We start from the raw sequence: 55,949 nt of genomic DNA, 5'->3' as shown, positions 1-55,949 counted from the left end.
GGCGCGGGTCATCGGGCTGTTTTCAGGGCGCGGTTACAACATCGAAAGCCTGACCGTGGCCGAGGTCGATCACACCGGTCACCTAAGCCGCATCACCATCGTCACCACCGGTACGCCGCAGGTGATCGTGCAGATCAAGGCCCAGCTGGGGCGGATCGTATCGGTTCACGAAGTGCATGACCTCACGGTCGAGGGGGCCTCGGTCGAGCGCGAGCTGGCGATGCTCAAGGTTGTTGGGGGCGGAGAAAAGCGCGTCGAGGCGCTGCGCCTGGCCGATATCTTCCGCGCAAATGTGGTTGACAGCACGCTGAACAGCTTTGTGTTCGAGATCACCGGCGCACCGGACAAGATCGACGCCTTTGCCGACCTGATGCGGCCGCTGGGTCTGTCGGAAATCGCGCGGACCGGGATTGCCGCCCTGATGCGCGGCGACTGAACTACAGCATCTCGCGTATCACCTGAAGCACCGCAAATCGTCTGACGCGTTGAAATCTTCGATTTTCAGGCAGCGTTGGATGATCCGGGTTTGGCGCGATATGCAATGTTTACGGTCTGGGCGGGGGACCGCCCGTCCTGCCTCTGGCAAGGACCCCCAGAGCGATTACAAGGAAATCAGGCGTGGCCCGCGGTGACGGCGCGGCGCTGATCCCGCCCCGCTGCGCGAGATGGCGAAAACGGGATGATTTCAGCCGAACCGCGCTGCTTGTGCATCGGTGTAGCCGGTGAAACCCGAACCGTTCCGGCGGTTTCAAGCGACTCGGGCAATTCCGGGAACACGCCCTCGGCAATCAATCTGGGATTGTGTGCGAATCGCATGTTGCGATCCATGGTCAGTTCGAATTCAACCCAATCCCCGGCGTCCATCGCCACCATCTGGGCATCCTTGGTTGAGCGATAAAATGCAAGATCTCCATGATCTTCACACCAAATAACCGCCTTGTGATCTTCCTCGTCACTCCAGAGCACTACGCCAAACATGATCCATCCCACTAAATCTCTCTATACTAAGTTTGTGCCAATTCTTTACAATCAGACATGGAAAACCTTGCGTCGCGCTATTGCAATTTGTGTCTGAAACGATAGCTTGTCGATCCATATTGGCGTCAACGCTGATGCTAATTCGCGTCAAACCAAGAAATCGGATCCCAAACCGGGTGTTTTCATCCATAATCCCAGGGGTCAGGCCAGGTGCAGTTGCACAACCCTAGAGGAGGCTCCATGTCCAAATCGACACGATCCCCCGCTGAATTGCGCAACATGTTCGGCGCAAACCTGCGCACCCTGTCCAGGAGTTATCCGTCGATTTCGGAACTGGCGCGGCGGCTTGGCATCAACCGCACCCAGTTCAACCGCTACTTGTCCGGCGAGAGCTTTCCCCGTCCGGATGTGCTTGACCGGATCTGCGCGTTCTTCGACGTGGATGCGAGAATTCTGCTCGACCCGGTCGACGCGCTGGATACCAGTGGATCGATCCTGAACGGACCGGTCCTGTCGCAGTTCACCGGACCCGGTGTCAGGGATGTGAGCGAAGAAGTGTTTCCCAGCGGGTTTTTTCGGTTTTCCCGGCGCAGCTTCATCAACGAGGCGCAGTTCATTGTCGGCCTGGTCCATGTGTTCCGCCATGCCGGCCACGTCTATGTGCGCGGCTATGAAGCGCGCGAGGCGATGCGCCAGCAGGGACTTCCGATCGACGCAAGGGCACGGGAATTCCGCGGCTATGCGATCCGCCAGGAAGACGGCGTGGCGCTAATGATCTCGCGCCGCAAGGCGATGACCAGTTCGTTCAACTACCTGGCGCGGGTTGCCTCGTTCGAGAACAATTACTGGGTCGGCTACGTGACCCGGACGGTACGCGAAAGCACCACCGGCACCCGCGTCACACGCATGGTCTATGAACATCTGGGCGGGTCCTGGAGTGATGTGCTCGACGCTGCCCGCCAAACCGGGTTCAAGACCGAAGACGAGCTGCTGCCCTTCCATCGCCGGTTGCTACAGCCGGGCGATCCGTTTCGCTGACCCCCGGCGGGGCCGCATTGCCGCACATGTCGCGGTGAGAAAACTTTCGTCGCAGAGAGAGCGGAGCGCCTCCGGCTTTCCCGGATACAACATCCGGGAAAGCCAAGGAGAGCCTCATGCCACATCCCGCCTCGGACCTGTCCGCCGTTCGCCGCCCGATCGCCCATGCCCAGGGGCTGCCAAATGCCCATTACACCGATGCGGGTGTGTTTGAAGAGGAAAAGCAGGCGCTGTTGTTTTCGCAATGGGCCGGGCTGGCGGCGCAGGCGGATGTGCCGGAACCGGGCGATGCGGTACCCATGAGCTTTCTGGGGGTGCCGCTGCTGTTGATCCGCGACAAACAGGGCCAGGTGCGGGTCTTTCAGAACACCTGCCGCCACCGCGGCATGATCCTGGTTGAAGAGCCGCGCAAGATCGAGGGCGCGATCCGCTGCCCCTATCACAGCTGGTGTTATGCCACGGATGGTCGGCTTGTCAGCACGCCCCATGTGGGCGGCCCCGGACAGAACACCCATGACGGGATCGACCGGGCCACGCTCGGCCTGATCGAGGTGCGCAGCCACCTGTGGTTCGGCGTGGTCTGGATCAACCTGTCCGGCGACGCGCCGGCGTTTGAGATTGCCATGTCCGGCCTGCTCGCCCGCTGGGCCGAATTCGATCACCCGTTGTTTCACGGCGGCGCCGAAAGCCGGTTTCAGCTCGAAGTCGACTGCAACTGGAAACTCGCGGTCGAGAACTATTGCGAGAGCTATCACCTGCCCTGGGTGCATCCCGGATTGAACAGCTATTCCCGGTTGGAAGATCACTATCACATCGAACAGCCCGGCGAATATTCTGGCCAGGGAACCATGGTCTATCGCCAGATCCGCAATGAGAACGGCGATGTCTTTCCCGATTTCACCGGTCTGAGCGACAAGTGGGATACAGCTGCGGAATATGTCGCGGCCTACCCCAACGTGCTGCTTGGAGTGCATCGCGACCATGCCTTTGCGATCATTCTTGTCCCCGACAGCGTCGGTCATACCACCGAACATGTGCATCTCTTCTATACCCGGCCCGCCACCGACGAGGGGCTGCGGGCGCGCAACGCGCAGCAGTGGAAAACCGTGTTCGAAGAGGATATTTTCGTCGTCCAGGGCATGCAACGTGGCCGACTGGCCCCCGGCTTTGATGGCGGGCGTTTTTCACCGGCAATGGACGGACCGACGCATCTGTTTCACGATTGGGTCGCCGGCAAGATCGAGACCCACCGCGCCCGTCCGCGTGCCGCGGAATGACGGATCTGCAGGAGCGGTTGTTGGCGGCCCATGCCGCCCATGACCACCGGGCGCTGGTCGATCTCTATCGCGAGGCGGCCGACACCGCAAACTGCCCGGATGCGGCCGGTTTCTATCTGACCCATGCCTATGTGTTTGCGCTGGAACAGGATCACCCGGCTGCGGCTGAACTGCGCGCGCGGCTGGTCAGAGAGGGCCGCGAACCGTCCTAGCCCCTGAGTTGATCGTAAAGGTGCCAGGTGGCATGGCCAAGCAGGGGCAACACCAGAAACAGACCAAGGAACCATGGCAACAGCGCGGCAAAGCACGTGGCCGCAATAAAGGCCGCCCAGAGCAACATCGGAAGCGGATTGGCCATGACATATCTGAAGCTGGTGATCATCGCGGTGACAAAATCAACCTCGCGATCCAGCAACAAGGGCAGCGACAGCACCGTGATCATGTAAAGCAACAGGGCAAACAGCGCCCCGACCACGGTGCCGACCGTCAACATGATCAGCCCGTTCATGGTCAGGAACACGTCGAACGAGGTCGAGATATTGGTCATCGTCGACAGCCCCAGGAACAGTGCAAAGATCATGTGGCCGATAAAGAACCACCACAGGAACACCACGATGATGATGGCACAGATCGACGGCAGCTGGCGGCGGCTCTGATGTATGACCACCCCCGAAATGCCGCGCCAGTCCAACGGGATACCGTTCCTGAGCCGGCGTGATACCTCGTAGAGCCCGACCGCCGCAAAGGGACCGATCAGCGGAAATCCGATGGCCGCCAGCACCAGCCAGAATGTGGTGCCTGTGCGGGCGGTAATCACCGCCATCAGCCAGCCCGCCAGCACGTAGAACCCTGCAAAGGCCAGCCCATAGGCCGGGGCGCGGCGAAAATCCTGCCACCCGCGCGCCAGGGCGGTGCGCAAGATTCCCCCCGACACCGGCTGCAACGGCGGTACGCCATGTTCAAGTGTCTGCTGCATTCTGCCCCCTCCCCGATTATGCGACCCTAGAGCGGCGGGCGCTGTGCCGGCCAATCCGTCGCGGCATGATAGGCCGCGCCAAGCGCCAGCAACCTGGCATCACTGCCGCGCGGCCCGAATATCTGAACGCCCATCGGCAACCCCTGCGCCCCGAACCCGGCGGGAACCGCCAGCGCCGGCAGGCCAAGCAGGCTGATCGGGATGACGACCTGCATCCATTGATGGTAGGTTTCCATCGCCTTGCCCGCAACGCTCGTGGGATACGGGATGTCGGCGTCAAAGGGCCAGACCTGGGCCGTCGGCAGGATCAGCGCGTCATAGGTTTCAAACAGCGCCGCCGCCGCCCGGAACCATTGCGAGCGCACCACGCTGGCCTTGTGAACGTCATGCGCCGTAAGCGCCAGGCCGCGTTCGGTTTCCCAGATCGCGCTGTCCTTCAACTCTGCCCCTTCAGCAAGGAAAGCCGCCAGGCCGGTCGAAACCTGCCACGACCGCAGATCGATCCAGCTTTGCCAGATGGCTTCGGCGGAAAACGGCGGGGCGACCGGCTCGATTGCGCAGCCAAGGGTTTCCAACACCCCGAGCGCATCGCCGCACAGGTCCAGAATGCCCTCTTCCATCGGATAGGCACCGCCCCAATCCCCCAGCCAGCCGATCCGCAGGCCGTTGGGATCGGCAGCCCCGAGCGGCGCAACTGGCTCCACCGCCATGCCATGCGGTTGTCGCGGGTCGGGGCCGGATATCACGTCCAGCAGGATCGCGATATCCTCGGGTGTCCGCGCCATCGGCCCCAATGTCGCCAGCTGGTGCAGAAAGGTGTCCCCCTCGGGTTCGGACGGCACCCGGCCCCAGCTTGGCCTGAAGCCATAGACATTGTTCCACGCCGCCGGGTTGCGCAGGCTTCCCATCATGTCCGACCCATCCGCCAGCGCCGTCATCCCCGCCGCCAGCACCGCCGCCGATCCGCCGGACGAGCCTCCGGCGCTGCGCGACAGGTCATAGGGGTTGCGCGTCACCCCGTGCACCGGGTTGAACGTGTGACTGCCAAGCCCGAATTCGGGCGTATTGGTCTTGCCGATCAGGATCGCCCCCGCCGCCCGCATCCGCGCCGCGATCATGTCGTCCTGTTCGGGCACGTTGTCGGCAAAGATCGGCGAGCCGAAGGTTGTCAGCACCCCGGCGACATTGGCAAGATCCTTGACCGCGATCGGCAGGCCATGCAGCGGGCCGCGTTTGGGTCCGCTGTCCATGGCGGCCGCCTCTGCCATCAGCGTATCGGGATCGCGCAACCCGACGATGGCGTTGACCCGGCCATTGACCGCATCGATCCGCGCCAGTGTCTCCTGCATCAGCTCGCTGGCAGACAGCGCGCCGCTGTTCAGGTCGGCAAGCAGGCTGGTTGCGGTTCGCTCGGTCAGGGACATGGGCAAGGCTCCTCGGCATGTGACGATGCCAGCCTAGCCGGTGCCCCGGATCATGCAAACCCCTGATGGCGCGGGCACATTGCCGTCAGGCAACGACGAAATCAAAATCCGCCTGGGTGAGAACCAGGCCCGCCTGCCCCGCCAGCACGATGGTGCCGTTGTCATGCTCGATCTCGCGATTTCCCCCGGCGTTCGAAAAGGTCAGGTCGCCGAACCCGCCGGTATGCCCCACCAGCCGCAGAATGTCGCTGCCATCGGTGAAATCGGCAACCGTGTCGGTGCCGCTCTTGTTGCCAAAGACAAAGGTATCACCACCACCATTGCCGCGCAGCGTGTCATTGCCAAAGCCGCCATCGATGGTATCGCGGCCCGCGCCGCCAATCACCGTATCGCGGCCCAACTGTCCGAACAGCATGTCATTGCCCGCGTCGCCCTTGATCGTGTCATTGCCGCCGCCGCCCAATATCAGGTCCGCGCCGCTCTTGCCCGAGATCACATTCTTGATCGCGGTGCCGGTCAGCATATCGGCGTGCTGGCTGCCGATCAGGTTCTCGATGCCGATGATGCTGAAGAAACCCGCACCGGTTGCCACTTCCTGATAGGCACCGCTCAGGTCGAGGTTAACCGCCACCCCGAGAGAGAAGGCCTGAAAGCTCAGCGTATCGGTCCCGGCACCGCCGCGAAGGGCGACGCCGTCCTCTGCCTCGTTATAGAAAAGATCCTGTAGGTTGATCCGGTCATTGCCCCGGCTGGTCCCAACCGTGACGGCACCCCCCGAGCCCAGCGTAACCACGTCATTGCCGCCAGATGTGGAAATGTTCTCGACCCAGCCGGTTTCGCCATTCCCGGTGGTAACCCTGTCGGCGCCATTGCCCAGGCGCACCGATCCGGCAAAATAACTGAGATTGACCACGGCGCTCTGATCGTCGGTTGCATCATCCCTGCTGTCGGTCGTTTCGATCGAACCGATGTAACCATCCGCCGAACCGGTGATGTCATGGGACCGGGCGGCGTCTGAAACGAACTTGATGGTTGCGATGCCACCGCTACCGATGGTCACATCCGAGTCCACCTCCCAGCCATAGATCGACTGCACATACCCTTTCTTGGAAGAGAAGGTCAGGTCGCTCTCATACACCCGGATCGACTCGGCGCGTGCCGAGCCGAACAGCGCGATCGAGACATCACCCTCGCCACCGCGGAAACTGTCCAGCCGACTGTCCTTGAGCACCCTGACATCGCTCGCGCCGCCAAAATCCTCCAGCACCCCGATGCGCCCGCCATTTCGCACGATGACCGTATCATCCCCGCCCCGCATTCTCGCAGAGAAAACAAAGCCGTCATCCACCACCAGATTGTCATCGGTTGACCTGAAACCGATGTTCTGAACATCCCCCCGCACGGTTACATCGCCGCGCCCGCGATAAATGTCGATCCCGCCGACCCATCCAACGGCCGTATCCACAACGTTCACATCGGCACCAAGGTTGAGCCAATGCATCCAGTCGTTCTCGGAGCCGAGCGTGATGTCATGCCTGTCACCTTCCCAGCCGTTCATGTAGCGCACCCTGGTCGATGTCAGATCGACCTCGGAGTTGTAACCGAGATTCAAATATTCGATTTCCCTGCCGGAACCGGTGTCGCCATCAACAATCCGCGTGATGTGATCGTCCCCGGCCACCTGCAACATCCGGATACGCCAATCCGATCCGGTCAGGTTCAGTGTCGCGTCCAGATCATCCGGAGCGTCGACAAAAACCGAATACCGATCGATGGTTGGCCGCGAGCCACCGGTACTCCAGGAAACCGAACCATCGCCGGGCAGACGTGGAACATCATTGACGCCATCAAAGGTCACATTCAGGAATTGCGTTGGCATAGGTGCCCCCTTGGAAATAATTGTGCTGAATAATGCGAAATTCATAACACAAATTGCGCACGGGAAACAGGCACCAATCCGGAAATCAGGGAGTGGTCATAGCACCCGGCGAATTGGGCAAATCAGGCGCGCCGTTTCAAAACCTGCGTGGCCAAGCGATTGGAATGCGCGGCCTGTACCAGATCAAATGAATTCGAAATCGGACACGGTTAGGTCCAGGCCGGCCAGGCCGACCAGGATGATCGACCCGTTATCATGATCCACCCGCAGATTGCCGTTCCAATCAGCAATGCCCAGCGTATCAAATCCACCGTCTTGCCCCTGCAATCGCAGCAGGTCGCTGCCCTGCTCGAAATCGGCAACACGGTCCTGCCCGCTCTGTTCACCGAACACAAAGATGTCCGAGCCGCCGCCGCCGGTCAGGATATCGGTTCGCGGATCGTCAGTGTCCTCGGGCCCGATATCCCGGCCGCCATCAAGGATATCGTCGCCCGCGCCGCCGTGCAGGCGGTCCGATCCCGCCCCGCCATCCAGCCAGTCATCACCGCCACGCCCGCGCAGCCAGTCATCGCCGCGACCGCCCGCCAGCCGGTCGTCACCCTCATTGCCGATCAGCGTGTCATCCCCCATGCCGCCATCAACCGCGCCGGTGGTTAGGCCGGTTTCGGCCAGCTTGTAGTAATCGTCGCCCTCTCCGAAATTGATATCGCCCGCGATGGTTCCATGATTGACCAGACGGTAATTCGCGACGCTTTCGCCGCCATTGATGGTGCCGCTGATTACCCCGGCATTGACGATATCTCTGATGCCGTCCCAACCGTGATCGATCAGCGCATCAGTATCGCCCGCAATCACACCGGAATTGCGCAGGACCAGATCGCCATCGCTGTCGAGCCATATGCCCGCTTGCCCCGTAATCGTACCCGAATTCACCAGCCGTGTATCGACCTCAACCAAATGGACCCCATGCCCGATTGCGTTGATCGTGCCGGAATTGTTGATGCTGGCCAATTCAACGCCATCGACGATCTCGATGCCGTTTGTGCTGTTTGCAGATATCGTACCCTGGTTCCGGATCAAGAGATCCCGGTTCCCGGTCGCGAACACCCCCACGGCACCAAAGATCGTCGAGACATTGCGGATCGCGCCGCCAGCGCCGTAGATATCGACCGCCGCGCCGTCATCTGACGAGATCGAACCGCTGTTGTAGATCTCGGCATAGCCGGGGTGGTCCTGATCCCGGCTGCTCAATCTGATCCCGACACGCGTGCCTTGCACCGTGCCTGTCACGCGCAACTCGGCGTCGGGCGTCACCGTTTCGATGCCGCCATATGTGCCGCGCACATTCCCGGCAACGTGAATGTCGGCGCCGAATGAATGGTAAATGTGCAAGCCCAACTGCCCGGCAAGTGACCCGGTTTCGCCGATGTTGACATAGGAGCGCAGGCCCTGCCCAACCCCGGTTTCCGGATCGGACACCAGCGCAACGGCCACCCCCTGAGCCTGCACCCGTCCCATCAGATCAAGGCGGACACCGATATCCGCCTCGGTGCGGTTGATCATGCCGATAAAGGCATCGCTAAGCACACTGCCCGACGGCGTGAGGATCACTTCGTCAAGCCCGTCGAGATAATAGGTCCCGGTCAGGTCGTCCCTGATGATTTCGGTGGCCACTGGTCGCGCTCCTTTGCTCGGGCGCGCGACTGTTAGTGACAGAGCATGACCAAATTGCGGCGAATTCGACCGAACGTGGCGTCAACGGCCCCGTCAGGCTTCGCCCCGGGCCTCGGCGCGGCTCTTGCCGGTCACGTCAAGCGCCAGCGTTGCGCCCATGAACCCGTCCAGGTCCCCGTCCAGAACCCCCTTGGTGTCGGAGGTTTCAAAATTGGTGCGCAAATCCTTGACCATCTGGTAGGGCTGCAAGACGTATGAACGGATCTGGTTGCCCCAGCCCGCGTCGCCCTTGTTTTCATGCGCCTCGTTGATCGCCGCGTTGCGCTTGTCGAGTTCCAGCTGATAGAGCCGCGACTTCAGCGCCTTCATTGCGATGTCACGGTTCTGGTGCTGTGATTTTTCCGAACTTGTCACCACGATCCCCGTGGGATGGTGGGTGATCCGCACCGCCGAGTCCGTGGTGTTGACGTGCTGCCCGCCCGCGCCCGAAGATCGGTAGGTATCAATGCGGATATCGGCGGGGTTCACCTCGATCTCGATATTGTCATCCACCACCGGATAGACCCAAACCGACGAGAACGACGTGTGACGCTTGGCGGCGCTGTCAAAGGGGCTGATCCGCACAAGGCGATGCACGCCGCTTTCGGATTTCAGCCAGCCATAGGCATTCTGGCCACTGATCTTGTAAGTTGCCGATTTGATCCCCGCCTCTTCTCCCGCGCTCTCGGATTGCAGCTCGACCTTGTAGCCCTTTTTCTCGGCCCAGCGGACATACATCCGCGCCAGCATCGACGCCCAGTCACAGCTTTCCGTGCCGCCCGCGCCGGCGTTGATCTCGAGGAAGGTGTCATTGCCGTCCGCTTCGCCGTCAAGCAGGGCTTCCAGCTCTTTCTGCGCCGCCTTGACCGCCAGCGCCTTGAGCGCGTTCTCGGCGTCGGTGACGACCTCCTGATCTTCTTCCATCTCGCCCAGTTCGATCATCTCGACATTGTCGGACATATCGCGCTTGATCGACTCGTAGGTTTCCATCGCATCGACCAGAGTCTGCCGGTCGCGCATCAGCTTTTGCGCCGCTTCGGGATCGTCCCACAGGTTGGGGTCTTCGACACGGGCATTGAATTCCTCGAGCCGGTGCGGCGCGGTTTCCCAATCGAGCCGCTGCGCCAGCAGCTCCAGCGATTTCTCGATCTCGGCAACGGTGTTCTGGGTTTCGGCGCGCATGGCAATCCTAGCGGTTCAATCTGTGAGACCCGGTGATAAACCAGCCCCGCCAGCGCGGCAAGCGCCGCTTGCACCCCAAAGCGTCAATACAAACCGCCGGAACTCACCGTGCCGAAATTCGCCTTGGGTCCGACAACCGCGGTGCCGCCTGTCGAAGTCCGGACCTGCCGCCCGCCGCTCTGCACCTCTTCCACCAGCGGCAGGTTCGAGCCCATGGCAAAGCCACCGTCATAGGTGCGGCCAAAGTCGGGATCGGTGCCATCGCGGAAATACTCGGCCACCACGTTGGGACCACTGGCGCTGTCCGGCAGGCGTCCGCCGGTAAAGCGGTCGATCTTGATGAAATAGCCGCCCGGCGGCACCTCGAACGGGCCGCCGCCATATTTCTCGGTCGCCTCGGTCATGAAGGATTGAAACACCGGTCCACAAAGCGACGAGCCATAGGCGCTGCGGCCAAGGGGGCGCGGGCGGTCATAGCCGATGTAACACCCGGCGACGATGTTGCTGGTAAAGCCGATGAACCAGACATCGCGCGCCTCGTTGGTGGTGCCGGTCTTGCCCGCCGTGGGCACCGGCAGCTTGACGACACCGCTCGCGGTGCCGCGATCCACGACCCCCTTCATCATCGAAGTCAGCTGATAGGCGGTCACCGCATCCATCACCCGCTCGCGATCGCTGACGATCCGCGGGGTCGCGCCGGGTTGCAACGCCGCCGAATTGCAATCGACACAATCGCGTTTGTCATGGCGGTAGATGGTCTTGCCGTACCGGTCCTGGATCCGGTCGACCAGTGTCGGCTCAACCCGTTCACCGCCATTGGCAAACATCGCATAGGCCGCGACCATCTTGTATAGCGTTGTCTCTTCCGACCCCAGGGCATTGGCCAGGTATGGCCCCATGTCGTCATAGACACCGAATTTCTCGGCATAGTTGGCAACCGTGTACATGCCCACTTCCTGCGCGAGACGGATCGTCATCAGGTTCCGCGACTGTTCGATCCCGGTGCGCAGCGGTGTCGGGCCGTAGAATTTGTTGGACGAGTTGCGCGGCCGCCAGAGCCCCTGCGGCGTGTTCACCTCGATCGGGGCGTCAACCACGATGGTTGCCGGGCTGTAGCCGCTATCCAGCGCCGCCGCATAGACAAAGGGCTTGAAGCTCGACCCCGGCTGGCGCTGTGCCTGGGTGGCGCGGTTGAACACCGAATCCTGATAGCTGAACCCGCCCTGCATCGCCAGAACACGGCCGGTATTGACGTCCATCGCCATGAACCCGCCCTGCACGTCGCTGACCTGGCGCAGGGTCCAGCGGATGAACGACCCGTCGTCATCATTGGTCATTGCGCGCACCAGCACCACGTCGCCCACATCCAGCAGATCATCCGCCACCTTGGCCTTGCGCCCCAGCGTGCCGTCCTGGTTGCGCTTGCGTGCCCATTGCACGTCCTTGGCCACGATCCAGTGACCGTCGGCATCCTCGTCGATGCCCTCGATGCCGATCCGGGCATCCTGTGCGCCGATTTCAAGCACCACCGCCGGGTGCCACTCGCCGTTCAGTACAACGTCTCGGGGCACATCGGCGGCGCTCAGCGCCTCGCGCCATGTGGCCTCGTCGCTCAATTGTTCGGCCGGAATGGTATCCTCGGTGCCGTGCCAGATGCCCAGCCCGCGGTCATAGCGTTCCAATTGGCGGCGCAGCGACTCGGCCGCAACCGTCTGCATTTCCTCGTCGATGGTGGCGCGCACGCTGAAGCCGCCGGTAAAGAACTCGCCATCACCAAAATCGTCCTTGAGCTGGCGGCGAATCTCTTCGGTGAAATAATCGCGCGGCGGCAGCGCGGTGCGGAAGCTCTCGAAATCGCCATTCTGCACAGAACGCAGCGGTTGCTGTACTTCGGCTTCGTAGATCGCCCGGTCGATATAGCCGTTCTCGTACATTTCACGCAGCACATAGTTGCGCCGTTGTGTCACCCGCTCCTTGGCCAGGACCGGGTGGTATTTGCTCGGTGCCTGCGGCATCGCCGCCAGCATTGCCGCTTCATGCGGCGCAAGCTCGGCCAGGGTCTTGTTGAAATAGGTCTGGCTGGCCGCCGCCACGCCATAGGAATTCTGCCCGAGGAAGATTTCGTTCAGGTAGAGTTCGAGAATCTGTTCCTTGTCCAACGTCTCTTCAAGGCGCGCGGCAAGGATGATCTCCTTGATCTTGCGCTCGATCTTGCGGTCGGCGGACAACAGGAAGTTCTTCATCACCTGCTGCGTGATGGTCGAGGCCCCGCGCACGTTCTGGCCGCGCGATTTCACCGCTTCAAAGGCCGCCACCGCGATGCCGCGCGTGTCGTACCCTTTGTGCGTATAGAAGTTCTTGTCCTCGGCCGAGACAAACGCCTCTTTCACCAGGTCGGGAATCTCGTCCGCCGGGGCGAACAGCCGCCGTTCCTTGGCGAATTCGTCGATCATGTGCCCTTCACCGGAATAGATCCGGCTGATCGTCGGCGGCTTGTAATTGGCCAGCGACTCGTGGCTGGGCAGATCACGGCCGTAGATCCAGAACACCGCCCCGATGCTGAGGGCCAGCACGGCGATACCAAGGGTCACGAGCGTAAAAATCGCTCCAAAGAAGGATAGGACGAAACGGATCACTGGATAGCCTCTGCTGGCGCGCTGGCCTCTATATAGGGATGACCGGGCAGAGGGTCAAAACACAAGGCGTAATAATTGGCTCCCCTGCCACCACGTCAGCGGAAACACACGCATGACCGGGTGTTGCTGCCTAGCTCCGCTCGGCCATGAAACGCGCAAGACGCGCCAGCCCTTCCTCGATATCCCCGGTCGAGCGGGCATAGGAGAACCGCAACGTTCCGTGCCCCCGCACCGGATCGAAATCCAGCCCCGGCGTCACCGCCACCCCGGCCTTGTCGAGAATTTCGGCGGCAAAGGCACGGCTGTCATCGGTAAGGTCGGACACGTCGGCATAGACATAGAACGCCCCGTCCGGCGGCGCGATTTTGGTGAACCCCGCCCTTGGCAACCCCTCCAGCATCCGAGCGCGATTGGCCTTGTATACGTCCAGGTTCGCGGTCAGCTCGGCATCGCAATCCATCGCCGCAAGCGCCGCCACCTGGCTGGCATGGGGCGCGCAGATGAACATGTTCTGGGCAATCCGTTCAAGTACCCGCACGTGATCCTCGGGCACCACCATCCAGCCGATACGCCAGCCGGTCATGCTGAAATACTTGGAGAAGGAATTGATCACGTAACAATCGTCGGTCAGTTCCAGCGCGCTCACCGCCTTGGCCTCGTATTCGATGCCATGGTAGATCTCGTCGCTGATGAACGACGCGCCCTGCCCCGCCGCCGCATCAATCAGCGCGCCCATCGCCGCACGGTCCAGCATCGTGCCCGTCGGATTGGCCGGCGAGGCCACCATCAACCCCGCAAGGTCCAGCCCGGCAAAATCCGCCGGAACCGGTTGCAGGCGATTCTCGGGGGCGCTCGGCAGATCGACCGGAACGAGGTCCAGCGCCCGCAGGATCTGGCGATAGCTGGGATAGCCCGGCGCGCCGATCCCCACCCGGTCGCCAGTGTCAAACAGCGCGGTGAACGCCAGCAGGAAACCCGCAGATGAGCCCGACGTAACCACCACGCGCCCCGGATCGAGGTCAACGTTGTACCAGTCGCCATAAAGCCGTGCGATGCGCCGCCGCAATGCCGGCAGGCCAAGCGCGACGGTATAGCCAAGCGGCTGCGCCCCGAGCGCCGCGCCCAGGGCGCGCATCGCGTCCTTTGGGGCGCCGGTGCCCGGTTGCCCCACCTCCATGTGGATGATCCGCCGCCCGGCCTCTTCCGCCTGCCGCGCCGCGTCCATGACATCCATCACGATGAACGGATCGACCTGTGACCGGGCTGAATTTCGCATGAATGCCTCCGCTGCTGGCTTTCGCCGGTTTGAGCGCGGATCCGGGTCAAGGTCAATGCCGGTGGTGCAACAGGGGCGCGGCGGGGGCACGGTCCGGGCACCGCGTTGCGCAGACACGCAGGGGCACAAGGTCGTTACCGACTGGCCCCGCACCTTGGCAGCGGGCCAAAGATATGTTCATTGACCCCAAGCAGCTTTCAACAAGGATGTCCACACATGATCCGCTTTGCCGCCCCCGCCCTTACCGCGGCCGCCCTGTTCGCAGGATCGGCCGGTGCCGCCGACCTGACCGCCCTGACCGAGGCCGAGCGCGCGGCGTTCCGGAACGAAGTCCGCGCCTATCTGATGGATCATCCCGAAATCATCATCGAAGCCGTCGACCTGCTCAAGGAGCGCAACGCCCAACAACAGGCACAAGCCGACGTGGCGCTGGTTGAGAACAATGCCGAGGCCCTGTTCAATGACGGCTATTCCTGGGTCGGCGGCAACCCGGATGGCGATATCACGCTGGTCGAGTTCATGGACTATCGCTGCGGCTATTGCCGGCGCGCCAAGCCCGAAGTTGCCAAGCTGCTGGCCGAAGACGGCAATATCCGCCTGATCGTCAAGGAATTCCCGATCCTCGGTGACGCGTCGGTTGCTTCGTCGCGCTTTGCCATCGCCACGCGCAAGGTGGCGGGCGACGAGGCCTATGAACAGGTACATGACGCGCTGATGGAGCTGGACGGCGACGTCAACGACGTGATCCTTGGCCGTCTCGCCGAGGGGCTGGGCCTGGACAGCGCGCCGATCCTCGCCCGCATGAACGACGACGACATCACCGCCGAAATCGCCGAAACCCGCGCGCTGGCGCAACGCCTGCAAATCAGCGGCACGCCGACCTTCGTATTGCAGGATGAATTGCTGCGCGGCTACCTGCCCGCCGACCAGCTGGAAATCATCGTTTCGGAAAAACGTGACGGCTGAGGCAACCGCCCCTGCCGGTCTTTTGGCCCGTCGCCTGTCCTTCAGGCGGCGGGTTTCCTTTTGGCCCGGGGGCCGGGCGTCATACCCGCCCCTGCGCTCAGCGCGGTAGGCGCAGCGCCGCCAGCCAGATCACCATCAGAAACAGCGAAGCGACCATGTTCCAGCTGGCCATCGACAGGCCGAGCATGTCCCAGGCCACCTCGTCACAGCGCACCATCGGCGCGGCCATGATCTGGTCCAGCAATTGCTGCGGGGTCAGCCCCGCGGTCGGCCCCGAAGTGCAGGTGGTCGGCCCTTCCCACCAGCCGCGTTCGACCCCGGTATGATAGCCCCCGATCGCCGCCGTGGTCAGCGCCGCCAGCGCCCCCAGCATCAGCAACAGCCGGTTGGGTACAACCAGCGCGACAAGACCGATCAGGATCGCCGCGGCATGTGGCCAGCGCTGCCACAGGCACATGTCACACGGCGCCAGCCCGCCGACATACTGAAAGGCAAAGGCCCCGGCGAGCAGCGCGAAAGACCCGGCAGAGGCGGCAAGTATGCAGAGCCGCCGGGTCACAGGTACTTTACCGCCGCAAAGCCGCCGATCAGCAGCACCACAAAAGCGGTGAACACCAGCCCCAGCCGTTTCTCGATGAATTCGCGCACCGGCGCGCCGAACACCCGCAACAGACCCGCCACCGCGAAAAAGCGCAGCGCACGGGCCAGGATCGACGTCGCGACAAAAGTGCCAAGCGGCATCCCGGTCCAGCCGGACATGATGGTGATGACCTTGTAGGGAAAGGGCGTGACCCCCGCCGTCAGCACCGCCCAGAAACCGAAATCGTTGAATCGCGTGTTGAACTCGGCCATCGCGTCGGCCTTGCCCATCGCGGCCAGGATCGGCTGCCCGATGCCTTCATAGGCGAACGCACCGATCGCATAGCCCAGCAGCCCGCCCAACACCGATGCAACCAGCGCCACGCCGGCAATGAGCCACGCCCGCCGTGGCTGGGCAAGGATCATCGGGATCATCAACAGATCCGGCGGAATCGGAAAGACCGAGCTTTCAAGAAAGGCAACACCCGCGAGCCACCACAACGCATGCGGGTGGTCGGCAAGCTGGATCGTGCGATCATAGGTCTTTCTGAGCATCGCGTCTCGGCCTCCGGACAGATGGTCGGTTTCGAAAACCACGCGCCGCCGACAGCGTCAACTGGCCAGACCCATTTTTTGCGCCAAACCCGCACCGAACCGGCCAAACACCCAAGCTCTCAGGAAAAAATGTCAGACGCCGCACACAAGGGCATGTTGTGTCTGGACGCCCCGTATTCCCCGCGATATACGCAGCCCCGTGCCCGAGTGGTGGAATGGTAGACACGACGGATTCAAAATCCGTTGCCCTTGCGGGCGTGCCGGTTCAAGTCCGGCCTCGGGTACCAACCTTGTTCCTGTTTTCGCCCCTCTCATCCTTCCTGTCATCGCCTGCGATTTGCCCTTTGGCGCGTGGTGGTTGCGGCGATCACACCACATCCCGGTTGCCCGCCAGCGCCTGCACCGCAGGGGTCAGGTGCGCGCGGCTGCGCCATTGCCCCGGCTCTCCGGGTGCAAGGAGGTTCCCAGGATATGGTTGGATTTGTGAATGACGTGATGCGCCTGGCCGACGATCAGCGGATCGGGGGTTCCCACGATCTCATGATCCTTGTCCGGATAATCCAGCGACGCCAGGAAATGCCGCATGCAGTTCAAGCGTGCGCGCTTCTTGTCGTTTGACTTGATCACCGTCCAGGGTGCGTCGGCGGTATCGGTGTAAAAGAACATCGCTTCCTTGGCCTCGGTATAGTCCTCCCACCGGGACAGCGAGGCCTTGTCGATCGGGCTCAGCTTCCAGCGTTTCAACGGATCGGTCTCGCGGCTGATGAACCGCCGTTTCTGCTCGTTGCGGGTCACCGAGAACCAGTATTTGTAAAGCCGGATACCCGACCGCACCAGCATCCGCTCCAGTTCCGGGGTCTGGCGCATGAATTCCAGGTACTCCGCCGGATCGCAGAAATTCATCACCCGTTCGACACCGGCGCGGTTGTACCAGGAGCGGTCATAGAACACCATTTCACCAACCGTCGGCAGTTCCTGCACGTAGCGTTGAAAATACCACTGGCCCTTTTCTTCCCAGGTCGGTTTGTTCAGCGCCACCACGCGGGCGGATCGCGGGTTCAGATGCTCCATGAACCGCTTGATCGTCCCGCCTTTGCCGGCGGCGTCGCGCCCCTCGAACAGCAGTGCGAATTTCTGCCCGGTTTCCTGCCCCCAAAGCTGTACCTTGAGCAGTTCCGCCTGCAATCTCGCCTTGTCGGCCTCATAGGTTCGGCGGCCGAGTTTACGGGGATAGGGATATCGCCCGCTCTCGAACGCGCGGCGCACCTGCTCCTGGGTCGGCCCCGCCGGGTCCTGGCTCCGGCCAGTCCCTTGCCCCTCCGCCGCCGGGGTCGCCGTTGCAGAGTGCCGCGGGGTCTCGCTGGACGCATCGTGCGTTTCTATCATGGGCGAGTCGGCGGGGGTGGACAGGGGCATGGGCATCTCCGGCTTGGGTTCGGTTGCCCCTGTGCCTAGCGGGGTTCGCACCGGTGCACCTTGATCCCTGTCAAGAAACTGTCACAGTCGGGGGTTCAGGCCGCATCGCACCGCGTCATCGCGGCAAGCGGCGCGCATCAGGAAACACACGAGGCCAGACCATGACCAACCGGGTCCGCACCGAAACCGTCCTGCTCGGGGGCAACCCGTTCTTCCTGCGCCGTTGGGGGGACGAATCGTTGCCGCCGCTGCTGCTGCTGCACGGGTTTCCGGAATATGGCGGTGCCTGGGGCGATCTGGCCCCGCTATTGGCCGACCGGTTCCACTGTATCGCCCCGGACCAGCGCGGTTTTGGCCAGAGCTGGGCCCCCGATGGGGTCGAGAATTACACCGCTTCGGCGCTGGTTGGCGACATGGCGGAACTGATCACGCAGACCGGCGCTCCGATGACCGTGATGGGGCATGACTGGGGCGCGGCGATTGCCTATGGGCTGGCGATGTTCAAACCCGGTCTGGTCGACCGCCTGATCATCGCCAACGGCGTGCATCCGGTGCCGTTCCAGCGGGCGATGGCAGCGGGCGGCGCACAATCCGAGGCCAGCCAGTACATCAATTTCCTGCGCCGCGACGACAGCCACGACCTGCTTGCCGCAAACGGGTTTGCCCGGATGCGCGACCTGTTCCTGGCCAAGATGGATACCGGCTGGCTGACCGACGACACCCGCGCGGCCTATCTGGCGGAATGGTCGCGTCCGGGACGGCTCAAGACGATGACCCACTGGTATCGCGCCTCGCCCCTGCGCATCGCGGAGCCGGGTACGCCCCTGACCGACCTGCCCGACCTGCCGGTTGACCGGCTGATGGTGCGCTGTCCGCACCTGCTGATCTGGGGCGAGCGGGATACCGCCCTGCTGCCCGAGACGACAGCGGGGCTTGACGCCTTTGCCCCCGACCTGACCCGCGTGACCCTGCCCGACCTGGATCACTGGCTGATCCACCAGGATCCGCAGACGATTGCCGACGCGATCATCGCCTGGCTGGCCAAGATCGACGGCTGACGCGCCGCTAGAGCGGCGGATCGAACCGGCGCGGCACAAGCGCGGCCTGAAACCAGGTGATGAAATTCACGATGGAGAACACCGGCAGACCGGTCGCCCGCGCGATATCCGCCGCATAGGGTCCCATGTTGGTACATTCCAGCACGATGGCGCCAAGATCCGGATGCGCCCGTGTCATGGCCAGCGCAGCGGCGACATTGTCCTGCCGCGCGAGTTCCACATCCAGCGCCGGTTCATTGCCCAGTATCGCCCGCGTGAATTCGGCACCGCCCTCGGTGGACCCAACCGGCGTATCAAGCGGCACGCCCGCCGCCAGAAGGTGTGCGTCGGTCAGCGTCGATCCCGAAATGGTCAGCACCCCGGCCCGTCGCGACGGTGCCAGCATCCGGTTCACCATCGCCACCTGCATCAGTGACGAACTGGCAACCGGCACCCGAACCGCCTCGGCAAGCTCCTGCTGGAACAGCGACAGGAACCCGCAATTGGTGGTGATCCCGTCCACGCCGTCGGCAACAAGCCCGCGCGCCGCGTCGACAAAGGCATCCAGCAGCCCCTCTGCCCCCTGCCGCACCACCCGGTCGGGCGAGGCAGAACGAACCACGCGGTAATGCACCGGAAAGGGCCATGTCACCGCATTGCCCATATCGCCCGGAATGCGCGGGAATCGCGCGTCAAGCATCAGGATCCCCACCGATGCCCCATAGAGCGCCTTGCCGCCCGTTACCCGTTTCACCTTCGCTCGCCTCCTGTTGTGCCGGCCCCGACCCGGCGGATTTCAACGTGACCCGCCGCGCGGCCCGGATCAAGTCGCAAAACCCGATGCCGAAATTGCCAGCGCCGCCCTCCCTGTCGCGCCCTCGTTGTCGGCATGGCACGCGGATACCGCGAAAAACCGTTGGCAATTAATTCGTTAACACGTCAATCTGCGCCAAAGGCGACGGGGGTGTTCGTGACGGGGAACAACACAAGGGTATTGGTCATCGGTGCCGGCATCGTCGGCGTGTCCACGGCGGTCTGGCTGCAACGCGCCGGCTGCGATGTCACGCTGATCGACCGGTCCGGTCCGGCCAGCGGTACCTCGCATGGCAATGGCGGCATTCTCGCGGCCTGTGCCGTGGTGCCGGTGACGGTTCCGGGCTTGCTCTCCAAGGCCCCCGGAATGCTGTTTGACCGCGATCAGCCGCTGTTCCTGAAATGGCGCTACCTGCCGCGCCTGCTGCCCTTCCTGCGCCGCTATCTCGCCAATGCCACCGATGCCCAGGTCGAACGGACATCATTGGCGCTGACCGAATTGCTGGGTGATTGCGCGGATCAGCATGTCGCGCTGGCCCGGAACACACCCGCCGCCGCCTATGTGCGCCCCGGCAGCTATCTCTTTGGCTATCCGGACAAGCCCGCGTTTGACGCGGAACGTTATGTCTGGTCGATCCGCCGGAAACGCGGCTACCGGTTCCGGGAAATGACCGCTGATGACCTGGCCGCCCATGATCCGGCACTGGCCGGACGCTTTGGCTATGGGGTGGAATGTCCCGATCACGGGCTGATCACCGATCCCGGTGCCTATGTGATTGCGCTGGCCGATCACTTCGTTGCCCAGGGCGGCAGATTGCTCACCGGTGACGTGACCGGCTTTGACCGGCAGGACGGCACCGTCACCGCCGCCCGCACCAGCGCGGGCCAGATCGCCGCCGACAGCTTCGTACTCGCCACCGGCGTCTGGAGCGGCCCCCTCGCGCGCGGGTTGGGCATCACGGTGCCGCTGGAATCCGAGCGCGGCTATCACGTGGAGTTCGTAAACCCGTCGATCACCCTGACTTCGCCGATCATGGTGGCGGCAGGCAAATTCGTGGTCAGCTCGATGCAGGGCCGTTTGCGCTGTGCCGGGGTGGTCGAATTCGGCGGGCTGGACGCCGGCCCGTCGCGGGCCCCGTTCGAATTGCTGAAACGACAGGTTGCCACGCTGTTTCCCGACCTGACCTATGACGACACGGTGGAATGGATGGGTCACCGCCCGGCCACGGCGGATTCCATCCCGACCATCGGACAGGCACCGGCCGCGCGCAATGTCTTTGTCGGCTATGGCCACCACCATATCGGCCTCAGCGGCGGCCCCAAGACGGGGCGCTGGCTGGCGCAGATGATCACCGGGCGACCGGTCAACACCGACCTGTCGGCCTTTTCACCGGACCGGCGGGCATGACAGCCACCAAGCAAGGGGAGAATTCCATGCAACTGACAAAACTGCTGGGCGCGAGCGCCGCCGCGCTGGCCTTCGGGGCCGCCGCTGAGGCCGAAAGCTGGGATATGCCGATGGCCTATTCCGCGTCGAACTATCATTCCGAACTGGGCCAGGTCTTTGCCGACAAGGTCGGAGAATATACCGCTGGCGACCTGGTCATCACCGTGCATCCCGGCGGTGCGCTGTTCAAGGGGGGCGAGATCAAACGCGCCATCCAGACCGGGCAGGTTCCCATCGGCGAGCGCCTGATGTCGTCACATGCCAATGAAACCCCTTTGCTGGGCTGGGACAACGTGCCGTTTCTCGCCACATCCTTTGCCGATAACGAAGCGCTCTGGCAGGCCGCCAGGGAGCCTGTGAACGCGGCGCTTGCCGAACAGAACCTGGTGACGCTTTATTCCTGCCCATGGCCGGGGCAGGGTTTCTATTTCAAGAACGCGGTGAATTCTTCGGCCGACACCCAGAACGTCAAGTTCCGCAGCTACAACACCGCGACCGCCACCTTTGCCGAAGAGATGGGAATGATCCCGGTCCAGGTCGAGGCGGCGGAACTGAGCCAGGCGCTGGCGACCGGCGTGGCAGAGGCGTTCATCTCGTCCGGCTCGACCGGGTATGACCGCAAGGTCTGGGAACATCTGAGCCACTACTACAAGGTCAACGCCTGGCTGCCGCGCAACTATGTGATGGTGAACAAACAGGTCTGGGACGCGCTGGACGACGACACCCGCGCCGCGGTTCAGAAGGCCGCCGACGAAACCGGTGCCGCCTGTCTCGCCAAGGCCGAGGAGCTGTCGGACTGGTATTTCGAACAGCTCGAAGCCAATGGCATGACGGTGACGGATGCCGGGCCCGAATTCCTTGCCGAGCTTGAGGGAATCGGGGCCAAGATGCAGGCCGACTGGCTCGCCACCGCGGGGCCCGAGGGCCAGGCGATCATCGACGCCTACGCCGCCCGGTAACGGGCCAAACGGCGGCGCGCGCGATCGTGGCGCGCCGCCACGCTGAACGGAGAGAACGGTATGAATGACTGGTCCGCCTGGATGGGGCTGCCCCTGTGGGTCTGGCTCTTTGTATTGCCGACATTCCTGGTGGCCCTCTGCGCGCTGCATCCGCAGATGGCGCAACGCCTGCTTGCACCGATCTGGCGCGTTCTCGACCGGCTCTACCTGCTCAGCGGCGCGATTTCCGCCGTTTTCCTGGTGCTGATCCTGGTGATCATCGTGCTTCAGATGATGGCGCGCTGGAGCAGCATCGCCTTTCCCGGATCAACCGAGTTCGCGGGCTACGCGATGGCGGCAACCTCGTTTTTTGCGCTGGCCTATGCGCTCAATCGCGGCGCGCATATCCGGGTGTCGATCTTTCTCAACCTCAACCGCTTCACCCATCGCTGGCTGGATCTGTTTGCCACGCTGGTCGCGGCGATCACCGCCACCTATTTCGCCCGCTACGCGGTCAAGACCAACCTGTTCTCCAAGCTTTTGAACGACCGCACCCAGGGGCAGGACATGGTGCCCGAATGGCTGTTGTCATTCTTCGCGATGTTCGCCACCGCGCCGGCGGGTTGGGCAGAGCTCTGGTCGCAGACCGGTGACGAATGGGTCTTTACCCCGGTCTGGCTGCCGCAACTGCCCATGTCGATCGGCACCATCCTGCTTGCCGTCGCACTTTGGGACAACCTGACCCGCATGGCCGCCACGGGCCAGAGCCGGATCAAGACGGAGGCCGTGGAATGAGCGAAATCTACGCCACGATCATCTTTCTCTTTGTGCTTTTTGCGCTGCTGGGCAGTTCGGTGTGGATCGGGTTGGCGCTGATGGGAGTCGCCTGGGTCGGCATGGAGCTCTTTACCAGCCGCCCCGCCGGCGATGCCATGCTGACCACCATCTGGTCGGGTGCATCGAGCTGGACGCTGACCGCGCTGCCGCTGTTCATCTGGATGGGCGAAATCCTGTATCGCACACGCCTGTCCCAGGACATGTTTCGCGGGCTCGCGCCGTGGATGCGCGGCCTGCCCGGCGGGCTGTTGCATACCAATATCGCCGGATGCACGATCTTTGCCGCCGTATCCGGATCATCCGCCGCCACCCTGACCACGGTGGGCAAGATGTCGATCCCGGAACTGCGCGCGCGCGGCTATCCGGAATATATGATCATCGGCACATTGGCCGGCGCGGCGACGCTGGGCCTGATGATCCCGCCATCGCTGACCCTGATTGTCTATGGCGTCACCATCAACGAATCGATCACCAAGCTGTTCATGGCCGGCATCATCCCCGGGCTCGTGCTGGCGGGGCTGTTTACCACCTATATCGTCGGCTGGCATTTTCTGCGCAGATCCGAACATGCCCGCCCGGAACCCAAGCTGCGCCTTGTGGACATGCTGCGCGAGAGCCGGTTCCTGATCCCGGTGCTGCTTCTTGTGTCATTGGTCATCGGATCGATGTATTTCGGCTGGGCGACGGCGACCGAGGCGGCGGCGGTCGGGGTGCTCGGGGCGCTGTTGCTGGCGGGGGCGCAGGGTTCGCTCAGCTGGTCGACATTCCGCGAAAGCCTGATGGGTGCCACGGCGACTTCGGCGATGATTGCCCTGATCCTGATGGGCGCTTCGTTCCTGTCGCTGGCGATGGGCTTTACCGGCCTGCCCCGCGCGCTTGCCGGGTGGATCGACCAGATGAACCTGTCGCCCGTGGTGCTGATCGTGGCGCTGACCCTGTTTTATATCGTGCTCGGCATGTTCCTGGACGGCATTTCCTCGGTCGTGCTGACCATGGCGATTGTCGAACCGATGATCCGCCAGGCCGGAATCGACGTGATCTGGTTCGGCATTTTCATCGTGGTGGTGGTTGAGATGGCGCAGGTCACGCCTCCTATCGGGTTCAACCTCTTCGTGCTGCAGGGCATGACCAACCACGAAATCTCGTATATCGCCAAGACCGCGATTCCGATGGTGCTGTTGATGATGGTGATGGTGGTGATCCTGGTGGTCTGGCCGGAACTGGCCACCTGGCTGCCCGACAACCTGCGTCAGACGCCGGGATGATCCTGTCCGATCCGCTGCGTCTGGCGGCGCGTCATGCGCGCCCGGTCCTCGTCGCCGGACTCGCGGGCGGTATCGCCCTGCCCGGCCTTGCAGCGGTTCTGTCGCGCTGGCTCCCCGAAATGGTGGTCATCCTGCTGTTTCTCGGGGCCCTGCGCCTGTCGCCCTGCGACCTTCGCCTGCTGGGCAATGGCTTGCCCCGGGCCGCGGGATATGTCCTGATATCGCAGCTGGCCCTGCCCCTGGCAATCCTGGCGATCGCCTTTGCCCTTGGTGCCGCCACCTCGCCGGTGACGCTGGCGCTGGTGCTTCTGGCCTGCGCCCCCGCTATCGTGAGCAGCCCCAACATCGCCGCGATCATGCGGCTGGACGTGGCGACCGCCATGCAATTGATGATCGTGGGGAGCGTGTTGTTGCCGCTGACCGCGTTGCCAGTGTTCTGGCTGCTGCCCGGGCTTGGCCCGATGGATCAGGTGCTCGGTGCCGCCCTGCGGCTGGTGCTGACCATTCTGCTCGCCGGGGGTGGCGCCATCCTGCTGCGCCGCCTTGCCCTGCCGGTGGTCAGCGCCTCGGCCTTGCAGCGCATCGATGGCGCGTCCGTGGTTGCGCTGGCGGTCTTTGTCGTCGCGCTGATGGCTTCGGTCTCCGAGACCATCGGCACTGACAGGACAGCTTTCCTGTTCTGGCTGGGGGTCGCCTTTGCCGCGAATTTCGGCACCCAGCTTGTCATGCTGCGCCTTGGCCGCGATCCGGTTGCCGGTGCCCGCGCCCTTGTGGCGGGCAACCGGAATGTTTCGCTTTTCTTCGTGGCCCTGCCCCCGGACGTGACGGCGCCACTGCTGGTGTTTCTGGGCTGCTACCAGCTCCCGATGCTGCTGACCCCGGTCCTGCTGAGCCGCGCCTATCGCCGCTAGACCGCCGGTGCCGGGGTCACCAGGCTCAGACGCCCAGCGAAGCGCTGGCCGCGGCGCCGCAAATCCACAGGCGTTCGCCATCCAGCATTTTCATCGCGCGGCTCTGATAAGGCAGCAACGGATGCCCCTGCGCCGCGCTGAGCGCCGGCGTCGCATTGGAATTTGTCAGAACCCAATTGACGACGCGCCCGCTGGTGTTGCTGAGAATAACGTCGGTTTCACCATTGGCGGTATACCGGTTGGCGGCAGTCCAATCTGCCGACAAATCATAGGCTGTTGTGGCCATGTCATATCCTTCGGATCAATGCCCAAACGGGCGAGAAACTGGCAAAGTGCGCGTGGTCGCTTCCCGCGCGTCACAAGGCATTGATCTATCAGCGGCATGATTATCGACCGCCTAAACGGCGGCGCGTTGCATTAATCGCTCATTCATCCCCGACCGGCCCCGCCGGCAGCCTCGCAGATACCCGCTTGCCGCGCCGGGGTGCTTCTACTACGCAGAGAGCAACGACGCTCAATTCAACCGGGCGACGCCCAGAGGACCATGCCGTGACCCTGCAACATGCCCCGTTTCACCTTGATTGCCCGTTCCGGGAATCGCGCAGCTATGTCCACAGCACCAGCATCTGCAATGGCTTGACCGACCGGTTCGCGCCCTATGACGCCTTTACGCTGGTGCTCAGGAACTGGATGACAAACCGCGTCTGCTTTACCCCCGTCGACGCCCCGCGCCCCAAGAGCGGCACCGGTCATGTCACGATCACCCGGGGCGATACGGCGCGCACATGGGAAATTTCCGAAGACCCGGATACCCCCGTGAACAATCGGGACAGCTATGACGAAGCCGCCCTCGCCACCCCATCGGACGTGACCGGGAAAATCATCCATTCAATCCCGGTGGCCGGCGCAACGGTCTTTGACCGGCTGATCGCCGCCAACAAGGTTCTGATCACCAGCAAATTGAATCCGGGCGTCAAATTAATTGCCGCCAAGGTTTCGCTGAACAGGTTCCTGCCGAATGACGCGGCGTTCGATCTAGAGCTTGCCTCTCACATGGGAACCCGAATATTCAAATCGAAAATCCAGTCGGCTGGCACTGTTTGTGGAGAGTTGGTGTTTTATGGCGAATAACCCGTTTGCGATTTCCGGAATTGGCACATACCTGCCCGAAACCCGAATCGACAATATTCCGCGTGCCGAGAAATTCGAATACGATCTCGACTCGCTGGCCTCCAAGATCGGGTTCAGCGCGACCGCCCGCAAAGAACCGGAACAGGAAACCAGCGATCTCTGTGCTGCCGCCTTTGCCGACCTGGGCCGTAGATTGGGCGATGATCTTGACCCGGACTCGCTCGACCTGATCGTCGTCGTGACCCAGCATCCGGATGGTCACGGGCTGCCCCATTGTTCTGCGATCGTGCATGACAAGCTGGGCCTGCCCGCCTCGTGTTTTGCCTTTGACATCTCGCTGGGCTGCTCGGGTTTCGTGTCGGCGCTGGCAACCGTGTCCGGGCACCTGATGGCGTCGGGCGGACAACGGGCGGTGATCTTTACCGCCGACCCCTACTCCAAATCCCTCAGCGAGAATGACAAGAACACCTCGATGATCTTTGGCGACGCGGCAACCGCCACGCTGATCGAACCCGGTGCTTCCTGGCGCATCGGGGCGTTCGATTTCGGGACCAAGGGCGAAAAGGCCGCCGCCATCCAGCGAAACGCCGGGGGCGTTCTGGAAATGAACGGCCGCAGCGTGTTTGATTTCTGCGCCCTGAACGTTCCCAAGAGCCTCAAGCGCACGCTGGCCCTGAATGATCTTGCCGCCGGGGACATTGATGCCTATGCGCTGCATCCCGGTTCCAAATTCATTGTCGACACCGTATGCAAGCGCGCGCGCATTCCCGCACCCGACGTGCTGCCCTGCGCGGCCTATGGCAATACCGTGTCATCCTCGATCCCGCTCATCCTCGCCGATCTCGACCGCAGCGCCGCCGCGACTGTCATGGTGTCGGGGTTTGGCGTGGGCCTTGGCTGGGCGACCACGATTCTCACGACAAAGGACACCAAATGACAATCGAAACCAAGATCCGCGAGATCATCACCGAGAATGTCGACGGTATCGACGGCAGCATGATCAAGGCAGAGGCCAAGTTCTTTGATGCCGGGCTTGATTCCCTTGACCTGGCCACGGTGCTTCTGGAAGTGCAGGAAGAGTTCGACGTGGTGATCGCCGAAGGCGACGAAGACAAATATGACAGCCTGGCCAGCCTCGTCGCCTATGTGGCGGAGTCTCGCGGGTGAACCTGCTTCGCCTGGTCCGGGACAAGGCCGCAAGGCTGATTGCGCCACGGCCACGTGGCGAGATGGCTGATCCCGAATTACGACCCGTGCTGGAGCTACTGGCGGATGCCCGCAATGTCCTGTGGGATCCCGACCGGCGCGAAGAGACGCGGCACATTCTCGACAGGATCGCCCAGTTGCCGCCCAAGGTCGGTGGTGCGCAACGGCGCGCCAAGCTGAACGTGTACAAATCCCTTGCCCACTGGCGGCTGACCGGCGATCTCGTTCCGAACTATCGCAACATCAACGAAGCCCGAATCCAGTTGTGGGAAATCGAACGGGATTGCCCGGTTTTCGAATTCCAGAAAGCCTTTCTCGCCGGGATCACCCAGCGATTTCCACAGGCACCGGGGCCCAGAGAACTGTCGGCGCTGTATCAAGAGATCGGCAGCGTCATGCCCGCGCCCCGCATCGACCCCGAAGACGGGATCGTTGTCATCCGCCGTCCCGGCGCCACCCGCACCCTGTTGATGTTTCCCGGCATCCCCTACCTGATGTCCAACCTGACAACCTGCCTTCTGGACCGCGCGGTTGCACAGCCCCTGAACGCCAATGTCATCGCCTGTTTCGACAAGGCCCGAATGTTCTATCTCGGCGGCATCCTCCAGATTGGAAACAGACAGCAGACGCTTGCCTATCTGGGTGATCTGCTCGATGAGTTCCGCGACACCCAGATCACCGCGCTCGGAGGCTCCGCCGGGGTCTTTGGTGCCCTGCATGCAAGCTGTGACCTTGGCATCGAACATGTCGTCGCGACCTCCGGCCCCACCTCTTTTGACCTCGGGCTCGAAGCGGATATCCGGCCGGTCTACAAAAAAACCGAAGCCGCGGCCAATGCCGGAAAAATCCAGCTCATCGACCTGATCGACATGGTCAGCAAGTCGGGCATCAAGCGGGTCGACTTCTTTGTCGGCAAGGACCACGAATTCGACATGTCCCAGATGACCGCCCTCAAGGACAGCACCGATATCGTCGTTCCGCACCTCTATGACTCCGACAAGCATAACGTGATCGTGCCCGCCATCCTCGATGGCACATACATGTCGGCGATCCGGGCCCTGCCCGCCTGACATCGCCCCACACTCCCCCGCGCGCCCCGCCGCGCGGGCGGATGCGCCCCTGCGCCCCTGCCCATGATCGCCCCGAGCCATACCCCGCAACGCGCCAGCCAGGGCAGAACCACCGCGATACGACGCCGCCGCCCCTTGTGAGCAGAAGCAATGCAGGCAGATGCAATATAAGTAGAGGAATGGCGGACCCAGTAGGATTCGAACCTACGACCTTCGCCTTCGGAGGGCGACACTCTATCCAGCTGAGCTATGGGTCCGCGTTTGTGCCAGACCTTTCAGAAAACCGTCTGTTGCGGTTCACTTCGTGGCCTGCGCGGCGTCTTTCGTCTTGGCAATGCCCCAACGGGACCGACTGCACTTGTGGGTTCTATAACCGTGCCTTAGCCGCCCCGCAATGAGAAACTGCACCCGGTTTCACGCAAACAGGTCGTGAGCCAGTTCCAGCGCTTCGACCAGCGTGTCCACCTCGTGTTCGGTGTTATATAGCCCGAACGAGGCGCGACAGGTGGCCGTCAGGCCAAGATGATCCATCAGGGGGCCGGCACAATGGTGCCCCGCCCGCACGGCAACCCCGCGCTTGTCGAGGATCGTCGAGATGTCATGGGCATGCGCCGCCCCATCAAGCGTGAACGAGAAGATCGCCGCCTTGTCCGGTGTGCGCCCCTGCACCTGGAGCCAGTTCAGCCCGTCCAGCCGTGCCCGCGCATAATCGCGCAGCCGGTCCTCGTGCGCGGCGACGTTCTCCATGCCAAGCTGCATCAGGTATTCCAGCGCAACACCCAGGCCGATGGTCTGGACGATCCCCGGCGTTCCTGCTTCGAACTTCATCGGCGGATCATTGTAGATGATCGCCTCTTTGCTGACTTCCTTGATCATGTCGCCGCCGCCCATGAACGGACGCATTTCCGCGAGTCGTTCGGATTTGACATAGATCGCACCCGAGCCTGACGGGCCATAGAGCTTGTGACCGGTGATGGCGTAGAAATCGCAGCCGATGTCCTGAACATCCACCGGCATGTGGACCGCGCCCTGGCTGCCATCGACCAGCACCGGCACGCCCATGGTCTGAGCTTCGCGGGTGATGGTCTTGACATCGACCCGCGTGCCCAGAACATTCGAAAGCTGCGTGATCGCAACGAGCCTGGTGCGCGGGGTGATGGCATCGATCACCGCCTGCGGATCGAGCGCGCCGGTCGCGTCGACATCCACCCATTTCAAAACCACCCCCTGCCGCTCGCGCAGGAAATGCCAGGGCACGATATTCGCGTGGTGCTCCATCACCGACAGAATGATCTCGTCCCCTGCCTCAAGCCGCGGCATGGCCCAACCATAAGCGACCATGTTGATGCCTTCGGTGGTGCCCGAGTTCAGCACGATCTCGTCCTCGGAAGCCGCGTTCAGAAACCGGGCGATGGTGCCGCGCACGGCCTCGTATTTCTCGGTCGACAGGTTGGACAGGTAATGCAACCCCCGGTGAACATTGGAATATTCCTCGGCATAGCCACGCGTCACCGCGTCGATGACAACCTGCGGCTTCTGCGCCGACGCGCCATTGTCGAGATAGGTCAGCGGCTTGCCATTGACCTCGCGCGACAGGATGGGAAAGTCGGAACGGATCTTTTCGACGTCATACATTGGCGGACAGTCCAGAAATTGGCCCCCCGAACAGGGAGATGAGCAGGGTCAGACCCAGCAGGATCGCGGCGGTCGAGGCGACAAGCACGGCGGCGGATTTCGGCAGCGAATCCAGCCGGTGCGCGCGATTGACGAAATGCAGCAGGATATAGAGGCCATAGATCGACGCGCCGAACACCAGCAGCGCCGACAAAACCGGCACAGTCAGGATCAGGACGATGACCACAACCATCAGCGCAACCCGCAGCCCCTGAAGCCAGAGAATCGCCAGCATGATGTCATCCAGCGTCCCGGTGCCGCCCATGAAGCGCCCCGTCCAGAACAGCGCGTAAATGCTCAGGAGCAGCCCCCCCGCCACCAGCACCGTATACAGTGCCGGAACGAGGAACACATCGGGCAATGGCGATGGGCCGGGCACCAGAAGGTTCGACAGAGCAAAGAGCAGGCCGTTGAGCACGGCAACCAGCGCCAACCCCGTCCACAGCGCTTCGCGCGGGATTTGCAACCCAAGCAGGACTCGCGACGCCTCGGCCGGTGACTTGATGGTCAGCACGGCAAGGTCGCGCAGGAAGGACGGCGTCATGGTGCAGGTTCCTCCGCTTGCAGCAGGCTGGCGATCCAGAACCAGGCAAAGACAACAAGCCAGATCAATCCGACCGCCTGCAAGCCTGGCCCCGGACCGATAAACCCGGCCACCAGCCCATGCAAGAGCAACACGGGTGTGGAGGCCAGAAACGACCAGAACAACGCCAGCCGGGCCCCGAACCAGCTGCCCCGCCCGCCGATCAGGCGTGCGATGAGATGGCTCAGGCCCGCCAGCGCATAGAGCATCAGCGGCGCGATGAATATCCAGCCGAGCAAGGCGCCGCCCAGAAGCATGTTCAGCTCCTGCCCGGTCAGATGCGCCTCACGCGACAGGCGGGGCATCTGCGCGACGAACACGATCAGGCAGGCCCCCATGAGTATGGCGAGCGCACGATCCTCGCGCGGGCCCATGGACAGCAACCGCCGCATGACCCGGCGCGGACCGCGATAGGTGGCCGTGATGTCCGACGTCACCGGCATCAGCGGCGGCGCGCCAACCAGTTTTCCAGCCGCGTCACGATATCCTGGGCAAGCTCCTTGTCCTCGATCTCGTCCACCGCCTCGGCAAGAAAGGCAAGGGTCAGCAGGTCGGTCGCGGTGCTCTCCGGCACCCCGCGCGAACGCAGGTAGAACAGCGCCTCTTCATCGATGGCCCCGCTGGTCGAACCGTGCGAACAGGCGACGTCATCGGCATAGATTTCCAGCTCGGGCTTGGCGAGGAACTGGCTGTCCCCATCCAGCAGGAGCGACTGGCTGATCTGGTAGCCGTCGGTTTTCTGGGCCCCTTCCCTGACCAGGATCTTGCCCTGGAACACCCCGGTCGCGCCGTTGCGCAGCACTTTCTTGAACACCTGGCGGCTTTCGCAATTCACCGCGTCATGGGTGATGAACACCGTGTCGTCATGGTGAAACTCGCCATCCCCGACACAGGCCCCGGCCACATGGGCCACCGCATCATCCCCGGTCAGCTCGATCACGCATTCGTTGCGGGTCAGCACGCCGTTGACCGTCAGGGTAAAGGACTTAAAGACCGATTCCGCGCCCAGACGCGCGAACATGTGCGTCACCGCCTTGCGTTCATGATCGCGCCCCTGCGCCCGCACGTGGTGCAGCGTACCGCCATCGGCGATATCGACCTCGGTGCAGTGATTGAACCGCGCCGCCGCCGGGCCGGTTTCAAGCAGGGTCAGTTCCGCGCCGCTCTCGATCCGCAGGATATGGTGCATGATCGCATCGGAACTCTCTGATTCATGGCGATAAATCAGGCTGATGGGTTTACTTGGCTTGCCAGTCACATGGATCACCAGCCCATCGGTCGCAAAGGCCGTATTCAGCGCCGCAAAGGGCCGCTCGACAGGCTTTTGCGCCGCCGCTTCCAACTCGCCATAAAGCGACTTGGCCCAGTGGATGTCCGATCCGCCGACTTCGGCCAGCCGCTCGATCGTCACGTCGTCCAGCGCCAGCTCATCCGACGCATCGGCATCGAACACGCCATCGACAAAGACCACCTTCAGGCTGTCCACCTCGTCGAAAACCGGGTTCTCACCGGAGTCAAGCAAGGCCGCCTGCGGTGCCGCCGCATCCAGCAGCGTATCGGGACGGGTGTATTTCCAATACTCGTCGCGCCGCTGCGGCAGGCCCATCGCGGTCACACGCCCCAGGGCCTCGCGCCGGTTGCTCTCGATCCAACCGCCGGTCGGCAACACGAGACCCGCGAGGCGGGCGTCGGTTGCGCTCTGCTTCTGCTCGGGCAATGCCATTACGCCACCTCGGACAGGATGTCGGAATAGCCGTTATGCTCGACTTCGAGCGCCAGCTCGGGGCCGCCCGTTTTCACGATGCGCCCATCCGCCATGATATGCACGACATCGGGCTTGATGTGATCCAGAAGCCGTTGATAATGCGTGATAACCAGAAATCCACGCCCTTCGTCGCGCAGGGCGTTCACGCCTTCGGCCACCAGCTTCATCGCGTCAACGTCAAGGCCGCTGTCGGTTTCGTCAAGAATGCACATCTTTGGTTCGAGCATCGCCATTTGCAGGATCTCGTTGCGCTTTTTCTCGCCGCCCGAGAAGCCCACATTCACCGGCCGCTTGAGCATTTCGGCATCGATCTTGAGCGCCTTGGCCCGCTCGCGCACCAGTTTGAGGAAATCGGCGGCACTCATCTCATCCTCGCCGCGCGCCTTGCGTTGGGCGTTCACCGCGGTGCGCAGAAACGTCATGTTGCCCACACCCGGAATTTCCACCGGGTACTGAAACGCCAGGAACAGACCGGCAGCTGCGCGCTCTTCCGGTTCAAGCTCGAGCAGGTCCAGATCGTCCAGCACCGCGCTGCCCTCGGTGACTTCATAGCCTTCCCGGCCTGACAGCACATAGGACAGGGTCGATTTCCCCGATCCGTTCGGCCCCATGATCGCATGCACCTTGCCCGCGTCGACGGCCAGGTCAACACCCTTGAGAATCTGCTTGTCTTCTTCTTCAAGTTTCACGTGCAGATTTTTGATTTCCAACATTATTCTTTTCCTTGCATATCTGCGGCGAACGGCATCGCCATGTTTGTTTGTGGTCAGCCGATCACAACCGCGGTGCCCGATGCGGACACCATCAGCATCGATTGGCCGACGACTTCATAATCCAGATCAACACCCACCACGGCATTGGCACCCTTTTCCGCCGCGCGCTGTTCCAGCTCGCGCAGCGCCGTGTCGCGGGCGTCCTGCAACTTGCTCTCATAGGCCCCCGACCGCCCACCGACGATATCGGTAATCGAGGCAAATACATCGCGCACAACATTGGCGCCCATGATGGCCTCGCCCACGACGATGCCCCTATAGCCGGTGATCTTGTGACCCTCGACGCTTGGCGTGGTGGTGATGATCATGTTCTCTCCCGAACTGAAACGCCTGCAATACGTCCCCAGCGGTCAGCCGACCGAGCCTTCCAGCGAAATCGCCACCAGCTGCTGCGCTTCCATGGCAAATTCCATCGGCAGCGCCTGGAGCACGTCCTTGCAGAACCCGTTGACCACCAGCGCCACGGCCTCTTCCTCGTCCATGCCGCGGCTGCGGCAATAGAACAGCTGATCGTCGTCCACCTTGGACGTGGTCGCTTCGTGTTCGACACGGGACGAGTTGTTCTTGACCTCGATATAGGGAACCGTGTGCGCGCCGCATCTGTCGCCGATCAACAGGCTGTCACACTGGGTGTAGTTTCGTGAATCCTTGGCCTTGGGGTGCATCGACACCAGCCCGCGATAGGTGTTCTGGGCGACGCCCGCGCTGATCCCTTTGGAGACGATGCGCGACTTGGTGTTCTTGCCCAGGTGCACCATCTTGGTGCCGGTATCGGCCTGCTGGTGGTTGTTGGCGATGGCGATCGAATAGAATTCACCCTGGCTGTCATCACCGCGCAGGATGCAGGACGGGTATTTCCACGTCACGGCGCTGCCGGTTTCCACCTGGGTCCACATCACCTTGGCCCGATCACCCCGGCAATCGGCGCGCTTGGTCACAAAGTTATAGATACCGCCCTTGCCGTTCTCGTCGCCGGGATACCAGTTCTGGACCGTGGAATACTTCACCTCGGCGTCCTCTTCGACGATGATCTCGACCACCGCGGCATGCAGCTGCGCGATGTCACGCGCCGGTGCGGTACAGCCTTCGAGATAGGACACATAGCTGCCCTTGTCGGCGATGATCAGGGTGCGTTCGAACTGGCCGGTGTTTTCCGCGTTGATGCGGAAATAGGTCGACAGCTCCATCGGACAGCGCACGCCGGGCGGCACGTAAACAAACGAGCCATCCGAAAATACCGCGCTGTTCAGCGTGGCATAGAAATTGTCGCTGACCGGCACGACGCTGCCGAGGTATTTCCGGACCAGTTCGGGATGCTCGCGGATCGCCTCGGAAATCGAACAGAAGATCACCCCGGCCTTTTTCAGCTCGGCCTGGAACGTGGTGCCCACCGAAACCGAGTCAAACACCGCGTCCACGGCCACCTTGCGCCCTTCCGCGGGCGCGGCCTCTGCCCCTTCGACACCGGCAAGGATCATCTGTTCCCTGAGCGGGATGCCCAGTTTTTCATAGGTCGCCAGCAACTTGGGGTCGACCTCGTCCAGCGACTTGGGTTTGACCTCCATGCTCTTGGGGCGGGCATAGTAATATTGATCCTGGAAATCGATCTCCGGATAATCGACCATCGCCCAGTCGGGTTCTTCCTTTTGCAGCCAGCGCTCATAGGCCGCCAGCCGCCAATCGGTCATCCACTGGGGCTCGTCATTCTTTTCCGAGATCAGCCGCACGATATCCGGTGTCAGCCCCTTGGGGGCGTATTCCATCTCGATCTCGGTTTCCCAGCCGTATTTATAGGCCCCGCCAACCTCGCGCACGGCATCCACCGTGTCCTGATCGACACCTTCCTTTACCTGTGTCTGGTCCACCATGGTCATGGGCACTCTCCTTGACTCACGCCGCCCGGGCGCGAAATTTCTGTTCTTTTTCCAACCATGCATCGGCAAAGCGAAGCACGTCGGTTTCTGTCGTTTGCAACCCCAGCGACACGCGGATCGCGCTGCCGGCGGTGATGTCGTCATGTCCCATCGCACCCAGCACCCGGCTCGCCTTGGCCTTGCCGCTGGAACACGCGGAACCGGCGCTGATGGCAAAACCGGCCAGATCCATCTGCATGACCTGGGTTTCACCTTTCCAGCCGGGGCTGGAGAAACACAAAGTGTTCGGAAGTCTTGCCGCGCCTTTCCCGACAAAAATAGTATTCTTTGTCGCGGCCACAAGGGCGTTTTCTAGAATATTTCTAAATTCCTCGACACGCGCCCAGGCTCCGCAGACAACATCCCTTACCGCCGCTTCGGCCGCGGCTCCGAAACCGGCGATGCCAACGACATTTTCGGTTCCCGAGCGCCGCCCCATTTCCTGACCGCCGCCGCGAATCTGTGCCGCCAGGTCGGTGCCCCGCCGGATCACCAGCGCGCCGACCCCTTTGGGACCGCCCAGCTTATGCGCCGAGATCAGGGCCATCTGTGCCCCCATTTCGTCAAAGGCGAGGGGTATCTTGCCAAACGCCTGCGTGGCATCCACCACCGCAAGCCCGCCGGGCAGCACCTGCACCACCCCGGTTTCGGAATTCGCCAGTTGCAGCACCGAGGCCGCCGGATCGGGCACCTCGACCTGTCCCGAGCCCGCGACCGACAGGCGATCATCGACCCAGGCAGCGACCGCATCATGCTCGACCGCCGCGCCATGCAGGCCACGCCCCTTGCAGGCCAGCGCCGCCGCCTCGGTGGCACCCGAGGTGAAAACGATATCGGCCCCCTCTGCCCCAAAGGCGCTGGCCACCTGCGCCCGCGCCCGCTCGACCAGCGCCTTGGCGGCGCGCCCCTCGGCATGAACGCTCGACGGATTGCCGGCCACGTCCATGGCGGCAATCATCGCCGCCCGCGCCTCGGGGCGCAGCGGCATGGTGGCGTTATGATCGAGGTAGGTCCGCGTCATTCGTCGACCACGTCAAACAGGCTCGGCACCGCCGGACAGGGCGCAAGATCGTTGCGCACCACGTCCGACAACCGGGTCTGGTGCAGGAAGACATAGACATGAGCGCTCATGCTCTCCCACAGGCGGTTGGTCAGCGATTGTGCCCGGCTGCCCGAGGATGCCCCCGACGCGCCCGCCCCCTTGTGCATCGCGTCGACCTTTTCATCCACCGCCGCCAGCACATCGACCACACGGATGTCAGCGGCCGGTTTCGCCAGCCGATAACCGCCACCGGGGCCGCGCACCGAGGAAACCAGCTCGGCCCGGCGCAGCTTGACGAACAGCTGTTCGAGATAGGGCAACGAGATATTCTGGCGTTGCGAAATGTCGCCCAACGTCACCAGCGCATCTTCGGGTTGCAACGCGATATCGACAAGCGCGGCCATCGCATACCTGCCTTTGGTCGATAGTTTCATTCTCACTCCCCCGAGAGGCCGACATTCGCGCGAAATCATTGACGTTTGCGCGCCCAATGCGTATGTGCCCAGACACACGAGGCAACGCTCGCGCGCCCAATTAGAACCGTTCTAAGGTGGCCTAGCGAATTCGTCAAGAATTTCGCGGCACCTGAGCAGAAACAGACAGGACTTACCGCCAAATGCCCGAGGTCATCTTTCCCGGACCCGATGGCCGCCTTGAAGGCCGTTACCACCCCCAAAAGGAAAAGGACGCGCCGATCGCCATCGTGCTGCATCCGCATCCGCAATTTGGCGGGACGATGAACAACAAGGTCGTCTACAACCTGCATTATGCCTTTTACAACATGGGCTTTACGGTGCTGCGCTTCAATTTCCGCGGCGTCGGACGCAGCCAGGGCGAATACGATCAGGGAATCGGCGAATTGTCGGATGCGGCAAGCGCGCTGGACTATCTGCAATCGATGAACAACAACTCCAAGCATTGCTGGGTCGCCGGATTCTCGTTCGGTGCGTGGATCGGCATGCAGCTGTTGATGCGCCGCCCGGAGATCACCGGGTTCATCAGCGTGTCGCCTCCGGCCAACATGTACGACTTCTCGTTCCTGGCGCCCTGCCCCTCGTCGGGCCTGATCATCAACGGCACGGCCGACCGTGTCGCGCCGCCCGCCGATACGGTATCGCTGGTGAACAAGCTGCACGAACAAAAGGGAATCACGATCACCCACCAGGAGATCGAAGGGGCCGACCACTTTTTCCAGGAGCCGCACATGGACACCATGATCGGCAATGTCAGCGATTACGTGAAGCGCAGGCTGACCGAAACATCGCGCTGAGCGGGCAAGCCACGCGATGAGCAGCCTGGACACCATAGCCGCCAAGCTGGCCGACGACACGGTCGAGGCCATGAGGATCACCGGCGATGAACGACTCTATGTCGAGATCGGAGCGCTGATCGGGGCCTCGTCGCAGACTTTGGAAGAGGCCTATCTGACCGCTATCCGGGTGCGGCTCGCCGAACGCGCGGCGCGCCGGCTGCTGAATGGCAAACTTGCCGCCGCCAAGGGCGCGGCGCGCGGGCAAGACGCGGGATGAGCGGCCGGCTGGAAGCCCAGATCGCCTTTCTGCGCGAAGCCGACAAGCTCAAGTCGATCCTGCGCGCCTCGCGGCTGATCGACGGATCGCGCCGCGAGAACTCGGCGGAACACAGCTGGCACATCATGCTCTATGCGCTGGTGCTCTCGGAGCAGGCCGGCCCGGATGTCGATATCAACCGGGTGCTGCGGATGCTGCTGCTGCACGACATTGTCGAGATCGATGCCGGTGATGCGCCGATTCACGGTCATGTGGACCACGCGGCAATGGCCGCCAAGGAGGCCGCGGCGGCCGAGCGGCTGTTTGGACTGCTGCCCGGGGATCAGGCCAGCAGCTTTCGCGCCCTGTGGGATGAATTCGAGGCCGCCTCCACCCCCGACGCCATATTCGCCAAGAGCATCGACCGCCTGCAAACCCCGATTGCCAATCTCGTGACCGGCGGCGGTAGCTGGACCGAATATGATGTGACGCTGGCGCAGTTGGAACAGCGTGTCGGTGTTCCGGTCAAACGCGGCCTGCCGCGGGTATGGGATTGGCTCTTGCCGCAATTGCGTGCCTTTTTTGCCAGGCAAGGCTGAGCCGTCAGGACGGCATGTACCCCCCCCAAAGCGCTCGGGGATCATGCGGATCGGCGGGAATGGTGGGTGATGAGAGACTCGAACTCCCGACATCTTCGGTGTAAACGAAGCGCTCTACCAACTGAGCTAATCACCCGTGGCGATGCGTTTACGAAAAGCGCGCGGGACGTGCAAGCCCTTATGACAACAATCGACTCTCGCCGTTTCGAATGTGGTAAACCACCCCCTGCCCGCCGCCGATCGTGTCAAAGGCCTCGACCGGCAACCCCTGCGCGAGACAGCGGATCACCCGCGACGTGATGCCATGTGTCACAAGCACCGCAGGCCCGCGAAGGTCACGCAAGAATTCGTTGGCACGACTCGCGAGCGCCAGCAGCCCCTCCCCCCCCGGCGCATGGTCATACCAGGCCAGCCCGTCGGTTTCGAACAGCTGCGGGTTGCGCGCGGCGATCTCGCTGCGCCGCATCCCGGTCCAACCACCCACGCCGATTTCACGCAGCCGGGCGTCGGCAAGGATCTCCGCCTCCAGCCCCTCGGCGGCGATGCGTGCGGTGTTCATCGCCCGCCCCTGTGGGCTGGCGTACCAGGACCACCCGGCCACGCCAAACGCCCTCAGGATCGCATTCTGACGCCGCGCCTGGGCCTGGCCTGCCGCGGTCAGCACCGAATCCAGACCGCCCTGCATCCGCCCTTCGCGATTCCATTCGGTTTCGCCGTGGCGCAGGATAAGAAACTCGGGAAAGGACATGACATACCCCGGCAACGAAATGGGGCGCCGCCAATGGCCGCGCCCCGAAACCTGGTGGGTGATAAGAGATTTGAACTCCTGACATCTTCGATGTGAACGAAGCGCTCTACCACTGAGCTAATCACCCGTGAGGCGGGGTATTAACCGTCTTGCGCCGCCTCTGCAAGGGCTGTCGTGTCACTTGTTGCATTCGATGTCTGGCGCAGCTTGCAAACCGTGACGCGGCCATTGTCTTTTTCGACCTTGCGGTTGATGCGCAGCTTGCCGAATGGCTGAAGGTTCAGCTCGCGCCCCTCGGCAATTGATTCTCCCAGAACCGCCAGCATGGCCTCGACCACCGGCTTGGCGTCTTTCTTCTTGATTCCCGAACGGCTGACCACCAGGTCGACCAGTTCCTTCTTTTTCATCTCGCCGACTGGTGCGCCGCCGGTCTCGGTCGGGGTGGAAACAGTCATCTTGGCCTACCTTTCATATGTACCGCCGTGATCGGACGCTAGCGGATCAACCGTGCGATTGCCAGCAATGCAAAGGGGCGGCCCGTCACCGGACCGCCCCCATTTGAGACATGCTCAGTTTCAGTGCGCGCGCGCGCTCGTGCCGTCATCCGAAGGCGCCAGCGCGGCCCGCGCGGCGGCGGCCTCTTCTTCCGCCGCCTCGTCCCATTCAATCGCTTCCGGTTCGCCGACCAGCGCGTGCTTCAGCACTTCGGACACGTGTTTGACCGGAATGATGTCCAGCCCGTCCTTCACGTTGTCAGGGATATCCGCCAGGTCCTTTTCATTCTCTTCCGGAATGAGAACCGTCTTGATGCCACCGCGCAACGCCGCCAGCAGTTTCTCCTTGAGCCCGCCAATCGGCATCGCATTGCCGCGCAGCGAAACCTCGCCAGTCATCGCGATATCCTTGCGCACCGGAATCTGGGTCAGAACCGACACGATTGATGTCACCATCGCGAGACCGGCGCTCGGACCGTCCTTGGGTGTGGCCCCGTCCGGTACGTGCACGTGGATGTCCAACCGGTCGAACCGCGGCGGCTTTACCCCGATCTGCGGGCTGATGGACCGCACATAGGAGCTGGCCGCGTCGATGCTTTCCTTCATCACGTCACCCAGCTTGCCGGTGGTCTTCATCCGCCCCTTGCCCGGCAGGCGCAACGCCTCGATCGGCAGCAACTCGCCCCCGACACTGGTATAGGCCAGCCCGGTCACGACGCCGATCTGGTCTTCCTGCTCGGCCAGGCCATAGCGGTACTTCTTGACCCCCAGGAAATCGTCGAGGTTCTCCGGCGTCACCGATACGCTCTCGGCCTCGCCCTTGACGATCCTGGTCAGGCTCTTGCGGGCCACCTTGGCGATCTCGCGTTCCAGGTTCCGCACCCCCGCCTCGCGGGTATAGGTACGGATGATCTCGGTCAGCGCCGCGTCGGTCAGCTCGAACTCCTTGGCCTTGAGCCCGTGGTTCTTGACCTGCTTGCCAATCAGGTGCTGCTTGGCAATCTCGCGTTTCTCGTCCTCGGTATAGCCGGCCAGCGGGATGATCTCCATCCGGTCCAGAAGCGGCCCTGGCATGTTGTACGAGTTCGACGTGGTCAGGAACATCACGTTGCTCAGGTCATATTCAACCTCGAGATAGTGATCCATGAACGTGTTGTTCTGTTCCGGGTCCAGAACCTCGAGCATCGCACTCGCCGGATCACCCCGGAAATCCTGGCCCATCTTGTCGATTTCATCCAACAGGATCAGCGGGTTCGTGGTCTTGGCCTTTTTCAGCGCCTGGATGATCTTGCCCGGCATCGAACCGATATAGGTCCGGCGGTGACCGCGAATCTCGCTTTCATCGCGCACCCCGCCCAGCGAAATCCGGATGAATTCGCGGCCCGTGGCCTTGGCCACCGATTTGCCAAGGCTGGTCTTGCCGACACCCGGAGGGCCGACCAGACACATGATCGGGCCTTTCATCTTCTTGCTGCGCTGCTGCACCGCGAGGTATTCGACGATCCGTTCCTTGACCTTCTCCAGGCCATAGTGGTCGTTGTCCAGAACCTGCTGCGCCTTGCCCAGGTCTTTCTTGACGCGCGACCTGACGCCCCACGGGATCGACAGCATCCAGTCAAGGTAATTGCGCACAACCGTCGCCTCGGCGCTCATCGGGCTCATGTTCTTGAGCTTCTTGAGTTCCGCCTCGGCCTTTTCGCGCGCTTCCTTGCTCAGCTTGGTCTCGGCGATCTTGGCTTCCAGCTCGGCAATCTCGCCTTCACCCTCTTCCCCATCGCCAAGTTCCTTCTGAATGGCCTTCATCTGCTCATTCAGATAATATTCCCGCTGGGTCTTCTCCATCTGGCTCTTGACGCGTGTCTTGATCTTTTTCTCGACCTGCAACACCGACAACTCGCCCTGCATCAGGCCATAGACCTTCTCCAGCCGCTCGCTGATCGACAGCGTCTCGAGCAATTCCTGCTTCTGCGCCACCTCGATCCCGAGATGCCCCGCCACGAGATCCGCCAGCTTGGCGGGCTCGGTGGATTCGCCCACCGCCGCCAGTGCCTCTTCCGGGATATTCTTGCGCACCTTGGCATAGCGCTCGAACTCATCGCCAACCGAACGCACCAACGCTTCGGTGGTTGTCACATCCCCCGGCATCTCGGTCAGGTACTCGGCGCGGGCCTCAAAGAAACTGTCATTGTCCAGATATTCGGTGATCCGCACGCGGGCCTGGCCCTCAACCAACACCTTCACCGTACCGTCGGGCAATTTCAGCAACTGCAACACGTTGGCCAGCACGCCCGCGGCGTAGATGCCATTGGTATCGGGATCGTCCTCGCTCGGTTCGATCTGGCTCGACAGCAGGATCTGCTTGTCGTCGGCCATCACCTCTTCCAGCGCGCGCACCGACTTCTCCCGGCCTACGAACAGCGGAACGATCATGTGCGGAAACACCACGATGTCGCGCAGCGGCAGGACGGGGTAGGAGGAATTCAGGGGCTCTTGCATGCTCTGTCCTTATCATTGGCAAGATGGCGCTCGTCCCGCTTTGCGGCAACACACGGCCATCTCCGGTCTCAGGTGCCTAAGGTGGGGCCTTCGCCGGCCAATTCAACCTCGGTGCCTCTTCGGGGGGTCACAATGGCGCGTGCATCCGGTCAGGACAAGGGTGCATTTGCCCCTGCAACCGGAAAACCTGCCAATGCCCGCGCCGACGGGACGGCGGGCGGGGCGCCTTGGCCGCGAGGCCAACAGCGCCGCACGATCGTCAGAGCGGTTCGATATCCCCTTGCGCGCGCTGCGCGTGAAAGCCGGCCTGCCATGTATCAAAGGTCCCGGCAGAAATCGCCTCCCGCATCCCCGCCATGATCTCCTGGAAATAATGCAGGTTGTGCCAGGTCAGCAGCATCGACGAGATGATCTCCTGGCTGCGGAACACGTGGTGCAGGTAGGCCCTTGAATAGTTGCGACAGGCCGGGCAGCTGCACGCCTCGTCCAGCGGGCGCGGATCGTCCTGGTGCCGGGCGTTCTTGATATTGAGCACACCGCGCCTGGTAAACACCTGCCCCGTGCGCCCCGACCGGCTTGGCAACACACAATCCATCATGTCCACCCCGCGCGCCACCGCGCCCACGATGTCATCGGGTTTACCCACCCCCATCAAATAGCGCGGCTTGTCCTCGGGCAGCATGCCGGGCGCAAACTCCAGACAGCCAAACATCGCCTCCTGCCCCTCGCCCACGGCCAGCCCGCCGATCGCATAACCGTCAAATCCGATCCCGCGCAGGGCTGCGGCCGATTCCGCGCGCAAATCCTGTTCCAGCCCGCCCTGCTGGATACCAAACAACGCATGGCCCGGCCGGTCGCCAAACGCCTCGCGCGACCGCGCCGCCCACCGCATCGACAATTGCATGCTCTCGGCAATGCGCGCCTTGTCGGCGGGCAAGGCCGGGCATTCGTCAAAACACATCACGATATCCGACCCCAACAGCCGCTGGATCTCCATGCTGCGTTCCGGTGTCAGCGCGTGTTTCGACCCGTCGATATGCGATTTGAACGTCACCCCCTCTTCGGTCAGCTTGCGCAGCCCGGCAAGGCTCATCACCTGAAAGCCGCCGGAATCCGTCAGGATCGGCCGCTCCCAGTTCATGAACCTGTGCAACCCGCCCAGCCGGTCGATGCGTTCCGCCGTCGGGCGCAGCATCAGGTGATAGGTATTGCCCAGCAATATGTCGGCCCCCGTCGCCCGCACGCTCTCGGGCATCATCGCCTTGACGGTCGCCGCCGTGCCCACCGGCATGAAAGCCGGTGTGCGGATCTCTCCGCGCGGTGTTGAAATCACCCCGGTGCGGGCCTTGCCATCGGTTGCGCTCAGCGCAAAGGAAAATCTCTCTGTCATGTCTTTCCGTTACCGCTCCGGCATCGAAATGCAAAGCCCAACCCGGCCTCATGCCGATTTTCCGGCCCGATATGCCGCGGCATCTGCGCCCTGCCCCAGCCGGCCTTGAATTACCCGCATGATACGGTGAAAAGGAAGTGGCACAACAACCCGAGGACGTCCCATGAGCCAAGATCAGATCTATGCCCTTCTGAGTGAAAGCGGCATCTTCATCTTTGGCGCGATCTTTCTCGTCCTCATCATCTTCAAGGGCGTGCGCATCGTGCCGCAATCGGAAAAACACGTGGTCGAACGGTTTGGCCGCCTGCACTCGGTACTTGGGCCGGGCATCAACTTCATCGTGCCCTTTCTGGACGTGGTGAAACACAAGATCTCGATCCTCGAACGCCAGCTGCCCAATGCCACGCAGGACGCCATCACCAAAGACAACGTGCTGGTCCAGATCGATACATCGGTGTTCTACCGCATTCTTGAACCGGAAAAGACGGTCTATCGCATCCGTGACGTGGACGGGGCCATCGCCACCACCGTCGCCGGGATCGTGCGCGCCGAGATCGGCAAGATGGATCTGGACGAGGTGCAATCCAATCGGGCCCAGCTGATCGGTCAGATCCAGAAGAGCGTCGAAGATGCGGTCGATGACTGGGGCATCGAAGTCACCCGCGCCGAGATCCTGGATGTCAATCTCGATCAGGCCACCCGCGACGCGATGCTGCAACAGCTCAACGCCGAACGTGCCCGCCGCGCGCAGGTCACCGAGGCCGAGGGGCAGAAACGCGCCGTCGAGCTCAACGCCGATGCCGAGCTCTATGCCGCCGAGCAGACCGCCAAGGCTCGCCGCATCCAGGCCGATGCCGAAGCCTACGCCACCTCGGTCGTGGCCACCGCGATCAAGGAAAACGGCCTGGAAGCCGCGCAATACCAGGTCGCGCTAAAGCAGGTCGAGGCGCTGAACAAGCTGGGCGCGGGCGATGGCAAACAGACCATCCTCGTTCCCGCCAACGCGCTCGAAGCCTTTGGCGACGCGTTCAAGATGCTCAAGGGCAAGGCCTGATGGTGCTCTGGGCGCTCTGGTGGGCATGGGTCTGCCTGGCCCTGATCCTCGGCATCGCCGAAATCCTGGCCCCCGGTTTCATCTTTCTCGGCTTTGCAATCGGCGCGGTCGTGGTCGCGGTCCTGCTGGCGCTTGGCCTGACGGTCTCGCTGCCCGCGCTGTTGCTGATATTCGCGGCGCTGTCGCTGGCGGCATGGCTGGTGCTGCGCCGCTATTTCGCCTTGCCCAAGGGACAGGTCAAAACCTTCAAGGACGACATCAACGACTGAAAGCACTCAATACTGCTTGTAATTCCTGCCAACCTGAACCCGTTTTCATACAAGGACGCAATTCATGGCAAACCCGATTGGAAAGGACTCTGCATTGCCCGTGTTGGGCACATTGACTCCTACGGATCTCATCGCGCTCAAGGGTGGCGGCTATGTCGTTGCCATCGCCGGCCATCGCGGCCCCAATGATACTTATGGGCGTGACGCGTTCGTTGTACTTGATGAAAACGGCAACGCCGTGAGCGGCATCCTGACCCCGACCAAATCCGCAAACTCGGGCGAAGCCTATGGCAGCCTGCTCGCCCTGTCAGACGGTGGTTTTGCAATGACATGGGTTGCCAGTTTATCAGTCGCCGGTGGAAAGCACCCGGTCTACATGCGTTACTTCGATGCCGCCGGAAACCCGACAAGCAAGCGCATCAGGCTTGACACGGACTCGGATGCGGGCCTCTTCACGAACCCCATATTGATCGAAACCGAAAACGGTGTGCGCGCAATCTATGCCGACCAGAATGGCGCGCTGAACTGGTTGCTTGAAACCGTGGATGTCAGCTTTGCCGGGGCAAAAGGCAACCGCCAGATCCTCGATATAGACAGCGCCGCATTCAACCCCGCGGCCACGCAACTGGATAATGGCAATGTTGCCATCGCCGTCGATGCGGGAAATGGCGGCATTGCCCGCCTGATCACCAAAGCGGATGGCACACTGATAGAAGACACCCGGGTCGATCTGCTCGTGGAAAGCTATGGCACACGCAACATTGCCAGCAATCCTGTCATCGCCAATCTGGCCAGCGGCGATTACATCGTGGCCTGGGAAGACGGGGGCTATACTGCGGGCGCTTTTGCGGGGGCTGGCGGCGTCTGGGGGCAGCGATTTGATGCCAATGGAAACCTGATTGGAACCCGCTACCAACTCTCCGATACGCAGGCAATCGACACCGTCGACATCGCCGCAACGGCAAGCGGTGGCTTCCTTATGACATGGGAGGAACGCGACGATCGCTTTGGCACAAGCAATCCGTACATCGCCCATGCACAGGAATTCGGCCCAACCGGCCGCCCAATCGGGCCAGAGATCACCTTGCCCTCGAACCGAACCGATACCAACAACACCAAACCATATATCGCGGTGCAGGACGACGGCACCGCTCTCGCTGTTCTCGGCTCCATCGGAAACGGCTACCGCGAAACCGTGGTGCGCCGCCTCGAACTGGCAGACCTGCCCAATTATGCCGGCGATATCACAGGCAATCGAAAGGCCAATGTCCTGTCCGGCACCAACGCGACCGACGACATCATCCATGGCAGGAAAGGTGCCGATACGCTCTTTGGCAAAAAGGGCCACGATGACCTCTTTGGCGGGCGTGGCGCAGATACGCTTAACGGTGGCGCGGGCAAGGACACGCTTGATGGCGGGCTTGGCAACGACGTGCTGCGTGGCGGTAGCGGCAATGATGTGCTCGTCGCCGGAACCGGCAAGGACATCCTTTATGGCGGTGCCGGACAGGACACATTCGTCTTTCGCCAAGGCACTGCCGCCCATCAGGCGACGATCAAGGACTACCAGATTGGAACGGATTCCATCGAGATCACCGGCTATGGCCCGGCGGGTTCGCCCGCGCCGTCACAGACCCTGACCAACATGGGTCTGCTCCTGGAATGGAACCTGAATTCGCCCGATCCGGATTGCTCGATCCTGCTCGAAGGGATCACCCAAACCCTGACCTATTCGGATTTCCTGTATGTCTGAAACCGTCCCATGTCTCGCCCTGTGACCAACGACGCCCATTTGGTGAAAAGGATCGAATCCCGTGCGCTTGTCATTGGCATGTGGGGCAACCTGTTCATGGCCGCCGCCGGGATCGCCGCTGCCATATTGTCGAACTCGATCGCGGTCATGACCGACGGCCTGTTCTCGCTGATCGGGTTCACCGCGGCCTTTCTCGGGCGGCGGATCAGCCAGAAGGTCGAGGCCGGGCCCGACCGGCTGCGCCCCATGGGATACGCGGCGGACGAGGCGCTGTTCACCACGTTCCGCGCCCTGTCGCTGCTCGGGCTGGTGTTGTTCGCCGTGGCGACAGCCAGCATGAACATCTATGACTATCTCAGCGGCGGCACCCCGCCGCAGCTCGTCTATGCGCCCCTGCTGATCTATTTCGCGGTGATCGGCGTGACCTGTTTCCTGCTCTGGGCACTGCATCGCCACACGTGGTCGCGCACCGGCAAGAGCAGCGACATCTTGCGGCTCGAAGCCAAGGCGTCGATGTTCGACGGGATCATCACCGCCGCCGCGGCCGCCGGGCTCGGGGCGGTCTACGTGTTTCGCGACGGGTTCCTTGGCCCGATTGCCCCCATTGGCGACTCGATTGTCGTGCTGCTCCTCTGCCTCTTCGTGGTCGGCCAGTACCGCCGCGACCTGATGGCCGGCATGGGGGAACTCGCCGGGGTCACCGCCAGCCCCGCCACACTCGCCACCGCCCGCCGCGCGATCCGCCCGGCGATTGCCGAATATGGCGGAACGCTCACCGATCTGTCGGTGATCAAACAGGGCCGCAGCCATTTCGTCACCGCCTATTACGACCCCGGCACGGCGATCACCGCCGCGCGTATCGACGACATCAACCTGCGCATGATCGCGGATATGCGCGCCGATCTGCCCGGTGCCGACGTGCTGCTGATCATCAGCGAACATCCCCGCCGCTGGCCCGACGACATCAACCCGTTCTGAGCCCCCTTTCGTGATGCGTGCGGGTAGGTCTCGACCGCGCCACAACCGTTCCCTGAGGGCATTTACGCGAGCAATTCGCCTCAAAGTTGCCGAATTTCGAGAATCATGCTACGTTAACCTTTTATTGACTATGTTATTTTTTGGAGTGTCAGCATGAAGTGCGCGTTTTTCTGCGTCATCCTATCCGTCTCGGTGCTACCGGTCGACATGTTGCGGGGGCCGGGCAATCCCGCCGCCGGGCCGTGCAATCCGACCGTCGAACGCTGCCCCTGACGCGGGCGAAACCTGACAGATGAATAACCTGATATACGCCGGGGTTGTGCTTTTCGGCGCGATCACGCTTGTGATCGAGGCGCGGCGCAACTACTCGGTCTCGGCCAAGCATCACCCCTTTGCGTTCTATGGCATTCTCGAACATCTCGAAGCGCGGCACCTGTGTTCGCCGCGCGAATGGAATTTCGGCTTTTACGTCTATTCGCTGCTCTATCTGATCAGCTACGCGATCCTGCTGTCCTCGACCGAGCTGATCGAACTGATCTACAATTCCAAAGCCGCCGCCAACCTGGTCGGTGCCACCGGCACGACGCTGGGCCCCGAAAGCGATCCGTTGAACCTTTCGGGCACCGATTATGGCAAGCCGCTGTTCATCTCGGCCTTTATCATCGCCTTCTATTCGGTCGGGGCCACCCGCAATATCGAGCTGCATATCCGCACCCTTGCCCATCGGCTCGCCGGGGTACCGCGCGGTGTTTACCAGGTGCTCGACCGGTTGCAGGATCCCGACTTCCTCTCGGAAACCACCCCGCCCACCGGCCCCCTGATGGCGAGCTTTCGCGACAAGCTGAAACAGCTGCCATCAGACGACATCGCGCCGCTGTCGATGGCGGACCTTCTGACGGTGACAAGGCTGCCGCTGGAACCCGGACGGACGGGAAGGAATGCCCGGAGCGGCCAAGGCCTGATTGCGTCGCTGCTGATCCAGAAGACCCCAAGGCCCGACGGCGATGCCGACGACAACCGCCCGAAAGGCAAAGAGCAATACCTGTTTGATATCTGCAAGGCCCTGCGGGTGATCGACCTGTTGCGCCCCGCGATCATCGGCGGGCAACGTGCCACCCATTTCCCGCTGCTCGGCATGAAAGAGCTGGGCGATATCTCGGCCAGCCTGGAAGACGCCATCGGCAAACCGGGCAGCCACCGCGAACCGAAGGACGACAGCCCGAAAACCCTGCATGACGAAATCAGCGAGTTTCAGCAATATGACGAATCCAGCCTTGAACGGCTGCGCGAAAAGGCCATCGAAGTCGCCAACAGCGCCCGCGCCGTGTTCGCGGTCTATTTCATCTGCAACAGCCGGACGGTTCTGAATGTCGACCGCCAGAGCGCCCTGCAAAAAGTGCGCGCATTTGCCGATCGCGGCTACAAGGTCGAACAGAATTCCTTTGCCGGTTCCCTGTTCTTCGCCGCCGTGATCGCCACATTCGCGGGCTTTTTCATTCATCAGTCCTTCAAGCTGCAAGAGGTTCAGGTCTATCCCGACCTGATGGCCGAACAAGTCTATGACCACCTCGGACGCGTCGAAGACAGCTATACCGCCTGCCGCGATCGGGGCCATTTCAAGAAAGACGGCGCCGCTTCCAAAGCTGACCTGCCAGAACTCCCCGAAGAACTTGGCGAAATCGTGACTGAACCCAATTGCAAAGAGGCGTTTCAGGCCGGGCTTTCAAGCTATCGCAAGGACAACAAGTCGCAAATGATGGCCTGGACATTCTTTGACAACCTGGCGCTGCTCTTGATGGTGGCCGCCGTCGTGCAGATGTCGATCTTTGAAAAGGACGTTCAGATGGACCAGAACGCCTGGCGGCGCTGGACCATGAACCGCGTGCCCTATGTGCGCCTTTTGACCGGGGCCATCCTGCCCGCGCTCACCGGGGTGTTTGCCCTGTCCATCGGGTTCATCCTGCGGCTTGTATGGAACGCGGAATTTGATGTCACCACCTCGCAGATCGAATTTCTTTTTGTCGAGAACTGGCAATATTTCGTTGCCTATCTCGTGCCCTGCTTCGTGCTTTCGATCTCGACCTTCATCCTGATCGACAAGCATGACGACTGGACCCTGCCGGCAACCCTTGGCGTCGCCCTCATGGCCGCGGCGATCTATGTCTTTTCCGTCTGGCTGGTGCCCATGGCGACGCTGCGGTTCCTGCCGCCGATCGACATCAAGAGCCTCTGGGTCGTGTGGTGGAACACCGGGTCTTTCCGCGATGCAATCCAAAGCGACGCCTTCTGGCTGACCTCTTACGTGGCGCGCGACCTGCTCATCCTGACCCAGATGCCGGTGCTGTTCCTGATCCTCTTCGCGATTTTCGTCGAGTTCTCCGAAACCCCGGGCACCCGCCTGAACAACGGGAAAGACAAGGACGCTTTGGATGACCCAACCAAGCAGGAGGACCCGGAGGAATGATGCGCCACCTCGCCCCCCTTATCTCGGCGTTGCTGTTGATCGCACCCGCCGTGACAGCCCAGACAACCGGCACCACCCGGACCGGCAACAGCTGCCCGCTTCCCGACTTCGACTATCTCTATGCCAGCCATCTCGACACGGACTCGCTGCGCATCGGCGTGCGCCGGCACGCGCGGCCGTTCTCCTATTATTCCGAGAATCTGCGCGAGGTCTGGAGCGCTGCGCCGCAAGCTCCGCTCGCCCTGCGCAACTATACCGGCTACATGAGCAAGATCTGCGACGCGGTCCTGGCCGATATGCGGGTAAGCGCCCCCGCAAATTCAACCAGCCTCAGCTATGATGATGTCAAGGTCGTGGACCTGGATTGCGCGATCCATTGGGATGATCTCAACGGCACGCCGAAACCCAGCCGGCTGGAATATCTCGGCGACAAGATCGACATTCTCTGTGATCCCGCCACGATCACCAATGCCCGCCGCCACGGCTTTATCCTTTCGCCGCCACTGTTCCTCTCGGGCATGGGCCTGATCAATCGCGGTGCCGCCAAAATCGGCAACAGGGGGTGCCCTCCCAAGCCGCTCATCGGCTATGTGCGCAACACCACCGCCGCGCTCTCGGGCATTCCCAAGGTCCTGGAAGCCAATGAGCTCAAGAGCTTCTCCGACCTGCTGCGCGCCTATGTGCGGGACCAGACCAATACCTGCAGCACCGCGCTGAGCACCAGCGTCGTGGTACAAAGCTATGAGACACACGCCAAGGCCGCCGAGGCCTTCTGCAAAGGCGAGTTCTTCTACTACATCGGAGACCGCGAAATCATCACCTACAACGCGCGCAACATCCCCGGCTGCGGAGCCGAGATCGAAGGCGCGGGCCAGTCCTATTCCAATGACCGCTACGCCATCTATGGCAAGATCAGCCATCGCGACGGCGCCGAGATCCGCGACCTGCGCATCGCCCGCTTTTTCGAAATCCTGTCACAAAAAGTGGTGGTCAGCCCCTCCCTGCTCGACACCGCCTATGAAAGCACCTTCTACGAGAAACCCAGCCGCAAGCTCGAATCCTTCTATTGGAACATCCGCGGCCCGCGCCAACCCTGACATGCAAACATGACCGACACGCCCGCCCCCGACACCGCGATGCCGGGGCATCGCAATAACGCGATGCGGCTGGTGCGCCTCTGGACGTTGGGCGCATCATTTCCTATATAATCGGTCAGGATCAAACCAGAGGCCCGCATGACCCAAGCCCCGGAACCGCTCGAAGGCACGCCGCTGATTGCGCCGTCCACCACCGATCACCCGCTGTTTGCGCAGGTGGTTGACGCTTGTCGCAGCGTCTATGACCCGGAGATTCCGGTCAATATCTATGAACTCGGCCTGATCTATACCATTGATATTTCTCCGGAAAACGAGGTTCGGATCATCATGTCCCTGACCGCGCCCGGTTGCCCCGTCGCGGGTGAGATGCCCGGCTGGGTGGCCGATGCGGTGGATCCGATCCCCGGCGTCAAACAGGTCGATGTCGAGCTCACATGGGAGCCGCCCTGGGGCATGGACATGATGAGCGACGAAGCCCGTCTTGAACTTGGATTCATGTAAGGAACGGCCCACAAGCCGTTTTGAGGACACAGAAAATGTTCGGCATACCCGGAAAACAGGCCGTTACCCTGACCCCCGCCGCCGCCAGCCAGATCACCCGGCTGATGGCCAAGAACGATCATTCCGGCCTGCGCATCGGCGTCAAGAAAGGCGGCTGTGCGGGCATGGAATACACCATGGAATACGTGCAGGCCACCGACCCCAATGACGAGGTGGTCGAACAGGATGGCGCCCGCGTGATGATCGCGCCGATGGCGCAGATGTTCCTGTTCGGCACCGAAATCGATTATGAAACCGGGCTGTTGGAATCCGGTTTCAAGTTCAACAATCCGAACGTGTCCGAAGCCTGCGGTTGCGGGGAATCGATCAAGTTCAACACCCCAGATGACGCGTCCTGATCCGCGTCACGCCCGGGATTTCAGGTGCAGGTAGGTCTCGTTGAAGCGGCGCGACAGGTGATCGCCGGCGAGGATGGTCTGATCTGATCCCGGCGGCGCGACATTGGTGTCATGGGACGGGTTGAGAAACAGCGGCACCGAGATCCGCTCATTCGCGCCGCCGACCACCCTGTGCAGCGTCGCCTTGACCCGCCCGCCGGTCCACATCTCCAGCATCTCGCCGAAATTGATCACAAAGACTCCGGGCTGTGCGTTGATGGCCTGCCAGCTGCCATCGGGCATCTGCACCGTCAGCCCCGGCGATCCGTCCATCGCCAGCAGCGTCAGACAGCCGTAATCCGTATGCGCGGCGATTCCGAAATCCTTGTCTCCAGCCCATTGCGGGCGTTGCGGATAGTAATTGCCGCGCAACAAGGCCATCGGCGCGTCAAATGCCCCGGCAAAGCCAAAGGGATCGTCCCCGGCCACATCGGCGATTGCCGCCAGAACCTGTCGCCCGACGTCCAGCGCCTCGTCGTAATAGGCTTGTATCTCGGGCCGGAACGCTGCCGGTTGCACAGGCCAGAGGTTTGCCGCATAGACACCCAGTCCGCGCATGGCGAGCGGGTGATCGGCGGGCAATTCATAACCGCAATCAAAGACTTCCTTGAAATCCGGATTGGCTGCCGGGTCCACCTGCTCCGATCCCGGCGCGCCCCAGCCCCGGTTCGACCCGGTGCGCGCCATGTCGACCGGGCGCTTGGCCGCCTCGGGTTGTTTGAAGAATTCGCGATACAGGCTCAGCACACGGGACACCCGCGCCGCGGTCAGGGGGGTGCCGGTGATCGTGAGAAAGCCGATCTCGCGCACGGCATGCCCCAGCTTGGCCATCTCGTCCCTGTCCCGCGCATTCAGGGCGTTCAGGTTCAGTTCGGGTATCATGAGGGCCTCCCCCGCCGGTGTCATTGTGGTCAGCGGCGGGATGCTAGCACGGGTTCGTGCATCGCGACAGGTGCGAACTGTCCGCCCTCGCAACGGAACATGCCGCCTCGGAAACCGAGACGGCATGTCGGGGGCGTGGTGCTGCCCTATTTGACGATGATTTCCGGCCCCATGAACGTGTTGGGCAGGAAGGTGCTGATCGGGGGCACGTAGGTGACGATGATCAGGAAGACAAAGAGCACCGCAAGGAACGGCAGCGCCGCGCGCACCACCCGCATCATCGGCATGCCCGCCACGCCCGAAGTCACGAACAGGTTGAGCCCGACCGGCGGTGTGATCATGCCGATCTCCATGTTCACCACCATGATGATGCCCAGGTGAATCGGATCGATGCCCAGCTCGATGGCAATCGGAAAGACCAGCGGCGCAACGATCACGATCAGCCCCGAGGGTTCCATGAACTGCCCCCCGATCAGCAGGATCACGTTGACGATCATCAGGAACACGACCGGCCCGAAACCCGCCGCCAGCATCGACCCGGCGATCTGTTGCGGGATCTGCTCGTCGGTCAGAACATGCTTGAGGATCAGCGCGTTGGCGATGATGAACATCAAGGTCACCGTCAGCTTGCCTGCCTCGAACAGGGTATCGCGCACATCGCGATGAAAGAACGCCGTGACCAGCGCAATGGGCTTGTCCAGCAGCGTCAGGTTGCGTTCCCCCTCGGGGCGCGTGAGCGGCCCCATGTCACGATAGACAAAACAGGAGATCAGGAAGGCATAGACCGCCGCCACCGCGGCCGCCTCGGTCGGGGTAAAGATACCGCCATAGATACCACCCAGGATGATCACGATCAGGAACAGGCCCCAGCCCGCATCCCGGCCCGAGGCGAGGACTTCGCCCCAGCCCAACCAGTCGCCCTTGGGCAGGTTCTTGACCTTGGCGATCAGGTAGATGGTGAGCATCAGCATCGTGCCCGCCATCAGGCCCGGAATCACCCCGGCCAGGAACATGCGGCCCACCGAAACATCCGTGGCGCTGGCATAGACCACCATCACGATCGACGGCGGGATCAGGATGCCCAGGGTGCCCGCATTGGCGATGACCCCGGCGGCGAAATCCTTGGAATAGCCGACCTGGCGCATCCCGGCGATCACGATCGAGCCGATGGCGACCACCGTGGCGGGCGACGACCCGGACAGCGCGGCAAAGAGCATGCAGGCAAACACCCCCGCAATCGCCAATCCGCCGGGCAGGTGGCCGACAATGGCGATCGCAAAGCGGATGATCCGCTTGGCCACGCCCCCGGTGGACATGAACGACGATGCCAGGATGAAGAACGGGATCGCCAGCAGCGTGTAATGCCCGGCCATGGCCTGAAACAGCGTTTGCGCGATCGAGGCCAGCGACGTGTCGCTGAGCACCAGCAGAAAGACGATCGACGACATGCCAAGGCTGACCGCGATTGGCACACCGACCAGCATGAGGCCGATGACCATCAAGAAGAGAATGGCAACTTCCACGGATCAATCCTCCCGGTTCATGTGCTGGACATCGGCGATGGCGTCCTCGGCTTCGTGGCTGACGATCAGCCCCGTCGCGCTGCCCCGCGCGATCCGGATCGTCGCCTGCACGAACCGGAACAGCAACAAGGCCGCACCGAAAGGCAGGATCGCATAGGGAATGAAACGCGGCAGCTTTTCATAAGCTTCGCCCTCGTTCATGACCGGCTCGATCCAGCGCAGCCATTCCGGGATCGGGATATCCACGACCTCGTACCAGGCCTGATCGCGCGAATTGGCGAACCCCGTGGGGAACCAGCGCCCGCTGGTCGCGTCCAGCCCGGCAAAAGGTGCCCAGTAATCCCACGCCCCCTTCAGGACCAGCGCGGCATAAAGAATGCAGACGACACCGGCAAACAGCGCCAGCACCCGGCGCACCGGGTCGGAAAACAGCGCGATCACCGCATCCACCCCAAGATGCGCGGTCACCTTGACCGCATAGCTGATCCCGAACAGAACCAGCCAGGCAAACAGGAACGATGTCGCTTCCAGCCCCCATATCAAGCCGGTGTTAAAGCCGTATCGCAGCACGACGTTGATGAATGTGACCAGCGTCATCAGCCCCAGAAGGATCGCGATCGCGGTCTCTTCGAGTTCATTGACCACCCGGCCCAGGATCGAGTGCGACTCGTAATGGGTCGACATGATGCCCTCCCCTCCTGTTTCAAGATGCGAAATCAAAAATCGGCCCGGTCCAAACGTCGGACCGGGCCCAAGCGCGGGACGCGCTTAGTTCATGGCGTTGAACTTCTGTGCCTCGGCAATGTTCTCGGCCCCCACATCGCCTTCGAACTCGGCCCAGACCGGTTTCATCGCCTCGACCCATGCGGTGCGCTGTTCCGGGGTCAGTTCGACAATGGTGCCACCAGCATCCAGGATCGCCTGGCGGGCAGCGGCATCAACCTCGCCCACGGCGGCATTGCGGGTCTCGGTCACCTCTTGCACGATGGTCGCCAGCTGGTCGCGCACATCCTCCGGCAGGCTGTCCCACCAGTCGGTCGATGTCACCAGCATATAGTCGAGAACACCGTGATTGGTTTCGGTGGTGCCCTCCTGGACCTCAAAGAACTTCTGGCCATAGATATTGGACCAGGTGTTTTCCTGCCCGTCGACAACGCCGGTCTGCAACGCGCCATAGACTTCGGAAAAGGCCATCGGCTGCGGGCTGGCCCCCATCGCGGCCATCTGCGCCTTGAGCACGTCCGAATTCTGCACGCGGAACTTGAGCCCGTTGGCATCCGCCGGCGTCACCAGCGGCTTGTTGGCTGACATCTGTTTCATGCCATTATGCCAGAAACCCAGACCCAGAAGCCCGCGGCGGGTCATCGATTCCTTCATCTTCTGGCCAGTTTCCGAGTTCTGGAACGCGTCGACCGCGGCCATGTCATTGAACATGAACGGCAGGTCAAAAATGCGG

The 55,949-nt window shown here is 62.3% G+C and carries 56 protein-coding genes and 4 tRNA genes (2 of these 60 cut by a window edge); 27 read left to right on the top strand and 33 right to left on the bottom strand.

What is annotated here, in order from left to right:
* Nucleotides 1-436, top strand: partial view of an acetolactate synthase small subunit gene (ilvN, locus tag ACP15R_RS09735; protein WP_424986204.1) — the 3' portion only. Its footprint begins 125 nt before the window's first position; the window shows 436 of its 561 coding nt (coding positions 126-561); its start codon lies beyond the left edge, outside the window; it ends in the stop codon at nucleotides 434-436.
* A 176-nt stretch (nucleotides 437-612) separates the two neighbouring features.
* Here the strand turns inward: ilvN and ACP15R_RS09730 are convergent, their stop codons facing one another.
* On the bottom strand, nucleotides 613-978 hold the full coding sequence (locus ACP15R_RS09730) for a hypothetical protein (protein WP_424986203.1): 366 nt from the start codon (nucleotides 976-978) through the stop codon (nucleotides 613-615).
* A gap of 240 nt (nucleotides 979-1,218) precedes the next feature.
* Here ACP15R_RS09730 and ACP15R_RS09725 point away from each other — a divergent pair, with 240 nt between their 5' ends.
* The 3 genes from ACP15R_RS09725 (at nucleotide 1,219) to ACP15R_RS09715 (ending at nucleotide 3,505) form a co-directional block, all read left to right on the top strand.
* Nucleotides 1,219-2,016 carry a helix-turn-helix domain-containing protein gene (locus ACP15R_RS09725; RefSeq protein WP_424986202.1) on the top strand — a complete coding sequence of 266 codons (798 nt, stop codon included), beginning with the start codon at nucleotides 1,219-1,221 and terminating at the stop codon, nucleotides 2,014-2,016.
* A gap of 116 nt (nucleotides 2,017-2,132) precedes the next feature.
* Nucleotides 2,133-3,293, top strand: coding sequence for an aromatic ring-hydroxylating oxygenase subunit alpha (locus ACP15R_RS09720; RefSeq protein WP_424986201.1), 1,161 nt, complete (start codon nucleotides 2,133-2,135; stop codon nucleotides 3,291-3,293).
* Nucleotides 3,290-3,505: a hypothetical protein gene (locus ACP15R_RS09715; RefSeq protein ID WP_424986200.1), complete on the top strand. Its 216-nt coding sequence runs from the start codon at nucleotides 3,290-3,292 to the stop codon at nucleotides 3,503-3,505. The genes ACP15R_RS09720 and ACP15R_RS09715 overlap by 4 nt, the downstream gene beginning before the upstream one ends.
* Here ACP15R_RS09715 and ACP15R_RS09710 read toward each other — a convergent pair.
* The 7 genes from ACP15R_RS09710 to ACP15R_RS09680 all read right to left on the bottom strand — a co-directional run bounded on the left by ACP15R_RS09710 (nucleotide 3,502) and on the right by ACP15R_RS09680 (nucleotide 14,379).
* Nucleotides 3,502-4,269: a DUF2189 domain-containing protein gene (locus tag ACP15R_RS09710; RefSeq protein WP_424986199.1), complete on the bottom strand. Its 768-nt coding sequence runs from the start codon at nucleotides 4,267-4,269 to the stop codon at nucleotides 3,502-3,504. The genes ACP15R_RS09715 and ACP15R_RS09710 overlap by 4 nt on opposite strands.
* A 26-nt stretch (nucleotides 4,270-4,295) precedes the next feature.
* Nucleotides 4,296-5,693 (bottom strand): amidase, encoded by a 1,398-nt coding sequence (locus ACP15R_RS09705; RefSeq protein WP_424986198.1) that lies wholly within the window; start codon nucleotides 5,691-5,693, stop codon nucleotides 4,296-4,298.
* Nucleotides 5,694-5,778: 85 nt separating this feature from the next.
* A complete protein-coding gene (locus tag ACP15R_RS09700; RefSeq protein WP_424986197.1) occupies nucleotides 5,779-7,572 on the bottom strand; it encodes a calcium-binding protein in 1,794 nt (597 codons plus the stop codon).
* Nucleotides 7,573-7,755: 183 nt separating this feature from the next.
* Nucleotides 7,756-9,246: a calcium-binding protein gene (locus ACP15R_RS09695; protein ID WP_424986196.1), complete on the bottom strand. Its 1,491-nt coding sequence runs from the start codon at nucleotides 9,244-9,246 to the stop codon at nucleotides 7,756-7,758.
* A gap of 93 nt (nucleotides 9,247-9,339) precedes the next feature.
* A complete protein-coding gene (gene prfB, locus ACP15R_RS09690) occupies nucleotides 9,340-10,467 on the bottom strand; it encodes a peptide chain release factor 2 (RefSeq protein ID WP_424986195.1) in 1,128 nt (375 codons plus the stop codon).
* 83 nt (nucleotides 10,468-10,550) lie between these two features.
* A complete protein-coding gene (locus ACP15R_RS09685; protein ID WP_424986194.1) occupies nucleotides 10,551-13,103 on the bottom strand; it encodes a penicillin-binding protein 1A in 2,553 nt (850 codons plus the stop codon).
* Nucleotides 13,104-13,233: 130 nt separating this feature from the next.
* Nucleotides 13,234-14,379, bottom strand: a complete 1,146-nt coding sequence (locus ACP15R_RS09680) for a pyridoxal phosphate-dependent aminotransferase (protein WP_424986193.1) — start codon at nucleotides 14,377-14,379, stop codon at nucleotides 13,234-13,236.
* Nucleotides 14,380-14,595: 216 nt separating this feature from the next.
* Between ACP15R_RS09680 and ACP15R_RS09675 the strand changes: the two genes are divergently transcribed.
* A complete protein-coding gene (locus ACP15R_RS09675) occupies nucleotides 14,596-15,345 on the top strand; it encodes a DsbA family protein (RefSeq protein ID WP_424986192.1) in 750 nt (249 codons plus the stop codon).
* Nucleotides 15,346-15,442: 97 nt separating this feature from the next.
* Here the strand turns inward: ACP15R_RS09675 and ACP15R_RS09670 are convergent, their stop codons facing one another.
* Together ACP15R_RS09670 and ACP15R_RS09665 are read right to left on the bottom strand one after the other, a co-directional pair.
* A complete protein-coding gene (locus ACP15R_RS09670) occupies nucleotides 15,443-15,904 on the bottom strand; it encodes a disulfide bond formation protein B (RefSeq protein WP_424986191.1) in 462 nt (153 codons plus the stop codon).
* Nucleotides 15,901-16,479: a YqaA family protein gene (locus ACP15R_RS09665; protein WP_424986190.1), complete on the bottom strand. Its 579-nt coding sequence runs from the start codon at nucleotides 16,477-16,479 to the stop codon at nucleotides 15,901-15,903. The genes ACP15R_RS09670 and ACP15R_RS09665 overlap by 4 nt, the downstream gene beginning before the upstream one ends.
* A gap of 201 nt (nucleotides 16,480-16,680) precedes the next feature.
* Between ACP15R_RS09665 and ACP15R_RS09660 the strand changes: the two genes are divergently transcribed.
* Nucleotides 16,681-16,766 (top strand) — tRNA-Leu (locus ACP15R_RS09660).
* A 124-nt stretch (nucleotides 16,767-16,890) separates the two neighbouring features.
* Here the strand turns inward: ACP15R_RS09660 and ppk2 are convergent.
* Nucleotides 16,891-17,895 carry a polyphosphate kinase 2 gene (gene ppk2, locus ACP15R_RS09655; protein WP_424986189.1) on the bottom strand — a complete coding sequence of 335 codons (1,005 nt, stop codon included), beginning with the start codon at nucleotides 17,893-17,895 and terminating at the stop codon, nucleotides 16,891-16,893.
* Between the two features lie 161 nt (nucleotides 17,896-18,056).
* Here ppk2 and ACP15R_RS09650 point away from each other — a divergent pair, with 161 nt between their 5' ends.
* Nucleotides 18,057-18,953 carry an alpha/beta fold hydrolase gene (locus ACP15R_RS09650; protein ID WP_424986188.1) on the top strand — a complete coding sequence of 299 codons (897 nt, stop codon included), beginning with the start codon at nucleotides 18,057-18,059 and terminating at the stop codon, nucleotides 18,951-18,953.
* A 7-nt stretch (nucleotides 18,954-18,960) separates the two neighbouring features.
* Here ACP15R_RS09650 and ACP15R_RS09645 read toward each other — a convergent pair whose 3' ends face one another.
* Nucleotides 18,961-19,686, bottom strand: a complete 726-nt coding sequence (locus tag ACP15R_RS09645; RefSeq protein ID WP_424986187.1) for an aspartate/glutamate racemase family protein — start codon at nucleotides 19,684-19,686, stop codon at nucleotides 18,961-18,963.
* 216 nt (nucleotides 19,687-19,902) lie between these two features.
* Between ACP15R_RS09645 and ACP15R_RS09640 the strand changes: the two genes are divergently transcribed.
* From ACP15R_RS09640 to ACP15R_RS09620, 5 genes are read left to right on the top strand one after another with little or no spacing between them, the layout of a single operon-like run.
* Complete coding sequence (locus ACP15R_RS09640) at nucleotides 19,903-21,153, top strand: NAD(P)/FAD-dependent oxidoreductase (protein WP_424986186.1); 1,251 nt, start codon at nucleotides 19,903-19,905, stop codon at nucleotides 21,151-21,153.
* A gap of 26 nt (nucleotides 21,154-21,179) precedes the next feature.
* Nucleotides 21,180-22,151: a TRAP transporter substrate-binding protein gene (locus ACP15R_RS09635; protein WP_424986185.1), complete on the top strand. Its 972-nt coding sequence runs from the start codon at nucleotides 21,180-21,182 to the stop codon at nucleotides 22,149-22,151.
* A 60-nt stretch (nucleotides 22,152-22,211) separates the two neighbouring features.
* Nucleotides 22,212-22,925 (top strand): TRAP transporter small permease, encoded by a 714-nt coding sequence (locus tag ACP15R_RS09630; RefSeq protein ID WP_424986184.1) that lies wholly within the window; start codon nucleotides 22,212-22,214, stop codon nucleotides 22,923-22,925.
* Nucleotides 22,922-24,232 (top strand): TRAP transporter large permease, encoded by a 1,311-nt coding sequence (locus ACP15R_RS09625; RefSeq protein WP_424986183.1) that lies wholly within the window; start codon nucleotides 22,922-22,924, stop codon nucleotides 24,230-24,232. Before ACP15R_RS09630 ends, ACP15R_RS09625 begins: the two co-directional genes overlap by 4 nt.
* Entirely contained in the window at nucleotides 24,229-25,143 is a 915-nt protein-coding gene (locus tag ACP15R_RS09620; RefSeq protein ID WP_424986182.1) for a hypothetical protein, read from the top strand. Before ACP15R_RS09625 ends, ACP15R_RS09620 begins: the two co-directional genes overlap by 4 nt.
* A 25-nt stretch (nucleotides 25,144-25,168) precedes the next feature.
* Here ACP15R_RS09620 and ACP15R_RS09615 read toward each other — a convergent pair whose 3' ends face one another.
* A complete protein-coding gene (locus ACP15R_RS09615; RefSeq protein ID WP_424986181.1) occupies nucleotides 25,169-25,429 on the bottom strand; it encodes a hypothetical protein in 261 nt (86 codons plus the stop codon).
* A 263-nt stretch (nucleotides 25,430-25,692) separates the two neighbouring features.
* On the opposite strand from ACP15R_RS09615, the gene ACP15R_RS09610 reads away from it, so the two are divergent.
* From ACP15R_RS09610 to ACP15R_RS09595, 4 genes are read left to right on the top strand one after another with little or no spacing between them, the layout of a single operon-like run.
* Entirely contained in the window at nucleotides 25,693-26,274 is a 582-nt protein-coding gene (locus ACP15R_RS09610) for a hypothetical protein (RefSeq protein ID WP_424986180.1), read from the top strand.
* Entirely contained in the window at nucleotides 26,264-27,211 is a 948-nt protein-coding gene (locus tag ACP15R_RS09605) for a 3-oxoacyl-[acyl-carrier-protein] synthase III C-terminal domain-containing protein (protein ID WP_424986179.1), read from the top strand. Before ACP15R_RS09610 ends, ACP15R_RS09605 begins: the two co-directional genes overlap by 11 nt.
* Nucleotides 27,208-27,441, top strand: a complete 234-nt coding sequence (locus ACP15R_RS09600; protein ID WP_424986178.1) for an acyl carrier protein — start codon at nucleotides 27,208-27,210, stop codon at nucleotides 27,439-27,441. Before ACP15R_RS09605 ends, ACP15R_RS09600 begins: the two co-directional genes overlap by 4 nt.
* Nucleotides 27,438-28,550 carry a hypothetical protein gene (locus ACP15R_RS09595; RefSeq protein WP_424986177.1) on the top strand — a complete coding sequence of 371 codons (1,113 nt, stop codon included), beginning with the start codon at nucleotides 27,438-27,440 and terminating at the stop codon, nucleotides 28,548-28,550. The genes ACP15R_RS09600 and ACP15R_RS09595 overlap by 4 nt, the downstream gene beginning before the upstream one ends.
* 180 nt (nucleotides 28,551-28,730) lie before the next feature.
* Here ACP15R_RS09595 and ACP15R_RS09590 read toward each other — a convergent pair.
* The 10 genes from ACP15R_RS09590 to ACP15R_RS09545 all read right to left on the bottom strand — a co-directional run bounded on the left by ACP15R_RS09590 (nucleotide 28,731) and on the right by ACP15R_RS09545 (nucleotide 36,734).
* Nucleotides 28,731-28,807 (bottom strand) — tRNA-Arg (locus ACP15R_RS09590).
* A gap of 157 nt (nucleotides 28,808-28,964) precedes the next feature.
* A complete protein-coding gene (locus ACP15R_RS09585) occupies nucleotides 28,965-30,185 on the bottom strand; it encodes a cysteine desulfurase (RefSeq protein ID WP_424986176.1) in 1,221 nt (406 codons plus the stop codon).
* Entirely contained in the window at nucleotides 30,178-30,768 is a 591-nt protein-coding gene (locus tag ACP15R_RS09580) for a YIP1 family protein (protein WP_424986175.1), read from the bottom strand. Before ACP15R_RS09580 ends, ACP15R_RS09585 begins: the two co-directional genes overlap by 8 nt.
* Nucleotides 30,765-31,250 (bottom strand): YIP1 family protein, encoded by a 486-nt coding sequence (locus ACP15R_RS09575; protein ID WP_424986174.1) that lies wholly within the window; start codon nucleotides 31,248-31,250, stop codon nucleotides 30,765-30,767. The genes ACP15R_RS09580 and ACP15R_RS09575 overlap by 4 nt, the downstream gene beginning before the upstream one ends.
* Complete coding sequence (locus ACP15R_RS09570) at nucleotides 31,250-32,530, bottom strand: SufB/SufD family protein (RefSeq protein ID WP_424986173.1); 1,281 nt, start codon at nucleotides 32,528-32,530, stop codon at nucleotides 31,250-31,252. Before ACP15R_RS09570 ends, ACP15R_RS09575 begins: the two co-directional genes overlap by 1 nt.
* Entirely contained in the window at nucleotides 32,530-33,285 is a 756-nt protein-coding gene (sufC, locus tag ACP15R_RS09565; protein WP_424986172.1) for a Fe-S cluster assembly ATPase SufC, read from the bottom strand. The genes ACP15R_RS09570 and sufC overlap by 1 nt, the downstream gene beginning before the upstream one ends.
* Nucleotides 33,286-33,338: 53 nt before the next feature.
* On the bottom strand, nucleotides 33,339-33,653 hold the full coding sequence (locus tag ACP15R_RS09560) for a heavy metal-binding domain-containing protein (RefSeq protein WP_424986171.1): 315 nt from the start codon (nucleotides 33,651-33,653) through the stop codon (nucleotides 33,339-33,341).
* 42 nt (nucleotides 33,654-33,695) lie between these two features.
* A complete protein-coding gene (gene sufB / locus ACP15R_RS09555) occupies nucleotides 33,696-35,219 on the bottom strand; it encodes a Fe-S cluster assembly protein SufB (protein ID WP_424986170.1) in 1,524 nt (507 codons plus the stop codon).
* Between the two features lie 16 nt (nucleotides 35,220-35,235).
* Nucleotides 35,236-36,279, bottom strand: a complete 1,044-nt coding sequence (locus tag ACP15R_RS09550) for a cysteine desulfurase family protein (RefSeq protein WP_424986169.1) — start codon at nucleotides 36,277-36,279, stop codon at nucleotides 35,236-35,238.
* Nucleotides 36,276-36,734, bottom strand: a complete 459-nt coding sequence (locus ACP15R_RS09545; protein WP_424986168.1) for an Rrf2 family transcriptional regulator — start codon at nucleotides 36,732-36,734, stop codon at nucleotides 36,276-36,278. Before ACP15R_RS09545 ends, ACP15R_RS09550 begins: the two co-directional genes overlap by 4 nt.
* Nucleotides 36,735-36,916: 182 nt before the next feature.
* Here ACP15R_RS09545 and ACP15R_RS09540 point away from each other — a divergent pair, with 182 nt between their 5' ends.
* The 3 genes from ACP15R_RS09540 to ACP15R_RS09530 are packed head-to-tail and all read left to right on the top strand — an operon-like array spanning nucleotide 36,917 to nucleotide 38,407.
* Nucleotides 36,917-37,570, top strand: a complete 654-nt coding sequence (locus tag ACP15R_RS09540) for an alpha/beta hydrolase (protein ID WP_424986167.1) — start codon at nucleotides 36,917-36,919, stop codon at nucleotides 37,568-37,570.
* A 16-nt stretch (nucleotides 37,571-37,586) separates the two neighbouring features.
* Nucleotides 37,587-37,829, top strand: coding sequence for a hypothetical protein (locus ACP15R_RS09535; protein WP_424986166.1), 243 nt, complete (start codon nucleotides 37,587-37,589; stop codon nucleotides 37,827-37,829).
* Nucleotides 37,826-38,407, top strand: coding sequence for an HD domain-containing protein (locus ACP15R_RS09530; RefSeq protein ID WP_424986165.1), 582 nt, complete (start codon nucleotides 37,826-37,828; stop codon nucleotides 38,405-38,407). Before ACP15R_RS09535 ends, ACP15R_RS09530 begins: the two co-directional genes overlap by 4 nt.
* A 60-nt stretch (nucleotides 38,408-38,467) precedes the next feature.
* Here the strand turns inward: ACP15R_RS09530 and ACP15R_RS09525 are convergent.
* The 6 genes from ACP15R_RS09525 to tgt form a co-directional block, all read right to left on the bottom strand.
* Nucleotides 38,468-38,543: transfer RNA gene (locus ACP15R_RS09525), tRNA-Val, on the bottom strand.
* 42 nt (nucleotides 38,544-38,585) lie between these two features.
* A complete protein-coding gene (locus ACP15R_RS09520; RefSeq protein ID WP_424986164.1) occupies nucleotides 38,586-39,155 on the bottom strand; it encodes a histidine phosphatase family protein in 570 nt (189 codons plus the stop codon).
* A gap of 52 nt (nucleotides 39,156-39,207) precedes the next feature.
* Nucleotides 39,208-39,282 (bottom strand) — tRNA-Val (locus ACP15R_RS09515).
* A gap of 13 nt (nucleotides 39,283-39,295) precedes the next feature.
* Entirely contained in the window at nucleotides 39,296-39,610 is a 315-nt protein-coding gene (locus tag ACP15R_RS09510; protein WP_424986163.1) for an HU family DNA-binding protein, read from the bottom strand.
* 120 nt (nucleotides 39,611-39,730) lie between these two features.
* Nucleotides 39,731-42,145 (bottom strand): endopeptidase La, encoded by a 2,415-nt coding sequence (lon, locus tag ACP15R_RS09505; protein ID WP_424986162.1) that lies wholly within the window; start codon nucleotides 42,143-42,145, stop codon nucleotides 39,731-39,733.
* Between the two features lie 259 nt (nucleotides 42,146-42,404).
* On the bottom strand, nucleotides 42,405-43,535 hold the full coding sequence (gene tgt, locus ACP15R_RS09500; protein ID WP_424986161.1) for a tRNA guanosine(34) transglycosylase Tgt: 1,131 nt from the start codon (nucleotides 43,533-43,535) through the stop codon (nucleotides 42,405-42,407).
* Nucleotides 43,536-43,698: 163 nt separating this feature from the next.
* Here tgt and ACP15R_RS09495 point away from each other — a divergent pair, with 163 nt between their 5' ends.
* From ACP15R_RS09495 to ACP15R_RS09460, 8 genes are all read left to right on the top strand, one after another.
* A complete protein-coding gene (locus ACP15R_RS09495; RefSeq protein WP_424986160.1) occupies nucleotides 43,699-44,589 on the top strand; it encodes an SPFH domain-containing protein in 891 nt (296 codons plus the stop codon).
* Nucleotides 44,589-44,858, top strand: coding sequence for an NfeD family protein (locus ACP15R_RS09490; protein WP_424986159.1), 270 nt, complete (start codon nucleotides 44,589-44,591; stop codon nucleotides 44,856-44,858). The genes ACP15R_RS09495 and ACP15R_RS09490 overlap by 1 nt, the downstream gene beginning before the upstream one ends.
* Before the next feature lie 64 nt (nucleotides 44,859-44,922).
* Nucleotides 44,923-46,611: a calcium-binding protein gene (locus ACP15R_RS09485; protein WP_424986158.1), complete on the top strand. Its 1,689-nt coding sequence runs from the start codon at nucleotides 44,923-44,925 to the stop codon at nucleotides 46,609-46,611.
* Between the two features lie 42 nt (nucleotides 46,612-46,653).
* A complete protein-coding gene (locus tag ACP15R_RS09480; RefSeq protein WP_424986157.1) occupies nucleotides 46,654-47,589 on the top strand; it encodes a cation transporter in 936 nt (311 codons plus the stop codon).
* 292 nt (nucleotides 47,590-47,881) lie between these two features.
* Nucleotides 47,882-50,053, top strand: a complete 2,172-nt coding sequence (locus ACP15R_RS09475) for a hypothetical protein (protein ID WP_424986156.1) — start codon at nucleotides 47,882-47,884, stop codon at nucleotides 50,051-50,053.
* Nucleotides 50,050-51,150, top strand: coding sequence for a substrate-binding periplasmic protein (locus ACP15R_RS09470; RefSeq protein WP_424986155.1), 1,101 nt, complete (start codon nucleotides 50,050-50,052; stop codon nucleotides 51,148-51,150). Before ACP15R_RS09475 ends, ACP15R_RS09470 begins: the two co-directional genes overlap by 4 nt.
* A 138-nt stretch (nucleotides 51,151-51,288) precedes the next feature.
* Nucleotides 51,289-51,651 carry an SUF system Fe-S cluster assembly protein gene (locus ACP15R_RS09465; RefSeq protein WP_424986154.1) on the top strand — a complete coding sequence of 121 codons (363 nt, stop codon included), beginning with the start codon at nucleotides 51,289-51,291 and terminating at the stop codon, nucleotides 51,649-51,651.
* 35 nt (nucleotides 51,652-51,686) lie between these two features.
* Nucleotides 51,687-52,049, top strand: coding sequence for a HesB/IscA family protein (locus ACP15R_RS09460; RefSeq protein ID WP_424986153.1), 363 nt, complete (start codon nucleotides 51,687-51,689; stop codon nucleotides 52,047-52,049).
* A gap of 6 nt (nucleotides 52,050-52,055) precedes the next feature.
* Here the strand turns inward: ACP15R_RS09460 and ACP15R_RS09455 are convergent, their stop codons facing one another.
* The 4 genes from ACP15R_RS09455 to ACP15R_RS09440 form a co-directional block, all read right to left on the bottom strand.
* Complete coding sequence (locus ACP15R_RS09455; RefSeq protein WP_424986152.1) at nucleotides 52,056-52,970, bottom strand: isopenicillin N synthase family dioxygenase; 915 nt, start codon at nucleotides 52,968-52,970, stop codon at nucleotides 52,056-52,058.
* Nucleotides 52,971-53,116: 146 nt separating this feature from the next.
* Complete coding sequence (locus tag ACP15R_RS09450) at nucleotides 53,117-54,493, bottom strand: TRAP transporter large permease (protein WP_424986151.1); 1,377 nt, start codon at nucleotides 54,491-54,493, stop codon at nucleotides 53,117-53,119.
* Nucleotides 54,494-54,496: 3 nt separating this feature from the next.
* Nucleotides 54,497-55,177 (bottom strand): TRAP transporter small permease, encoded by a 681-nt coding sequence (locus ACP15R_RS09445; RefSeq protein WP_424986150.1) that lies wholly within the window; start codon nucleotides 55,175-55,177, stop codon nucleotides 54,497-54,499.
* Nucleotides 55,178-55,261: 84 nt separating this feature from the next.
* A protein-coding gene (locus ACP15R_RS09440) for a TRAP transporter substrate-binding protein (protein WP_424986149.1) crosses the window boundary here: on the bottom strand, nucleotides 55,262-55,949 show its 3' portion. 314 nt of this gene lie beyond the right edge of the window; 688 of the gene's 1,002 nt are visible here — the last part of the coding sequence; its start codon lies off the right edge, out of view; it ends in the stop codon at nucleotides 55,262-55,264.

Source organism: Microbulbifer sp. S227A, from assembly GCF_049800935.1.
This window is presented reverse-complemented; position numbering and strand designations above follow the sequence as displayed.

Excerpts from the sequence above, each read along its gene's own strand:
- ACP15R_RS09730 (WP_424986203.1), bottom strand. The coding sequence starts at position 978 with ATGTTTGGCGTAGTGCTCTGGAGTGACGAGGAAGATCACAAGGCGGTT.
- ACP15R_RS09725 (WP_424986202.1), top strand. The coding sequence starts at position 1,219 with ATGTCCAAATCGACACGATCCCCCGCTGAATTGCGCAACATGTTCGGC.
- ACP15R_RS09720 (WP_424986201.1), top strand. The coding sequence starts at position 2,133 with ATGCCACATCCCGCCTCGGACCTGTCCGCCGTTCGCCGCCCGATCGCC.
- ACP15R_RS09715 (WP_424986200.1), top strand. The coding sequence starts at position 3,290 with ATGACGGATCTGCAGGAGCGGTTGTTGGCGGCCCATGCCGCCCATGAC.
- ACP15R_RS09710 (WP_424986199.1), bottom strand. The coding sequence starts at position 4,269 with ATGCAGCAGACACTTGAACATGGCGTACCGCCGTTGCAGCCGGTGTCG.
- ACP15R_RS09705 (WP_424986198.1), bottom strand. The coding sequence starts at position 5,693 with ATGTCCCTGACCGAGCGAACCGCAACCAGCCTGCTTGCCGACCTGAAC.
- ACP15R_RS09700 (WP_424986197.1), bottom strand. The coding sequence starts at position 7,572 with ATGCCAACGCAATTCCTGAATGTGACCTTTGATGGCGTCAATGATGTT.
- prfB (WP_424986195.1), bottom strand. The coding sequence starts at position 10,467 with ATGCGCGCCGAAACCCAGAACACCGTTGCCGAGATCGAGAAATCGCTG.
- ACP15R_RS09680 (WP_424986193.1), bottom strand. The coding sequence starts at position 14,379 with ATGCGAAATTCAGCCCGGTCACAGGTCGATCCGTTCATCGTGATGGAT.
- ACP15R_RS09675 (WP_424986192.1), top strand. The coding sequence starts at position 14,596 with ATGATCCGCTTTGCCGCCCCCGCCCTTACCGCGGCCGCCCTGTTCGCA.
- ACP15R_RS09665 (WP_424986190.1), bottom strand. The coding sequence starts at position 16,479 with ATGCTCAGAAAGACCTATGATCGCACGATCCAGCTTGCCGACCACCCG.
- ppk2 (WP_424986189.1), bottom strand. The coding sequence starts at position 17,895 with ATGCCCCTGTCCACCCCCGCCGACTCGCCCATGATAGAAACGCACGAT.
- ACP15R_RS09650 (WP_424986188.1), top strand. The coding sequence starts at position 18,057 with ATGACCAACCGGGTCCGCACCGAAACCGTCCTGCTCGGGGGCAACCCG.
- ACP15R_RS09635 (WP_424986185.1), top strand. The coding sequence starts at position 21,180 with ATGCAACTGACAAAACTGCTGGGCGCGAGCGCCGCCGCGCTGGCCTTC.
- ACP15R_RS09630 (WP_424986184.1), top strand. The coding sequence starts at position 22,212 with ATGAATGACTGGTCCGCCTGGATGGGGCTGCCCCTGTGGGTCTGGCTC.
- ACP15R_RS09625 (WP_424986183.1), top strand. The coding sequence starts at position 22,922 with ATGAGCGAAATCTACGCCACGATCATCTTTCTCTTTGTGCTTTTTGCG.
- ACP15R_RS09620 (WP_424986182.1), top strand. The coding sequence starts at position 24,229 with ATGATCCTGTCCGATCCGCTGCGTCTGGCGGCGCGTCATGCGCGCCCG.
- ACP15R_RS09615 (WP_424986181.1), bottom strand. The coding sequence starts at position 25,429 with ATGGCCACAACAGCCTATGATTTGTCGGCAGATTGGACTGCCGCCAAC.
- ACP15R_RS09605 (WP_424986179.1), top strand. The coding sequence starts at position 26,264 with ATGGCGAATAACCCGTTTGCGATTTCCGGAATTGGCACATACCTGCCC.
- ACP15R_RS09600 (WP_424986178.1), top strand. The coding sequence starts at position 27,208 with ATGACAATCGAAACCAAGATCCGCGAGATCATCACCGAGAATGTCGAC.
- ACP15R_RS09585 (WP_424986176.1), bottom strand. The coding sequence starts at position 30,185 with ATGTATGACGTCGAAAAGATCCGTTCCGACTTTCCCATCCTGTCGCGC.
- ACP15R_RS09580 (WP_424986175.1), bottom strand. The coding sequence starts at position 30,768 with ATGACGCCGTCCTTCCTGCGCGACCTTGCCGTGCTGACCATCAAGTCA.
- ACP15R_RS09575 (WP_424986174.1), bottom strand. The coding sequence starts at position 31,250 with ATGCCGGTGACGTCGGACATCACGGCCACCTATCGCGGTCCGCGCCGG.
- ACP15R_RS09570 (WP_424986173.1), bottom strand. The coding sequence starts at position 32,530 with ATGGCATTGCCCGAGCAGAAGCAGAGCGCAACCGACGCCCGCCTCGCG.
- sufC (WP_424986172.1), bottom strand. The coding sequence starts at position 33,285 with ATGTTGGAAATCAAAAATCTGCACGTGAAACTTGAAGAAGAAGACAAG.
- ACP15R_RS09560 (WP_424986171.1), bottom strand. The coding sequence starts at position 33,653 with ATGATCATCACCACCACGCCAAGCGTCGAGGGTCACAAGATCACCGGC.
- sufB (WP_424986170.1), bottom strand. The coding sequence starts at position 35,219 with ATGACCATGGTGGACCAGACACAGGTAAAGGAAGGTGTCGATCAGGAC.
- ACP15R_RS09550 (WP_424986169.1), bottom strand. The coding sequence starts at position 36,279 with ATGACGCGGACCTACCTCGATCATAACGCCACCATGCCGCTGCGCCCC.
- ACP15R_RS09545 (WP_424986168.1), bottom strand. The coding sequence starts at position 36,734 with ATGAAACTATCGACCAAAGGCAGGTATGCGATGGCCGCGCTTGTCGAT.
- ACP15R_RS09540 (WP_424986167.1), top strand. The coding sequence starts at position 36,917 with ATGCCCGAGGTCATCTTTCCCGGACCCGATGGCCGCCTTGAAGGCCGT.
- ACP15R_RS09535 (WP_424986166.1), top strand. The coding sequence starts at position 37,587 with ATGAGCAGCCTGGACACCATAGCCGCCAAGCTGGCCGACGACACGGTC.
- ACP15R_RS09530 (WP_424986165.1), top strand. The coding sequence starts at position 37,826 with ATGAGCGGCCGGCTGGAAGCCCAGATCGCCTTTCTGCGCGAAGCCGAC.
- ACP15R_RS09520 (WP_424986164.1), bottom strand. The coding sequence starts at position 39,155 with ATGTCCTTTCCCGAGTTTCTTATCCTGCGCCACGGCGAAACCGAATGG.
- ACP15R_RS09510 (WP_424986163.1), bottom strand. The coding sequence starts at position 39,610 with ATGACTGTTTCCACCCCGACCGAGACCGGCGGCGCACCAGTCGGCGAG.
- lon (WP_424986162.1), bottom strand. The coding sequence starts at position 42,145 with ATGCAAGAGCCCCTGAATTCCTCCTACCCCGTCCTGCCGCTGCGCGAC.
- tgt (WP_424986161.1), bottom strand. The coding sequence starts at position 43,535 with ATGACAGAGAGATTTTCCTTTGCGCTGAGCGCAACCGATGGCAAGGCC.
- ACP15R_RS09495 (WP_424986160.1), top strand. The coding sequence starts at position 43,699 with ATGAGCCAAGATCAGATCTATGCCCTTCTGAGTGAAAGCGGCATCTTC.
- ACP15R_RS09490 (WP_424986159.1), top strand. The coding sequence starts at position 44,589 with ATGGTGCTCTGGGCGCTCTGGTGGGCATGGGTCTGCCTGGCCCTGATC.
- ACP15R_RS09485 (WP_424986158.1), top strand. The coding sequence starts at position 44,923 with ATGGCAAACCCGATTGGAAAGGACTCTGCATTGCCCGTGTTGGGCACA.
- ACP15R_RS09475 (WP_424986156.1), top strand. The coding sequence starts at position 47,882 with ATGAATAACCTGATATACGCCGGGGTTGTGCTTTTCGGCGCGATCACG.
- ACP15R_RS09470 (WP_424986155.1), top strand. The coding sequence starts at position 50,050 with ATGATGCGCCACCTCGCCCCCCTTATCTCGGCGTTGCTGTTGATCGCA.
- ACP15R_RS09465 (WP_424986154.1), top strand. The coding sequence starts at position 51,289 with ATGACCCAAGCCCCGGAACCGCTCGAAGGCACGCCGCTGATTGCGCCG.
- ACP15R_RS09460 (WP_424986153.1), top strand. The coding sequence starts at position 51,687 with ATGTTCGGCATACCCGGAAAACAGGCCGTTACCCTGACCCCCGCCGCC.
- ACP15R_RS09455 (WP_424986152.1), bottom strand. The coding sequence starts at position 52,970 with ATGATACCCGAACTGAACCTGAACGCCCTGAATGCGCGGGACAGGGAC.
- ACP15R_RS09445 (WP_424986150.1), bottom strand. The coding sequence starts at position 55,177 with ATGTCGACCCATTACGAGTCGCACTCGATCCTGGGCCGGGTGGTCAAT.